The sequence below is a fragment of the Stieleria sp. JC731 genome (assembly GCF_020966635.1).
In the GTDB taxonomy this organism is placed as follows: domain Bacteria; phylum Planctomycetota; class Planctomycetia; order Pirellulales; family Pirellulaceae; genus Stieleria.
The window spans coordinates 1,672,471-1,730,141 of record NZ_JAJKFQ010000001.1 but is presented as its reverse complement, the minus strand read 5'-3'; the positions used below and the strand labels follow the sequence as shown (position 1 = coordinate 1,730,141).

Below are 57,671 nucleotides of genomic sequence, written 5' to 3'. Positions count from 1 at the left end.
GGATTGACTTACCAGTCGACGCGTCACTTGCCGAGTTGCCGGAAGCAGTGTCGCCGGAAGCAGTATTCGATTGACTTTGATCGATCGCGACTTGCACTAAGTCATCGTTGCGAATCACCCCTAGCTCATAAGCTTTTTCCAATGAGACGATCTGCTGCTGTAGCGCGGCTTGGTCAGCAACCATGCGTCCGTTGATACTGATGATTCGATCGTTGACTTTCAAACCACTTGCCGCACCGATTTGGCCGGGAAGAAGCGATGTGACGACAACACCTCGCTGACGTCCGGCTGATGCGACTTCGGCACCTAAGCTAGTTAGCACAGAGACGCTCGCCTTGGCCTGCTGGCGATCTTGCTGCTGAGGATTGACAACTGCCGAAGGGGGATTATTGATCTCCATTCCGACTTGAGGAGCGTTCAAATCTAGAGGCTGAGTTGCTGCGGGTTTGCCGGACCGACTGACCAAGACAACGTCGATGTCTTTGACCACGCCGGCTTGTCCGATACGCAGCGTGACCTGATCGCCGGGGCTGTACCGCACAAGCTCCTTCGCCAAGTCCGCGATCGTTGGCGTCGACGCTTGGTTGATCATAAAGATGAAGTCGCCTTCACGAAGCCCAGCCCGTGCTGCTTCTGAATGTGGCAATATGCTGGTGACTTGGATTCCCGAGTATCGTCCGATGCGTCCATCAGCACCCGAGATTCCGATCGAAGCTTTCTGTTGGTCGGTGTCGACTGGTTCGAGCGGCTGCAATACCGACGCTCCGAAACCCCCGTTTGCTGGTGAACGTTCAGCAGACTGCGGTGTTACCGCTGGAGCCATTGCAGGTTCGCCGGACTGCTCCAAATCACGCCCGTCGGAACGGACGCCCCCCCCAGGCTGGTTGCGGTATTGAGATGCCGGGTTGGGCTGCAATCGCGACAGTGGAGCTACCGTGGGCTGCCCCGCAGCATCCTCTTTCGCGTCTGGATTTTTGTCTTTGTCACCCGCAGCCGGTGGCTGCTGATTTTGCAATTGCACACTGATTCGCTCGCGCAATCGCTGCAACAAACGCTGTGCCTTCGCTTCAGATGTGGATCCAAACGCGAATGCTGTCAAAACAATGGAGCCGAGGATTACTCGATGAGGACGCTTCATAAAATCGAATGGGAAGGGACCGCGAAACAGATTGCCAATCCATCTTAAGCAGGCAGTCACCAATAGGGGAGTCTGTAGATCCAGTCCGAGCGAGAACTCTGCGTAAGTTTCTCTGCTGCCGGCGGATAGCGTTTTTGGGTGCTGGCGTACAGGGTCGACATCAATCCAGAGTCATAGCCCCGTCTGAACAAAATCGCCGCAAAACGAAGCCCAGTGAGCTGATCGGGGTTGCCGTCAGACGGCTTCAACCACTATGCCCCACATAGGACGCCGAGTGAACTTGAGTCAAAGTTGTGATTTTTAAGCGAATGACTCGGCAAGCACCTGATTCCACTCACCAAGTGATATCGGAGCCTAGTATGGCCAGCGGATGGATCCAGCCTAATCAGTGTCGCAATCTTCTTGTGCTCGTCGAATCGGTCACTGCGCCGTTGTTGATTGACCATTCCGCCCCAGTCTGCCTGGAAGTGGACATTGACGTCAGCGTTCCGGTCCCGTGCGACAACACGCGTGCAGCCGACCTGATCACCGCGATCAGCCGTCAAGCGTTGGAAGCGATGCCTGACGGCGGCGATTTGATGATCACCGCGTGCTGTACGGAAAATGGCGTCGAGCTGGAAATCGCTGATAGCGGGATGGACACAAACCATCGAGAACGAGCATTGCCGATCGCGGCCGCAGCTGTGGGTGCTGATCTGAAATGGCAAAACTGCCCTCAAGGCGGAGTCGCGGTGACGATCTATTTCCCAGCCAAATCTGCTCAAAGTCGACTGGCCGCCTGATCGCGTCTGCGAGTATGAACGTGGTTACTGTTACACGATCCGTTTGCTCGCCAAGAATCTCGTAATCGCATTTTGCCAGCCGTGTCCGGAATCAATCTCGCACAATTACCGATCGCAAAAATCGTCATCGCTGGTATATGCGTGGCTATGATTCTGATCGGTATGTCGCTGATCCCAATGCGACAATCGGCGAGTGAAGAGTATCCGCTTTTGGGAGGTCGCCAGTTCAGTCGAGCACAACTGGATGAACTGGATATCGCATTCAGCGCCGCAGGCCTAAATGGCTACCATCGTCGAGACGGACGAATCTGGGTCGCACCTGAAAGACGGCAGGAATTTCTTGCGGTGGCCAAGCAGGCGAATGCGTTGCCTGTTGATCTGACCGAACCAGAATCTGAATCGCCCACGGGCTTTGAACTTTTCCTGTCTGAATCGCAACGCAAATCGCAGCAGCAATCGCAGAAGACTCGTGAACTGGGCACGAAACTTTGCGCGTTTCCGGACATCGCCTGGGCAAGTGTTGACTACGATCAAAAAGTCCTCGGTGGTTTGAACCAAGAAACAATTCAGTCCGCCAGCGTTGTCATCATACCGAGCAATGAAAAGCCACTTTCGCCAAACCGTATCGACATGATCCGGCAATGCGTCGCTGGTGCTTTTGCAGGAATGACGGTTGAACAAGTGACCGTGACTGACACAACCGCATCCGAATCTTACAACGGAAGAATCGACGAAGAGAAACGGGCGCAACGTCATATCGAATACGAGATGGAACAGAGACTGGCGGATCTGCTGGTCGGTTTTGGAAATGTTCGCGTCGCAGTGATGCATTCTCCCGTCACATCGGAATCAGGCCAACAATCGATGCGGCCTCACGTATCGATCGCCGTTTCTGAATCGCAGTTCCACCGCCAGTGGGCCCGAGACTACCGAGCATTGAACCACAATGTAGACTCGATCCCTTGGCCTTCGGACGCGCAACTTGCCACCTCACGCGATCGTGTCATCGCGAACGTGACCGAAGTGCTTCGTCCACTCGTTGGCGATGCCAACGACAGCCCATTGATTCATGTCTGTGGCTACCCCGATTCGATTCCGGCCTCTCAATACGGTAGCGCTTCGGACAAAGAAATCTCGCTGGAAGACGCCAAAGAATTTGCGGCCAACAATATCCCTTTGACGGTATCGGTCGCACTGCTGCTTGCTGTCACGCTGTTCTGCTCGGCAGCCGCATTGCGAATGCGAACGCGAGAAACTGATCCGACGTCGGCTGGGTTTTCACAGTCACTGAAATCCGGGAATCCGACGAAGAAGACAGCGGATAACAGCCGCAAAGCTGAAGACGGATCGATCCGAGATGACTTGACAGAACTGATCGAAGCGAACCCGGAACTGGCTGCACAAATTGTTCATCGATGGATGGCAGAAGCCGCTTAGCTCTTAAGCGGACATTGTCTCAGCCTTAGATTCCAGCACCGCGTCAAGGCCGATCCCGACGGTCGTTCGCGAATCGCCCGCAACATAGTATCGAACAATACACAGCGAATAAAAATCAAACTTCGAAGTTACAGACTCGTGATTTCGAAATGGACAGCAGAGTTGATGGAGCAACTCCATGCACGACCTAGAAACCGACGAACGACATCTTGCCACTCGGCAAATCGCAATCTTGCTGCAAGCTCTGCCCGCGCGCACCCACCGCGTCCTCGTTGGGCAGCTTAGCCAAGACGACAAGCTGGAAATCAATCAAAGGTTGAAACAACTGGGTCAGTCTGACCCGCTTGAACAGTATCGTGTCATGAAGTTGCTACGCGAAGAGTTGCAGGCGGGCACGAATGATGCCGAACGTGTTGAGTCGGAAATCCAAGACGAAATCCAAATCGGTCGAGCACGTGTCTCGCGAAAGCGACGCACAGGAAGCAGTTACCTCTCTCCAGAAATAAAATCGAAATCGGCTGAGTCTGCTGAAACACCACCGCCAGTTACAAACCGTATCGCCAACACTGCGAAGCAGAATCCATCGACCGATTCAGATGCGACAACTGACGAACCGGTTTACCAAGTCAGCTCGATTCGTTTTTCAGATTTTTATCAATCGCAAGCCGTTGGTGTGATGCCTGCGTCCGGTTTGTTTGGTCAGACAAATCAAGAATCGCCAGAACAACGCTCCGAACGCAGTTCGTCAGACTACCAAGACTTGCGTCCACCAAGACTTCGTCGCTCGACCGCCACGACGGACTCAGATCAGTCGATCGGTGAAGACGAACTACTGCGAGAGATCGACAAGTTCTTGCAACAGCTTCCGCCACGTGAACTGTGTCGTGCCCTAGCCATGGTCACGACTCGCCAAGCCTTTCTTGTTCTCTGTGGACTCCCTAACGAAAAGGCAGAAGCGGTCTTGGCTTTGTTGCCGCGACGAAAAGCGAAAAAGGTTCGAAGCGATATGCGAAGCATCGGACCGCTACAGCTTTCGGACATCGATGACGCAAAACGAGTCTTGGCCGAAATCGCAATCGAACAACAGAAAGACGACTTATCCGTCGCTGCCTAATGTTTGGTTCGTGAATGTTTCTATCGTAGCGGTCTGTCGATCCCAATTTGCCAAAGCGATAGCGGTTGGCTGAAACATCCAAGGTATTGCCACGTCAGGCAATTGGATATCCTGGGACACCGTTGTTCAGTTTGCAAATTGACACGTACGGGAAAAGCTCGTTGCGAGAAAAACGCATGCTTGTCGCCGGCGGAATGCTTTTCGTCTGCCTGGCACTGGGACTACTGACTTATCGCGGCCCGGCCCCACTGGGTACCGATGCTTCAGGCAATGTGCCTTCAGCCGGACGCATGCGACAGGATCTAAACGTGTTGCTGGGTGATCCTCCTCTTCAACACTCTGCCGGGACCATTGAAGGCGAGGCCTTTCTGGATCGACTCGAAAGGATGCTCGCTGATCGTGGTGCGGAGACCAAACGCATCGAGATCCCGTTCGACCTTTCAAAACAAGATTGGCATCCGTCAAGCCGCATCAGTTTGTTGCCAGACGACACCACCCTAAAAAACCTACTGGCAAGTTACCCCGGAACCGATCCTTCGCTGGCGCCGATCTTGATCGCGACTCACCATGACTCATGTCCTTGGGGGCCAGGTGCTGGCGATGCAGGGTCTGCAATCGTTGCGATGACGGAGTATGCCAGGATCCTTGGTCGGAATCCGCCGCAAAGGACAACTCATTTCCTATTCACCGACGGCGAGGAATTTGGTTTGCTGGGCGCGCATGCGTTGTACGCTCATAAAGCCCTTGCGATCAGCGAACCGGCATTCGTCCTGAACTTTGATGCGCGAGGCACCCGTGGTGGAGTCCCCATGTTCGAAACCTATCAAGGGAACCGAGCGGCTGTCACAACGCTAATCAATGAACTGGCCTATCCAAAGATTACGACTTCGCTGGCAGTCCTGATCTATCGATCGCTCCCCAACGCGACCGATTTCGATGTCTTCCAAGGCAACTTCGGTTGGGCTGGATTTAACTTTGCGACCATTGGCGGTGCAGAGTATTACCACACGCCACAAGATGTTCCGGCGAACCTGAGTGATCGCACATTGCAGCATATGGGAAACCATGTCGCGTCAATGCATCTTGCCCTGGACCCACTTTCCGAAGAGCAACTCGCTACTTTTAATGGCGATGACGCCAGACGTGATGCAGTATTCTTTGACGTCTTTGGAATTTATGTCATCACAATTGAACCGATGACACAATTGCTACTAGCGGCTTTTTCTTTGTGCCTGATTGGTCTGAAAACGATTCGATCCAGTAAGGCTCGCATTCTGCGATCGATACCGCGATTGTTTGGACTGGCAGTACTCGTCATCCTTGCGAGTGCGATCATTGGTGGGATCAGTTTGCTGGTTCTCAAGATGACACCGTACCGAAACCTGCGTTACACGCCGGTCGATTTGCAAGCGGGTCTAGTGACAGTTCTTTTAGCTTTGATCGGAACGACGCTTCTGGTCGACAAACTTTTGTCTCGATTGTTCCCGACAGATACCGACTTGGACTTTGTCGCTGCGGTTTGGTTGGCAACGAGTCTACTTGCCACAATTGTTGCTTGGCTGATTCCCGCGGGCGGATACCTGCTCGTTTTCCCCTCGTTGATTTATGCGGTTGCGGTTAATCTTCCGCGACTCGAAAGGCTTGCCGCTTGGCTAGGATGGATGTCGTTCTGCATCCTATTGGGACCGACACTCGTTCTGTTGGTGCAAGCGATCGGCCCTTGGAACCAGCCTATCTATGCCGCGATCGCTGGCCTATTGACGATTCCAATGGCAGCCGCTTGGATTGGTGGTCAAGCAGATCGATCGATTGACAACGCCGTTAAATCCAAAGTTCTCGCTGAAGCGACATAGGCCCCTAAGGCACAACAATGTCAAATTCCGACGACCTGAAATCTGATCCAGATAGCCAGACCCTCCAGCCCAGCACGCTTGCTCGGTGGAAACGACGGACCGTCGTCTGCGTGCGAACTCTGATCGCAGTCTACGTGGTCATTCTATTGACGATGGTTTTGATGGAAGCGAGACTGCTGTTCCCTGCAGCCTACCATGACGTCAGTCCTAGCGCCGACTCGCTCGCCTCCGCCTGGACCTATTCGTCAACTGACGGTTCACCGATCATCGGCCAACTCTTCGAACGTCCTGATGCCGAACGAACCGTGTTGTTTCTTCACGGAAACGCGACGTTTGCAAGTCGCCAAGCTGAATTCGCGAAACAGCTCAGTGGTATCTTCAATGCCAACATTCTCGTCGCAGAATACCGAGCATTTGTTGACGACGAGGTCACTCCATCGGAATCAAACCTGATTGCCGATTCAATCGCAGCCTTCGATGCACTCCGTGACCACTACGAACTGAATGACCAAGACATCATCGTTTACGGTCGATCACTCGGCGGGGGATGTGCAGCGGCGATCGCGGAGCAACGTCAGATCGAGCACCTGGTGCTTGATCGAACATTTGACTCTGCCGCTAACGTTGCAGCCGGACGCTACCCATTCATTCCGGTCCACTTGGTCATGAGCAACCAATTTGATTCGATCCGTCGCCTGAGATCGTTCGAGGGAAACTTGATTCAGTTCCATGGAGAAACAGACGAAGTCATCCCTTTCGAAAACGGTCGGAACTTGTATGAAATGGCTTCAACTGCGAATAAGCATTTCATACAACGCGATGAATTCGGGCACCTAAAGCCGATCTCTGATGAAGTACTTCGCGAGCTATTTAGCCATTTACCGTCGACGAAGTGAGTACCGTCAATCGCCAACACTCCGCTGTTCGGCTTCTGCTTCGACCGTAGCTTCGATATCGGGCTCGTCTTTTTTGCTTTTAGAATTGCCCCGTACGCCATCTGGAAGTGGCTCAAAGTCGGTCGGTGAAACCCAACCCGCTTTTAAGTCTTCACCTGCCATGAAGCGTTCATAGAAATGGTCGCTCGCCGGGGATGTGTATTCGTAGTTATCGAACACCGATCCGTTCCCTTGCATTCGCGGATCGCCTTGGGCGGTCAACTCAGTTTCCATTTGTTGACGTAACTGTTCCAAACGTTCCGCATTGTCACTGTTACCGACCAAGTTATCCACACAGTCGGGATCACGACCGACATGATAAAGTTCTTCCTGAGGACGTTTCCCAAAGCAAAGACGCCAAAACGTCGTTGCGGTTCCGCTCCTTCTTAAATCCAAAACCTCAGTCTTTGTAGGTCCGCCGTCGCAGTTCAAATAACCAGTCTCGGGGTTTCCGGCTGGCCAACGATCGACCTCGTAATTTCGAATGTAGAGCCAGTCGCCTTTTCGAATACCGCGTATCGGATAGCCACCTTGATTCGGACGACCAATATCATGCCGCTCCTTTCCGACCAAGACGTGGTCACGGTCGGCGATAGGTCCGTCAGCAGCGAACACGTCCAACAAATCACGACCTGTCATCGGTTGCATACTTGGCCCAGGATCCTCGATTCCGGCCGCCTTCAGAAACGTTGGTGCCAACGCGGTAAAGTCAACAAAGTCACCGACAACTCGTCCCGAATGCTTGATTCCAGCGGGCCAGCGGATTGCCAGTGGAATGTGATTTGACTCGTCATACGCTTGACCTTTCGCACGTGGAAAAGGCATCCCGTGATCACTTGTGGCAACAACGATCGTGTTGTCCAGTTGCCCTGCTTGTTCGAGATGTTCAAGGATGCGACCAAGATGGTTGTCGTAGTGCTCGACTTCTACGGCGTAGTCCAACATGTCGTTTCGAATCGTCTCATTGTCGGGCCAGTAGCTAGGCACACGGTCGATATCTTCCAACTTTTTCCCCAGTCGAACACCTGCCCCATATTCATATCCACGGTGAGGTTCGGTCGTGCCAAACCAAAATGCCCACGGTTGATCTGCGGGCGATTCGGCTAGAAAGTCTGCGAAGTTCGATGCGTAGTCATTGTTGGAAATCATCGCCGCTGGCGGCTTTGCTTTGCGTTTTGCGAAATTTTTGCCGGTGATGCTCCGCCGGTTTCCGTCTGCATCGTTCGCGATCCCTGGCCCCCAGCCTTTGCCCGTGTATCCCGTGAAGTAGCCGCTTTCGGATAAACGTTCGACATAGCCACCGAATTTCGCAGGGAAGAAACACATATGGTTCCCCGCTTCCTCGAGTTGCCATGAATACCGTCCAGTCAAAATGATCGCCCGCGAGGGTGCACATTTCGCATTGGGCGTGTACGCATTATTGAAAAGTAATCCCTCCCGAGCGATCCGATCGAAACTGGGTGTGTTGACCCACGCACATCCGTACGCACTGGCATGCCCAAACGACCAATCGTCAGCAATCGCGAAGAGGATATTAGGACGTGAAGCTTGCTCCGCATGAGCCTTTGTCGCAGAGGTCGCCCAAAGAAACAAACAAAGGGCTGATGAGAAGATCGAAACCAGAGGGGACGACGGTGCAAGTCGAAGTACCAATGTCATCACTACAGCCTTCGCGTGTTTTTGGGGAATTTGCCAAGGCGTAGGATAACCGAAAGCGAGTCGTTGCGTCGGTTTTGAAGAGAAGGGCAGTGGTGGGGATTTCAAACGCGGCAAAAGGGAAAGCACACTGAGCCGAATTCGCGTTAGCGACGGTTGAGTGATTCGTAGCAGGCGGAGCCTGGGAGACATCGCATGCGAGGCGGGAGCCTCGCACGAGCGTTGAGGGAGACAAGAGAGAAGAAACCGCGGCTAGCGCCGATGCGGCTCAGTAAAAAGCAAACTGAGCCGGATTCGCGCTAGCGACGGTTGAGTGATTCGTGGCGGGCGGAGCCTGCAAGACGTCGCATGCGAGGCGGGAGCCTCGCACGAGCGTTGAGGGAGACAAGAGAGAAGTAACCGCGGCTAGCGCCTTTGCGGCTCAGGAAGAGGGTGGGCAGGGAGACGCACAATGAGCCGTGATCGCGCTAGCGACGGTTTCTTTGCGTTTCGTCCTACTCGTCGTCTTGATTTGGCTTTTTGCGATTTCGTGCCCGCCGCTTCTCTACCAAATCCTTGATCTTTGCTTCTCGCTGCCGCAACTTTTTGACGCGAACCTCGTACTTCGCTTCTCGTTGCTTCAATGCCTTGTAACGACGATTGATTCGCTCGGCGGCCTCGCGAATTTTCTGTTTCTTCTTTTTCAGCCTTTCCCGTTCATCGGCAGACAAATCCGGGTTTTCCAGCTGACGATCCAATTCACTTTCACTCGCCACCAAGGCTTCATCTTCGGACAGTTCTATATCAACCCCGTGTGTTTCGTCAGCGAGTTTGTCTTCCCGCGAGCGGAATAGATTCGGCGATAGAAAGATCCCATTGGCAACAATCATCATCGTCCCAAAAGTAATCATGCCAAGAAACAACGCGATCCCGCCGTGAACCATGACAGCGATGCCAAGGACAAATGGCCGAGTGACGCGAGGCCAAACGAGAGCACAATAGAAGACTTCCCAAAATAACGTCGCATTGGATAGCGCCGAAATGATCGCGGGATACCTGGAAAGCCAAGTCATATTCAGCGATTGATATTCGAAATTCGAAACGGCATACCAAACGGCCATGCCATTCCACCAAGTCTCGCCGCGTGCTTTGGAAAGCCCACCAAAGAGATAAATCACACAAAGATGCAACTGCAAAAGCCGAGTCGCGATATTTGCCGCGACACTGGGCGACGCATCGGGCAACAACCAAGCCACGAATCTTGAGCCAGCAGCCCCTTCGACAAATCGCTTTCGCAACAACGCATCAACCGAAAAGCATGCGCCACTGGGTGCGATCACGAGATACATGGTGATGTAGGTAACGATCTGATCGAGACCGAAAAGCGCGCCTGTCAGTCGATGCAAGTACATCAACTGCAGAAACAAAGCGATCGGAACAACGATCCGAGTTCCCAAACCGATTGTCATCGCAGCCATGATCACCAACGTGATTGCGTGGTGAGCGTATAACAGCGTGGGGCTTTCGATATGCCACAAGTAACTTCTTGCCCAATCGTTGGCGCCGAACGCTCCGTCATGAAGCTGCCTCGCCATCTCGCTGTTGATCCAGCCATTCGGGCCGACGAAGTCCAACAGACTTCCTAAAAGCACAAGATGGCAATAAAACAACATCGCACCTGCCGCGATACGCATCGCACATAAGACATGCGGCAACCGTGGCGTAAACCAGAACCGATCCCAGACGTCAAACCACTTCGAAAGTGATTCCGAATAGGACCCGGCCTGATCAGATGTCGCTTGTGTTGGCTGATTTGTCATCGCGAAACCTCTTCGGATGACTCGAAAGATTGCGTCTGGTTCGGCTGAGTTTTCGGGGCCGGGATCTCTTCGGTGGAAACGTTTTCAGGTTGACTGGAAGAGGGTGCAATCTGGTCTGAGAAGACCGGTTGATCGAGCAGTAGGTTGTAAAGCCTTGGGTCAGTCAACTCGATGGGCTCGGCGACGAAGTCTGCGAGTGCAGGAAGCCCATGTTCGATCCGACGGATCGCAACCTCGCGTCCTTCGTTGACCGATTTGAGGTGATCCACCATCGATTGACGAATGAATTCATATCGTGCCCGTCGCTGCTGCCAATATTCAGCCGCCGCGCGATCGGTTTGAAACATTTCGTCCGGTGGCCCTGGCGGCCAATAGCTTTCGTGCAAAAATTCAGAAAGCATGAAGTGACGGTGATACAGCAGACGAGGCCACTGTTGTTTCAAATCAGGAAACATCTGCTCCGTGATGCTTCCGTCGGAATCGATGATCGCCGCTTGGATTAGATGACTCGGCCCGGGATCGGGTGCAAAAAACGCATATCCCCGATTCATATGCAAGAACTCGCCGTAGCCTTCAAAAGGTTTTATTAGACGACTGATCATCGGCGATGGCCCGTCGACCGTCATCGTCTGGAACGCCAGCGGAGGCAGCGCCACGGCAAGCAAATGGAACACGATGACCGCACTGATCAATAAACGTTTGCGTTTAGAAAGCAGAATGGGTTGCGAATCGGTCGACGGCATCAAGCTTTCGCAGCGAGAGAGTGGGGGTCTTGATCAGGTCATTACAGATTAATCTGATCGACGACGAAATGCAGTGCGGACAGAAAAGTTCTCGCCCGTTGCGATTCGCTCCTAGTGGTGCGTGATTATGGCAGAGCGAAGAGTCCGTTTGCAGGTGTCGATGCCGAAGCGGGCAGGGCATCCATACTGAGCCGTAATCGCGCTAGCGACGGTTGATGGAGTCGATGCCGTGGACAGGCGGAGCCTGGAAGACATTGCATGCGAGGCAGGAGCCTCGCACGAGTAGCGGGAAAGCAACTTGCTCACGTAACCGCGGCTAGCGCCGAAGTGGCTCAGGACATCCATGCTGAGCCGAATCGCCCTAGCGACGGTTGATGAAAGTAATGCCGTGGACAGGCGGAGCCTGGAAGACATCGCATGCGAGGCGGGAGCCTCGCACGAGTAGCGGGAAAGCAACTTGCCCACGTAACCGCGGCTAACGCCGAAGCGGCTCAGGACATCCATACTGAGCCGAATCGCGCTAGCGACGGTTGATGGAGTCGATGCCGTGGACAGGCGGAGCCTGGAAGACATTGCATGCGAGGCAGGAGCCTCGCACGAGTAGCCGGAAAACAACTTGCTCACGTAACCGCGGCTAGCGCCGAAGCGGCTCAGGGCATGACGGACTGAACCGTGATCGCGCTAGCGACGGTTATCTGGTCCTATCCAAATATGAAAAGCCTTCGCGGCTACTACTCAGACTTGTTTGCCAACGTTCGCAAATGAAGCTCGTTCAGTTGTGCGGTGTCAACCGAACCGGGTGCTTCGGTCATCAAGTCCGATGCCTTTTGGGTTTTCGGGAACGCGATGACTTCGCGGATGTTTTCTAGTCCTGCAAACAGCATGACCCAACGGTCGATTCCCAATGCGATACCGCCGTGTGGTGGAGCACCAAAACGCAACGCGTTGAGCAAGAACCCGAAACGATCCTCAGCGGTTTCCTCGTCGATATCCATCAAGCCAAAGACCTTCGATTGAATGCCTTGGTCATGAATTCGGATGGTCCCGCCACCTGCTTCGCTACCGTTGATCACCAGATCGTACGCTTGGGCGCGGCACCCTTTGGGATCGCTATCGAGCTTTTCGAAGTCTGATTCGAGTGGAGCGGTGAAGGGGTGGTGCATCGCGACCCAGCGGCCGGATTCGTCATCACGTTCAAACATTGGGAACTCAGTCACCCAACTGCAGTGCAGATCACCGGGCTTGTACAGTTCAAGCTCGGCGCCCAGTCGTTTACGCAATGCGTTGAGGCCTTTGCAGGTGACTTCCCACGAATCGGCAAGGAACAACAACAAGTCGCCGGGTTCGCCGCCCATGAGCGACTTGATTTCGGCAAGATGCTCCGCTTCGAAGTTCTTCGCGATCGGGCTCCAAAGTGAGCCGTCTTCTTCGACGCGGAACCACGCGAGTCCTTTCGCTCCGAAGTCTTTAACGAACTCGGTTAGCTCGTCAATTTGGCGGCGCGAGTACTTTTCGGCAGCACCTTCGGCTCGCAAGCCGCGGATGAAGTTGCCCGAGTCAGCGACCGAGCGGAAGACGCGGAATTCGGTCTTCTTGCCAACCGAAGTCACGTCGGTGATTTCCATCCCGAAACGCAAGTCAGGCGCGTCATGCCCAAAGCGACGCATCGCTTCGTCATAAGTCATTCGGGGAAGTGGCAATTGCACATCCTTGCCCAGAATCTCTTTGGCCGTTTTAGAAACCAGACCGTCAATCAGTCCCATAATGTCGTCTGAATCGACAAACGACATTTCCAAGTCCAACTGGGTGAATTCTGGCTGGCGATCGGCACGCAAGTCTTCGTCGCGGAAACATTTGGCGACTTGGACGTAACGATCAAAACCGGCGACCATCAAGATCTGTTTGTATAGCTGCGGCGACTGCGGCAACGCATAAAAGTTGCCCGGGTGAACGCGGCTAGGGACCAAGTAGTCGCGAGCACCTTCGGGGGTGCTGCGGCCCAAGATCGGCGTCTCGACATCAATAAAGTCGTGCTCGGCGAAGTAATCGCGCATCGTCTTGACGATCTGGCTTCGCAGAACCATCGCACGTTGCATTTCGGGACGACGCAAATCCAAGAAGCGATACTTCAACCGCAAGTCTTCGCCCGGCAAGTCAGCTTGGCTTGGGGTGAATGGTGGGGTCTGGCAAGCGTTCAGGACCTTTAGCTCGGGACAGCGGACTTCGATTTCGCCAGTCGCCAGCTTTTCGTTGGTCTTGCCTTCCAAGCGGTTGGCCACCGTTCCACGCACCAAAATCACGCTTTCGATCGGCACGTGTCCGGCGGCATCAATCTGTGCAGCACCGGCTTCGGGGGGGCCGATCACAACTTGCGTCAAACCGTAACGGTCTCGCAGGTCGATGAAGACGGCTCCGCCGTGATCGCGTCGATTTTCGACCCAACCGCACAGGGTAACTTCGGTTCCGACGTGTTCTTTGCGCAGTTCGCCGCAGGTGTGTGTTCGCAGCACGAGACTTTGAGGGGGAAAATAGGGGAAATTGGCCTAGAAGAAAGCGGGATTTTAGACGCTCAGGCCTCGATTGCTCAGGGGGCCTTTGCCGGTCGGGCGGTTCTTTCTAGAAACCGCCCGAAACTCCGTCGCAACGCCGATGGCAGAAAGGATTGCGCGTTCATTGTCCGATGTCTAAAAAACAACGCCCCGCCAGAAATTGACGGGGCGTCATTAGTTCATTCGATCCGGATCAAGCGGGATTAGTACTCGCTGGGAACCGGCTGATCCAATGCGTCGTCAGCCGACTCGTGATCTTTTTCTTCGCCACCAAGGGTGATGACTTTGTAGCCCCCGATGGACTTGAAGTAGATCATCAAGCCGAGGAACCCGACCGCCATCATTGCTGGAACGTACGCGGTCAAAGTCAACGCTTGGCGTCCACCGTAAAGGTATGACGCTTGAACCGCTGGAATATCCGTGTCAGCGTTGGCGACCAATGCTTCCTTTTCCTCTTCAGGAATCAAAGTCGCGTTGGAAATCGCGGAGGCGTCGACGCCTTCGCCTTCCGCCAACTCTGTTCCGTTAGCCGCATTCAGCTTTGCAGCATTCAAAGGACGATATTCATAGCCCCATGAACTGACCGGCTCGGGATCGGCGTAACGCTCGAACGTTTCCGCCGCTTCTGCCTGAAGGTTTTGGCTCATCTCGAACCCCTGCTGGGTACCGATTCGTGGACCGGCGATTTGCCCGACACACAACATACCGGCAGCCCCCAAGGCACCCATCGCGACCGAACCACTCTGTGGATAACGCTCGCCCGCGACACCCAACATCGTCGGCCACAGGAACGCTTTACCGAGTGAGTAGAAGGTCGCAGCGACGAAGATCATGCCAACACTTTGAATTGGCGATCCCAACCACAGCAAGCCCAAGCAAGCGATGACCGAGCTACCGAAGAGCAGTCCGATTGGGTTGACTTTGTGAACGATTGGCCCGGCAAAGAAACGCAGAATGAACATCAACGCCGAGGTGTAAACCAAGATCAGAACCGAGTTTGGCAACAGGTTCTCCATCAACTTGGTCATCCAAGAGTCGACACCAAGTTCCATGTAGCCGATCAAAGCGTGCAGAACGATCAACACCAGGAACGGCACCGAAGCGAAGCACGAGAATACGGCCGCGAAACTTCCCGACGATTCACCAACGGTATCGGGCAGTTTTTCGGGCAGGATCAATACGCCGTAAGCGATCACAAAGATTGCGAAGCTAGAAAGTGCCCATTGCCATGGCAGTTCAACAAACCAGCAGTTTTCGCCAATGAAACCTGCGGCGAACAAACCGCCGATGATCATTCCCGCAGGCCAACCGGCATGCAAAATGTTCAGGTAGTGTGTCTTGTTTTCGGGATAGATCTGCGCGATCAGCGGGTTGATCACCGCTTCGTACAAACCTTGGCAAATGGAGAACAGGAACGCACTCCAAAATAGAACATTGAAGACATTCTTGGTCGCGTTTTCGGGATCCGATTCGCGCCATCCGTCAAACAATGGGTTGGCGGCAAACAGCATCGCCGCACTAACGAGGTGCAAGACAAACGCCAAGACGAGAAGCTTTTTGTAACCGAACTTCTCGACCAGGATCCCACCGAAGAAGATCATCAAACCGAAGCCAAGGAATCCGGCACCAAGGATTGCACCGAAATCGCCCCCGCCCAAATCAAATTCTCTCTCCCACGGGCCTCCGGCAGCGGTTCGTGTTGCAAAACCAATTCCAGAAGCCACCAGCGTCAAAAAGCTGGCAAGCATCAATTTTCCACGTGCTTGTTCCATTCGGGGAGCTCCACAAGGCGAGAAGGAGTACTTTAAAGGAGGGGATCCGGAATGCTGCCGATGGTACCGGGTTCGGTCAAGACGTTGCTGGCAATTCCGTGCGAGAAACAAAAGTTAATCCCCACGCTCCCTCGTTGCTACCAGCTTGCCCCTCAGAGTCACCCTGACTGACAAATTTTTTGCGTTTTTCCAAGCCACACCCAAGCGATCAATAGCGTTCTGGACGCCACAACAGCAGATCAACCGACGACAGGGTGGACCTTGGCGGCAGACAAGCCAGGCGGACGTCACACGTGCGCGGCAATTGCCAAGTCGCTATCATGCGACAAGTTCGCCAGACTGACGCTGGCCCGTGGAAAGAGTGCTTCGTTCCAACTCGATTTTAGGATTAGCCGCATGGCGTTAGCCACGGTTTCAGTGCATTAACCGGGGCTGATGCCCGTCGGCTAATGCCCCGAACCCGTATTTCCATATGGAACGAAGCATTAGGACTCCTGACAGGGAGCCTGAACAGCAACGCATCCCACACGTCTGAGCCTGCCGCGAACCATCCCCTCCACAACAACTCGCCTCAACCAAAGGAATCTTCAATGCGTTTTATCCTTTCAGCTCTCATGGCTTTCGGAGCCTTAACGACAATGGCTACCGCGGAAAAACAAGATGACCACGAATGTGCTCTCGATTTCAAAATGAAAGACATCGATGGCAAAGAGGTCGACCTGGAAGACTATGAAGGCAAGGTGGTGTTGATCGTGAACACCGCCAGCCAATGTGGCCTCACACCGCAATACACTGGCCTGGAAGCGTTGTATCAAAAGTACAAAGACAAGGGCTTTGTCATCCTCGGTTTCCCCTGCAACCAATTCGGTGGCCAGGAACCAGGAACCGATGCGGAAATCAAAACGTTCTGCAGCACCAAGCACAACGTTTCGTTCCCGATGTTCAGCAAAGTTGAAGTGAACGCCGAAGACGCTTGCGATCTGTATAAGTATCTCACCAGCAAAGACGTGAAGCCAAAAGGTGCCGGTTCGGTAAGCTGGAACTTTGAAAAGTTCTTGATCGACCGCGAAGGCAAGCTGATCGCGCGGTTCGCTCCGCCTACGAAACCGAGTGACAGTGCGTTGGTGAAGGCAATCGAATCACAACTGTAAACGCAGTGCTGTTTAACGTTCGAAAAGGCCGAGTGATGATGGTTTCATCGCTCGGCTTTTTTGTTGATGCAGCGGGTATGGAAGAGTTGTCTGAGCCGCGTTCGCGCTAGCGACGGTTGGGTGAGTGGTGCTGACGGATCTTTGAGGGTGATGAGAGTAACGCAACCGCGGCTAGCGCCTTTACGGCTCAGGAAAAACATGCTGAGCCGACTTCGCGCTAGCGACGGTTGAGTGAGTGGTGCTTGACAGATCTTTGAAGATGACGAGAGCAACGCAACCGCGGCTAGCGCCTTTGCGGCTCAGGAAAAAACATACTGAGCCGCGTTCGCGCTAGCGACGGTTGATGGGGTGGATGCACTGTGCAGGCGGAGCCTGCGAGACATCGCATACGAGGCGGGAGCCTCGTACGAGCTTGATAATGAGAAAGGCAACGCAACCGCGGCTAGCGCCTTTACGGCTCAGGTCTATTCTCACTGAGCCGACTTCGCATTACCGACGGTTGATGGTCTACGCTTGTGAAACCTCTGGGTCTTCCTGCCTTGCACCGACGCTGTTGATGTTCGGAGTCAACTTGATCGATTGCGAAACCAAACCAGCTTGCTCACTTACTTGGTCCGCTTGCTCATCAAGCAACTTTGAAAACGCCGTGCGATGCATCCTCCTTTCTTCATCCGCGAGTTGCCGAGTCAAACGTTCTTTCTCGCGCAGCGTTCGCAACAATGACCATGCCATTCTTTCGGCAGCGTCACTGTGATATTCCAACAACGATTTCAACGTGTGCGCATGCCCGACGTGACATCGAAAGCGTGGCATTGCGGATTGCTCGACCTTCCACATTTGACCGTTGCAGTCTGGGCACATGTACGGCGACAGCTCTCCGATCCGCTGTTCCGCTGGTATGTTGCTTTCGGCAGTCATCGCGAACTGCAGCTCCATGATCGTCGATTGCGATGCGGGTATGGATTCACCGGCAGATGATTCGGCTAACAATGACATGGCAGACGCAATGCCATCGAGCGGTAAAATCCCGTCGACCTCGCAATAGCGCATCGCGTTGCTAGGCATGTCGGGTGCAACAGCTGTCTCGGGGTGCTGAACGAGAGCCTTGCCACCACACTGCTTGATTGCTTCTAAACCGGCCGCACCGTCGTCCAACATTCCTGTCAGAACGATGCCCACCGATGCACCGCCGTGATGAACTGCGGCAGAACGGAACATCGGGTCGGCCGCCGGTCGTGCGTAGTTTTCTTTGGCGCCAACCGTGGTTCGAACCGTGTCGTAGTCGATCAGCAAGTGCCGGTCGGGGACGGCAACATAAATATGCCCCTTTTGAAACCGCTCGCCATCAATTGCAAGCTGACAAGGCAACTTTGACCTTCGTCCAAAAATGTCGGCCAGATACGTGCGTCGGCTAATCGATGATGTGTGCTGTGTGATGAAAATCGACCCGGGAAAATCGCCCGGAAGATACGACAACAATTCGGATATGGCTTCAATACCACCCATTGATGCCGCAATGCAGAAAACATCATGGGGTCGAGATTCATGGTTGCTTTTTTCTGGGATACGCACGTCTGAACCTCGGTCTGTATCGAAACTGCTGAACAGCCGATCCCTGCAGTTCACTTGAATGCTGCATATTTTTTGAACCAGCTGTCTGACGATCGACCATGTCAAACGCCAACTGGAACAAGATGCAATCGCTATGCCAAGCGTTCCGTCTAGATAGCGGAAGGGCAGACCATCTCGCTGACATTACCTACACTTCACGATGGCTAGGAAACCAATATCGTGATAGACGACGCGCGGGCCCCGAGTTCTATGAGCGTTAAAAATCTGCTTGACAGCATTCCCAACTGCGATAGGATCTGCCTGCCTTTGGTGACCAGCATTGCGAATCGTGTGTGTGCTGGTGAACAGGGAACTCCGGTGAAATTCCGGGACGGTCCGGCCGCTGTATGCCACCCGCGATCTTTACTCGATCGCATCCGTCACTCGATTCTTCAATAGCCATTGTTTCTTATTTGCAGAGATGCTGATGAGAAATGAGAAGGCCACGAGTGAGAGGGAAAGGTGGTGAGTCAGAAGACCTACCAAAGGCAAGACGGCTTAGTGCCCTCCTGGATTGGGGCGGTCGTTGCAACGAACGCAATCTTCAAGATTGTTGATCGTTGACGCATCTCTTTAAGTTATCGCGACGCTCAAGTTTTGTATCGGCATTTCGCTGTTGCTGTGATAGCGGCATTGCTGCATGCAACGCAGATGGTCGAACACCGCTGCCGGAAGCGTCGCCTTCAAATCAATCACCTACCGTGAACATTTCGCTGTCACCGCATCGCCAAGCCATGTTGGCATTTGCCGCGATCGTCACCTTTGCGACTTCAACATCAGCACAACAAGCAGGCCCGTACTCGGGATATTCCGGAATCACGGAGGGCGCGGTCGACAACCCAATCGCCCGATCAGCAATCTCTATCTTTGAATCGCGTGTCGTTGACTATGCACCGGCGCCGGGTGTGGGATCAAGTTTGAACGACCCTAGTTCAGGCTTTGCTTCATTAGGTGATTTGTACAGTCCTATCGCACGTCCGGAGGGCTTAGGCGGTTTTGACAAACGATACCAACCCGAGATCGGCACCGAACCGACAAACGCGCACGCAGGCTCATTCACGGATTTGTATGGCGGAGACGTCAATGACACGTCGGACACGTATGGGTTTATTGGTATCGACCAACCCGGATCCATCACACTTGGTTTTGATTCACCAATCGTCAATGGAATCGGTGCAGACTTCGCCGTCTTTGAAAACGGTTTCGGATTCGGTGGTAGCACTTCTTTGTTTGCCGAATTCGCGTTCGTCGAAGTATCTAGCAATGGGTCTGACTTTTTGCGATTCCCGTCGATCTCATTGAATACGGCAGCTAGCGCTGGAAGCGGAGCGTTCCAAGGCTTCGACGTATCCAATGTCTACAACCTTGCTGGAAAGCACGCATCAAACTGGGGAACGCCGTTCGATCTTGAAGAACTTCAAAGCGACACACTAGTGCTGAGCGGCGTGTTAGACCTCAACAACATTGGCTACGTGCGTTTGGTTGATGTCGTCGGCAGCGGTGAACTACTGGATGAAAATGGATTCCCCATCGACGGTATCTCACGGGATTCTTTGGGCAATCCGATTCTCGACAACTGGGTGACAGCCAACTCCGCTGGTTTTGACTACGTCGGACTCTCAACAGGTGCGATCGGAGTCTTAAATGTCAGTGCGATCCCCGAACCCTCGGCGTTCGCCCTGCTCGGATTTGTGACTGTTGGTGTTTCACTGCGAAGAAAACGTACATCGAAAGGCTGATGGTCGACATGATCAACGAACAAATTGATTCTGAACGGTCACTTCGAGCTGAAATTCAGCCAATCGCATCACCCTGCAATGGCGTCTGCAAATTGAACACCGAAGCGGTTTGCCTAGGCTGTGGACGCACACGCGAGGAGATTGGTCGTTGGTCGTCATCGAATAGTCAACAGAAACGCACAATCGTGCAGAACGCTCGCCAAAGACGTTCGGCCGAAACAATGCGATAGCGGTGCAATTAAGCCGCCGATGATGGCCTCCACAATCTCCGCCGCTGGATCGATTGCAGCGGATTGTTTGGATTACAAACGCGATCGTCTCTCGCAATATGACTATCTGTGTCTGACCACGTTGCAGCCAGCCTCCTAGCGGGCTTCGCGGTAACTCGTGCGAAGCTGCAGAACTTACTTGACGCCTGGACCGGAAAGCCCCTGCGATCCCTTCGTCAACCATCTTCAAATTCTCTGATCACTTCTTGCCGGACCAGGTCCGGTGCCGCGAGGAAGACTTGCAATGAATGATTCCAATCAAACAGAGCTAACCGTTTGCAAACGAGATGGCCGCATGGTCGGTTTCGACTCTGACCGTATCGCGACCGCCCTTCGCAAAGCGTTCGCAGCCGAATTGAATGTGGCTTCGGAATCGTCGATTCCGCATGACATCGAATCAGATATAGCGGCAATTGTTAGCGATGTTATCCAGATTGCAAAACAGACCGAAGCCGGTACGTCACTTGGCGTAGAACAAATCCAAGACATCGTCGAAATCGGTCTCATGCAGCGTCAGCATTACCGAGTGTCTCGTCGCTACATCTTGTATCGAACCGAACAAGCCCGTATCCGAGCGATTCGCCATCAAGATGATTCACTGGACGATGTCACAAAAGCCAGCTCACAGCCGTCGTTTGCGTTTCATATAGAAATTGAACCCGGCGTTCGCGTGGGATTTAACCCGGATCGAATGGAGCGATACTTAAAAGCTATTCCGGAAGCCAACGCAATCGAAATCAACGTCGCTGAAATTGTCAACGAAGTCGTGCGAAGTGGCTTCGACGGCATGACGCCTGATGACGTCGCACGGTCACTCGTTTTAACGACCCGCAGTCGCATCGAACGTGACCCAGCCTACGACCGATTGGCGGCAGCGTTGCAGCTTTCGATTGTGTATCGCCACGCGTTGGGCACCACGCAAATCGCCGACAACTTCACTCGCCAATATCGTGATCGCTTCGAACACATGATTGTCGAGGGGATTCGTGAAGGTCGCTTGTCTGGCCAACTCCGCGACTTTGATCTCGCCCGACTTCGTGAAGCCCTTCGCCCAGATCGCGATCAACTGTTTCGCTACTTGGGAGTCCAAACGATCTACGACCGGTACCTGCTGCATGTCGATGGACGACGCATCGAAACGCCACAGTACTTTTGGATGCGAATCGCGATGGGCCTTGCGCTCGCCGAACCGCAATCGCATCGTACCGACCGTGCGATTGAGTTTTACGACCTACTATCGTCGTTTCGATTTACCAGCGCCACACCGACATTGTTCAACAGCGGGACACAACACCCGCAGCTGAGCAGTTGCTATCTGACAACGGTGCAAGATGACCTGGAAGACATCTTCGCGTGTATCAGTGACAACGCGATGCTTTCGAAATGGGCGGGCGGGCTAGGCAACGACTGGACTAGTGTCCGGGCGACGGGATCGTTGATCAAAGGCACCAACGGTACCAGCCAAGGCGTCATCCCGTTTTTGAAAGTCGTCAATGATGCAGCGGTCGCTGTCAACCAAGGCGGAAAACGAAAGGGCGCTGTCTGTGCGTACCTTGAACCCTGGCATTTGGATTTCGAAGAGTTTCTGGACCTAAGAAAAAACACGGGTGATGATCGTCGTCGAACCCATGACATGCACACCGCCGCATGGATTCCTGACTTGTTCATGCAGCGTGTTCGCGAAGAAGGGCAGTGGACCCTTTTTAGCCCCAATGAGACGCCGGACCTGCATGACCTTTATGGCGTGGCATTCAAAGAACGATACGAACACTATGAAGAACAAGCGGCCATCGGATTGATCAAACAATTTCGTCAAGTCAGTGCGGTTGAACTATGGCGGAAACTTCTGACCAGAACGTTCGAGACTGGCCACCCCTGGGTCACATTCAAAGATCCTTCGAACATCCGCAGCCCCCAGGACCACACTGGCGTCGTTCACAGCAGCAACCTCTGCACCGAAATTCTGCTTAACACGAACGAAGACGAAACGGCCGTTTGCAACTTGGGCAGCATTAATCTGGCGGCTCACATCATCGACGGAGAATTTGATCACGCGTTGCTACGGCAAACGATCACGACGGCGATGCGGATGCTGGACAATGTCATCGATATCAACTTCTATCCGACACCGAAATCTCGCAACGCGAATCTTCGACACCGTCCTGTCGGTCTGGGCATGATGGGATTCCAAGATGCTTTGCAAAAACTGGGGCTTAGCTATGCCAGCGAAGACGCGATGCAATTCGCTGACGAAAGCTCTGAAGCGATCAGCTACTTCGCGATATTGGCATCGTCAAAACTGGCCGAAGAGCGAGGCACATACGAGACCTACCAAGGATCAAAGTGGGACCGTGGTCTATTGCCGATCGACACCATCGAACAGTTAGCCGCCGAACGTGGTGAGGAAATTGAAGTCAATCGACGTCAAACGATGGACTGGGAGATCGTCCGTAAGCAGATCGCGGCTTGTGGGATGCGGAACAGCAACTGCCTAGCGATCGCTCCCACGGCAACGATATCAACAATCATCGGTGTCACCCAATCGATCGAGCCGACTTACAAGTACCTCTACGCGAAAAGCAATCTGTCTGGAGACTTCATCCAAGTTCATAACGACTTAGTCGATGAATTGAAACAAAGAGGTCTATGGAACGCTGAACTGCTCGACGAACTGAAATATCACGACGGAACTCTTGCGGAAATGCCAAGCATTCCCGACGACGTTAAAGCGTTGTTCTGTAGCGCGTTTGAAATTGACCCGCGATGGCTGATCGATGCTGCCGCCCGACGGCAAAAGTGGATCGACCAAGGCCAGTCGCTGAACCTCTATGTATCGCATCCAAGCGGCAAAGCGATCGACGCGATGTACCAATTGGCTTGGCAACGTGGTTTGAAGACAACGTACTACCTTCGTTCGCTTGCCGCGACTCAGGTCGAAAAGTCAACGGTGGATGTCAATCGCCACGGAATCCAGCCGCGTTGGATGAAGTCGTCCAGTTCTTCATCAGAGATCCGCGTTGATCGAGCAGACCCAGCATCTGCGAATCTATGCAGCCTTGAAGACCCCGAGTGTGAGGCCTGCCAGTAACGCGCCGATCAGCTGAAGACCTATCCGGTGGGGCATCGGATGGGATCTATTCAGAAGTGACTCTCAGCAGTAATGAAGCCAGTTCTTTGTTGCTTCAGCAATCGACATGAACGATGCGATTTTATCAACAGTGGATCGAACGCGCCTTTCGAGTGGAACACGTTCCGGGTGTTGCGAGATCGTGGCAGCGTTTCGAGCCCGATGGAAGTTTGATCATTCTGACTGACGCAGGCGGATTCGACTTACCCAATCGAAACGGCCCTTTTTACGCAACTCACCTTGGGCAAGACGATCTCGTCTTAGCCGGTCCAATCCAACTACCGACACGTCTATCTCTCGCTGTATGGCTACGCGTCCGATCAACGTGCCCTATTCCAACTGATCCCCGAGTTTAAGCCCGCTCTTTGTCTCAACACACCAGAACCATGAACCAACGATTCGCCGCCACCGACAAACGCTTGATCAATTGTGCCCAAGTGGATGTCAATCAGTTGATGCCGCTGAAATACCAATGGGCGTGGGAACACTACAACAATGGTTGTGCCAACCACTGGATGCCGACTGAAGTTCCGATGACCAAAGATATCGAAACATGGCGCAGCGATCAGCTAACCGGTGCCGAACGTCGTGTCATCATGCGCAATCTTGGATTCTTTTCCACCGCAGAAAGCTTGGTCGGAAACAACCTTGTCTTGGCAATCTTTCGACATGTGACCAACGCCGAATGTCGGCAGTACTTGTTGCGCCAAGCATTTGAGGAGGCAGTTCACTCGCACACCTTCCTGTATGTTGTCGATAGCTTGGGACTGGACGAAGGCGAAATCTTCAACATGTATCACGAAGTCCCCTCGATTGCGAAGAAAGACGCCTTTGAAACCGAACTGACTACGGAGGTCATGCAACCCGATTTTTCCACAGCAACTGTCGAAGGAGCCCAAGCCTTTCTCAAAAATCTGATCGGCTACTACCTGATCATGGAAGGGATCTTCTTCTACACCGGCTTTGTGATGGTGCTTTCATTCCATCGACGGAATTTGATGACAGGGATTGGTGAACAGTTTCAATACATCCTTCGTGACGAAACGATTCATCTAAACTTTGGGATCGATCTAATCAACGGAATCAAGGCCGAAAATCCCGAGTTGTGGACGGAAACTTTTCAGCAACAGATGATTGAGCGCGTCCGCCAAGCCGTTGAATTGGAATTGGAATACGCTTCCGATTGTCTACCAACGGGCATCCTCGGACTGAACGCGGATCTGTTCCGCGACTACGTCCAACATATTGCCGATCGCCGGCTCGAACGAATTGGTCTTCCAAAACAGTACGGCTCCAGCAATCCCTTTCCTTGGATGAGCGAGACAATGGACCTTTCAAAAGAAAAGAACTTCTTTGAAACGCGTGTAACCGAATACCAGTCCGCGGGAAGTCTTCAGTGGTAGCTCTGCAGAAGCACTCACAGCTGAACATCCGATCGTTGGTTTAGTAATTTCCGACGAACGCATGATTGCATCGCCAAGTATCAAATTGAGATCAGTTCCAACTTTTAGACGCAGCGAGCAGCAGAACCATCTCAAAAGCTCTGCTAGTTGAGCTGGTATAGCAGTTGCATCATGTGGTATCAGCTGAATAACTCTTACAGGGAGATCACCATGATTATGGGTTTACTTGGAATCACCGCTGTTAGTCTCGCCTTTGTCGTGATGGAAATCCGGCATTCACCGCGAGTCAAAGATATCAACCACATAAACGCACGATCACGATAGGCTTGAATCAACGCCTTGCCGTTCGCGAAACATTTGTAGTAAACGCGCAGTTCTCGAGGGCGGCGACAAGATCAAGGGATCGTCTTAAGTCTTCGGTGACGTACACTCCGGCTTGAATCTGTTTGCTTCAGTCCAGACAGTCGAGAGTATCAGACAGCTTTGAAATCGATTCCGCGTTGCCAAGCTTTCTGCTTGACGAAGCACAGTGTCTAAAAAGCAGTCGCGGGGCTGGGTATCAACGGAAGCTGCTTCGCTTCTAAATAAATTTGAAGAAGGGAGCCGACTCAATCGGTTCACCACCATCACTGCTTGGAAACGCTACGCCTCCCGCTCGTGCTTCAAGCGACTGCATCACGAGTGATTGAAGTTCGGCGCCTTCTCGTTCGACCCGTGAACGCAATGCGAAGTGCAGGTTGATGAAATCGTCTAGTAACAGGCGTTGTTTTTCCGAGGGAACATGATGTCCCCGCCCTGGTTCTGCTTCCATCGACCCTTCCATTCAAAGAAAAGCGCCAACACACGGCGTCAGCTTCGCTGTTTTTTAACAAACAATAGCGGGGAGTCAAACACCTGACCGCCCTAGAGGCGCCACATCCTCCCTTACAACCACCTCACCCTTTCCCTACGCAATCCGGGCGACGTTCCATCGGGTTTTAGGACACTTTGGGTATGCCCCCCGAAGAGCGCCTTATCTTTCAATGTTGCAGAGGACTGGACGAGCCTACCACCGTCGAAATCGGCGTCGGAGGAAATGCCAGCAAAGAGGGAAACTTGTAGCGAAAACAGCAACAAGCTTTCCTCCCGAATCCTCTATTCTCCGCACGCCCCAGGAAGTTTCTGAACAGAAACGAGTTCGCGAGATGAAAACTATCTATCTACGATGGCTGTCGCGTCGGCTGGCTACCAACCCGATCAAAGATTGCTCAGGTGATCAAAGAAGACACCGGGATTGGCCGCGCTTAGAAAGCGTTCTTCTGGCGTCTCCGCCTGCACTTATGATCACAACTGCACTCGTGGTGCTGTGCCTCATGGTCACAGCTACGACTTCGAATGCTGCTGACCGAGGCGATCCGACGGAAAGCCCCGGTAGCGAGTCGGAACAGGTTACCCCACAGCATACGTCGCAGGAGATCAATCAAACCGCGCCGTTGCAATCGAACAATCCGATCACTGCCAATCAAATCATTGGTCGAATGTTGCAAGTACATACCGACCTCGATGCGATCGCTGATTACATGGGCCGACAGAGACATAGTCAGTCGGACTTCATTGCACGCAATGTCGGACCTCGGGAGATCTATTTCCAATCGCAAGTTCTTTTTCGGATCGCGGATCGATTCGCATTTGACCACACTCGCAAACATCTACGCAGCAATCCGCCTTCAACGGCATCGAACCAATACTCTGACGTCATGATGTTGGTCGAAGCAACGATCGATCGGATCAACAGCGTCAAACAACGTTATCAAATTTCCAGTCCAAACTTGACTGTGACTTCTATCACGGAGCATTCGCCGGAACAGTTGTTTGAGTCGGTTGTGTTGGCGAACCGAAAGCTCAATTACCTGCTGGATAAGCGCATCTCACCAAGTGAGGTGTTTGAACAAGTCACCGTGGGCATTAGCTACACGTCTCGTTTGCTGGAACAAACCGATTCCGGGCAGGTGATGCCATTGGAACCAAAGTTCGAGCCCAACAAAATGCCAGCCGATGTGTATGCGGAGTTGCTCGACTGCTTGGAAAAGATCCGCAATCTCGCGATGAAGTCAGGCTTGCAAGTTCTTGAAATCGAGCCACGGAACCAACGTTACATTGAAATCGAACCTGGCGACGTGCTGAACCTTGCGTCGCTTGTGGTTTCCGAATTGGCATACCTTCATTCACGATTGCCAAACGCGTTGCCCCCACGAGAGGTCTACTCATCTGGGCGTAAATTCCCGGCACATGTTTTTCAACGTGTAGGAATCCTGAAACAGCAACTCGAAAAGATTGATCAGTACAGCACAGCGCACCCGGAATGGCTTGGCTCTATTGATTCGCCGAGCAATCAGCAATAGCCATGATCGATCAAGATATCGCACAGAGCCCCCGCGAGAAAACTCAGGTTCGAAAACCGCTTCGACGCCAACTTCTACGATCACACCTATCGATCGCGATGTTGGGCTTGATCGGCCTCGTCGTCGTTTTTCTTCTGCAACTGACGCTGCGCAAGCACACGATTCGCCTGACGCAGTTCCGTGCGCCAGCAGCGCAAGATTCCATGGAAATTGTCACCGGTGTCCAAGAGTCACTGGCATCGCTGCGTGGCTGGATCGTTTCGGGTGACGAAAGTTTCCAAAGGGAACGTTTACACGCTTGGGATGACGTGATTGATCCCGCGTTCGGACACCTATCGGAGTTACACCGAACGGCTGGCGACACGTCAATGTACCAAGACCTCCAACAGGTAAAGCGATCGCTGCAACGGCTACGTGAAACGCAGTGGTGGATCGAAGACGTCGCGAACACCCCTGGCAACCAGCCGCTGCGTGTTTTCTATACCGATCATCTGCGACCGATCGGTGACCAGATTTTCATCTCAATTACGGCTACCATCGATCTGGAAAAACGCCACCCGGCCGAAGGCCGACATGCCCTGCTGGCCGCCATGGCTGACATCCGAGGCTTTTTCACCCGTAGCCAAAACATACCGCTTCAATTCATCGACCAAGAAGGTGAAATCGACACCAGTGAACTTAGCCAGTGGCTTTTGATTGTCGAAAGGCAATTGCAATTCCTGATCGACAACCAAGACCAACTTGATGATCAACAACGTCAACTGGTCGCCCTGATCCACCGCGAGCTGTCTGCCTATCGAGCTCTTTGCGATGAATTGATCGGCAGCGAAGACACTCAGCCTTGGAATGTCGCGCGTTATCGATTGAACACCGAAGCGGTACCGATCGCCAACGAACTGACCAGCCTTTTGGAACAGCTAAGTGATCACCATTTGACGTTGATGAAATCCGAGTCAGCCAGAGTCTCGCAGTTGACTAATTTCATCGCGACCTTATCGATCTTGATGACGATCATTTTGGGGATCGCAACTGCCATCATTTCCAACTGGATCGCCAAACGGCTTTCGGCTCCCATTGTCGAACTGACAGAGGCATCGGCACGTCTTGCCGCTGGCGATCTTGATGCGCCGGTCCATAGCAATTCCGACGACGAGTTAGGAATCCTGGCACAACAGTTCAACGAAATGCGATTTCAACTCGGTAACGAAAGCCGGGCACTTCGTGAAGCCAAGGATATCTTGCAGCGAAGCGAAGAGTTGCTACAGCAGGTGTTCAGCTCCGCACCTGTGGCGATGTTGATGATTGACGAACAAGGTAAAATCGTTCTCACGAACCATCAGGCGGAAAAACTGTTTGAGTACGGCGATGGCCGCCTTGTCGGACACTCGATCGGGAATTTGCTCCCCGAAAACGTCCGTGAAATCCATCACGATTATCAGCAATCGTACCGCGATGATCCGACCGTTCGTCGGATGGGGGCGGGTAAAGACCTGACGGCGAAAACCAGTCGTGGTAGCGCGTTCCCTGTCGAGATCGGACTGACTCCTGTCCGCACCAACGACGAACTATTCACCCTTTGCGTCGTTGTCGATTTAACCGAACGAAAGCAACAAGAATCCTTGTTGATCCAATCGCGCGAAGACGCGTTACGAGCTTCCAGAGCGAAAAGCGACTTCCTTGCGAACATGAGTCACGAGATCCGAACTCCGATGAACGCGATCATCGGTCTAACCGATTTGGTTCTCAATAGTTCGCTCGATAGCCTACAGCGCGATTACCTGGAAACCGTTTCGACATCCGCCGACTCGCTACTGCAGATCATCAACGACATCCTTGATTTTTCAAAGATCGAAGCCGGAAAGCTGGTCCTTGAAAACCATGACTTTGCATTTCGTGAGCTGATCGGCGACACCCTGAAAACCTTTGCAGTGAAAGCTCACGAAAAAGGGCTAGAGCTGTCATGCCGCATCGCGCGCAACGTTCCCGACATTCTCGTCGGGGACTCTGGCCGGACGCGACAAGTCATCCTGAACCTGGTCGGAAATGCGATAAAGTTCACTCCTGCTGGAAACATACTCGTTGAAGTACGGGTCGATTCTGGAGAAGCGATCCAGCCAGATCAAATCAAAGTTCGAATCAGTGTCACCGACACCGGTGTCGGAATCCCGAAAGATAAGCTTCATACGATCTTCGAGAACTTCGAGCAGGCAGACACCTCGACCACTCGGCAATTTGGCGGAACAGGGCTCGGTCTTTCGATTGCGTCGCGACTGGCCAAAGCAATGGGTGGCGATATCCAAGTCGAAAGCGAACTGGACCATGGAAGCACGTTTCACTTCACCGCGGTTTTCCAACGTGGTGAGACAATGACAATCACACCATGGCGACACCTAATCAAGAAACTTGAGTCGACCCATGTGCTGATCGTTGACGATAATGAAATGAATCGTGTCATCCTTCGCGATATGCTTGAAACACATGGGATCAATGTGGATTCCGCCTGTAGCGGTAGCGAAGCATTACAAACACTGCGAAATAGCGTCCATCAAGGCAATGCCTACCATATCGTCGTTTCCGACTTGAACATGCCGGAGATGGATGGCTATCAATTGGCGTCAACTCTGGCTGATTCGAATGAGTACTATTCACAGATCCCGTTTCTGATACTGACATCGTCATCGTATGACGGTGACCTGAACACATTAAACACCAGCAACGTCTCCGGGATGCTGGTCAAACCGGTCAAACAATCCGAGCTCTACGAATTGATCGTCCGCTCGCTTCATATCCGTGATGAGGTTGAGATCAAAGACCTCGGTGTCGTGGCTAAGGATCCGGACATCGATCCCAATCAAGGGACGCTGAACATCTTGCTTGCCGAAGACAGCATCCCCAATCAAAAACTGGCTCTGGCGATCCTAAACGCAGCCGGTCATCGCACCACCGTTGTCGAAAATGGACGGGAAGCCGTGAAAGCGGCGTGCAACCGGATTTTTGATGTGGTACTGATGGACATCCAGATGCCCGAAATGGACGGAATTGAGGCGACGGCATCCATCCGGGCGCATGACCGCGAGACGGGTCGACATACACCAATCGTCGCGTTGACCGCCCACGCTCTCATCGGTGACCGAGAAAAGTGTATCGAAGCCGGGATGGATAGTTACGTCTCTAAACCGGTCAATCCGCGAGGACTGTTTAAAGCGATCGAAGTCGCGACACAAAAGAATACCCCGGATACATCGCCCGAGTTGCCCCAGTCGGCCGCTGCGATTGAGTCTCCGAAGAACTCGGACATCCCTTGGAATGTCCTGCTTCAAAACGCCGGTGGCGCAACGAACGAGCTACGAGAGATCATCAAGACACATGCGGTAGAAATCCGAGCATCATCGCAGCAACTCTCTCAAAGCGTTAGCCAATGGGATGCCCAGCAAACCCTTCTGTCAGCTCAACAGCTTAAAAAGGCGATTGACTATTTCCATCAGAGCGACACTGTCCAAATTGTTGAGCAACTGGAACGGAAAGGCAAAGCAGGTGACGCGACCGATTCGCTGCAGGCATTCAACGATTTGTTACCACGAATCGAATCGTTACTAACGACGATCGATGAATACCTGGACCAAGTCGAACCTGCTTAGCGTGTCGTTGTGCCGAACGCACAACCTTGCGATTCCGGCGACCTTGCGTTGCTGACACACTACTGTGGCAAAACTTCCAAAGTCGCCGCGTAGCTCATCCGGCGTTGGGTCGCATTGGCAACAGCCGTATCGTTGTCAGACTTCGAAGTCGACAGCCAATACATACCAGGTTCAGGCCATGTGTATGAGAACTTGCCTTCATCGTCGACCTTAACTTTCACGGAATCAAAGCTATCCCGATAGCGAGTCCCGCCCTTGAGAATTTCGATTTCCATCTCGGTCGCGGGCTTTCCGTTGACCAGCAACTGGAACGTACTTTCCTCTTCGGCATACAGGTCATTCGGGTGAGTGACAGGGATCAATTCGATTCCTTCACCGGTCGACTTCAATGCGGCGTCATTGGGAGCACCGTTGGTGACAAATGTCTCGATTCGACCAAAGGACTCTGATACGCTCACGTTGGTGGCGCCTTCAGGAACGACCCCGGCGAATGACAGCGGATTACCACGCCAGCGTTGACGCTCGCCATCCTTTTCCCAGCTGGCAAACATGCCTCGATTCAAAATGGCGATTCGGTAAGTCCCCTTTTCTTTTAGCTCCACGTCAAAGACGCTTCGGTATTTCCCGACCGCCTGATTCTGAGCTTCGACCTGATTGCCGGTCGGATCCACAATGACCAAGTTCTCCAACCGAAGTGGAAAATGATTGAAGTAGAACAAGTCATTCGATACCGCGGCATCCACGGTGACCCAAGGCTCGGCACCTGACAAAGACGTTTGCGATGGTCGCAACCAAACCTTGTGTGCATGACTCGCTGAAGTCAGGAAGACCAGCGCCAAGACGCAAAAAACTGTTGAACGGATCATAGAAAGTTCCTACCGAATGGTGAAATGGAATCAGTTTGTGTTAGGACAATTGGTGAGTTGATGAAAAATCAGAATCCATGGGTCCCTCGAAAACGACTACTTCGTGACAGACACCGTGACTTCGCCCAGCTCTTCTTTTCCTTCAGATCGCAGCGGCTGCTCAGTAACCTTTCCCCATTCAAATGGGATCTCAATTAACTCGCGACCACCGACCTCGCGTGACGCTTCGACCAACAAGGTGTATTTCCCCGGCTTTAGTTGCGACATTGGTTTTTCGTTGCCGGAAAACTTCAGTTCATGTTTGCCAGCCGGCCGCGTCGCACCGGAAACACCATCGACTGGCATCTCCAAACCTCGTCCCGATCGACGCCACCATTGACGCAAGTCGGGCAGCCATTTCGTTCCGGCACCTTCTCGTCGGCCACGCAGCTGATACCACACCGCGAGATTGGAAACGACTTTCCGATCGGGTGTCTGAATCCAAACCGCAACGTACGGACGGTGGTATTCCGATACGTCTAGACGCGGAATTTCAATCGAGACGTTTAACTCCTCGGCAAATGAACGCGAAACGCCAAACCCGGCTGCGAGTAACCAAACCAACAGATGTTTCATCGGAAGAGTCCTTTAGGTTTCGAATGGATTGATGGCGAAGGAATCAACCATCTAGTTTTGAATTCAAATAGCTGTGAGCGACTAGTGCATGAACACCGCGATCAAGATGAACGGACCAAGCAACCCGAAAGCGACCAGCGGCCACGTCATCGCCCTTCGCTTGGCATGCATGATTAACAACAACAAGCCGCTTAAACAAAAAACGATCGTCGCAATCGAAAAGACGTCGAGGAAGTATTTCCAGACCAATCCGGTATGGCGCCCTTTATGAAGATCATTGAAAAAGGCGATCCAGCCACGTTGTGTTTCTTCAAACTCCACATCACCACTTTCCCGATCGATCGCAAGCCAAGCATCGGCTCCGGGGCTTTGCATTGACAAATAGATCTCGTCCTCGGAATACTCCGCTTCCCGATGATGCAAGGCGATTTCAAGCTGCCGCCCCAAGTCAAACGCGAGTTCCTTTGGCAACGCTTGGCGACCTTCCAGCGGTAACGCCTGCACCAGATCGGATTGTTCAGATGAAAGCGACAGCGATTCGAAGCGACTGACCGGTTCGGATTCGATCTCGGAACCGTGATTGAGCGTGATCCCTGTCACGGCAAACATCAGCATGCCGACAAGACTGACCGCAGAGCTGATCCAGTGCCAAGCAATAAACTGGCGCATCCAATAAGAGCGTCGATTCTTGCTCTTGCGTTTGCGATTTGGAAACTCAGTTGATTCGCCGTCCGGAACATCCGATGGCAAACGGTCAGGCACGAGATCATTCACGGCGACACCTTGCTAATGACCGGCTATTTCGTTGGTGCTGACTTCCTTGCCATGTCGAGTCCACATCGCATGCCAGATTTCAGCGTTGATGGAATCGGTCATGAATTGCACGCTTCCGTCACACAGCCCCACGATGACACCGCCGGTATGGTGACTTCGAGCGGCAGTGACTTTTGACGACCCGCGGACAACATCGGGTACCGTCGCGTTTGGTGTCAGTCGACCGTTCATGATCGGACCACTCGGCGAACAGCCACGCAGCCAAAACGACAATCGATCACCGTTCCAGCCTGGAATCGTTGGCCAAAGGCTTTCCAGATCGTTATTATCCAGCATCACTAACGTTGCCGCATCGGGTGTCATCGCCGCCCGATAAACTTGTGTCGTGTTGCTGTTCTTTGCCAATTCGGTTGGCGAACCGGTCGGACCACGCAACGATTCGGCGAACGCCAGCGTGTGTGTCGTCCCGTCTAAGATTGATGCAAAACGAATCTTGGCACCGACCCAGCAAAGCCCATCGGCCTCGTCAAAGCTGGGGTGGAAAACTTCATCCATCCCGCTTCCCTGATTCATCGCATAGTTCGTTCCCGCGATCGTTAAGTTTGCCCCCGAAGGCATCGTTGTGATGTGAGTCGGGCTTTCCGGATCACTCGGACACAGGTACGTCGGCACGGCTGTGCCGGCGGCCTTGTGTAGACCCTCGGGAATATCAGCGATCGCGGGGTGCCCGAGGTACAAATCGAAATCGATCAAATCAGTCAGCGCCTGTTGCTCAAGAAACGGCAACAGCTTGGCCATCGGCGAATAGTCATTGGGATACCCACCGGGCCATGCATATCCGGCGTTGGGGAATCGCTCTCGATACACCGAAGCATAGTTGTGCAGTGCCAACCCGATCTGCTTCATGTTGTTGCTGCAACTCATCCGACGTGCAGCTTCGCGGGCGGCCTGGACCGCAGGCAAAAGCAGTCCGACAAGGATGCCGATGATGGCAATCACAACCAGCAATTCGACAAGAGTGAAACCTCGCTCATTCCGCGTATGGGAACGGTAACGCGGGGACTTCTTAACAAACAAATTCATTCTAATGCTCCAACTTTTGCAGCCTGAGGGGTAAAGAACTCGGTCGCGAGCACGGTTCTGACCGTGTCGCCCGAAGTAGGCAAATCGATTCCGCAGTTCCGCTGCGACGTTCGCCTAAAAGGTCTGGCTGGCTAAGAGAAACACTCATTCGCTTGCTAACCTGAAAACTATCGCTATTGCGAATCAATTGCAACAGCCGAAAGCGTGAAACGACGTGGAATCACCCGAAGTGACTTCAATCCTCACTAGCACGCTTGTAACGTTGATCAGCAAGCAGATTTCGCTTGCCCAAAAAGGCGCCGCTTTCGTCCCTGCGAAATGGGGTGCGATGCGATTCACACTGACTGGCAATCGGTAATCGATTCGTCATGAGTGCTTTCGTTCAAAATGCTTTGATAATGGGCGGCCAATGAATGCGCATCGGGGTAGTCGCTAGCAGAAAACTCGTGAACGAGCTGACCATCTTTCAGGACCACAATTCGGTCCGCCCAGATCGCGACACTCGGTTCATGTGTCACCATGACAATCGTTCGTGCTTGCTGATCGCATAATTCGCGCAGCAGCTTGCAGATCGCCTGACCAGTGACCGAATCGAGGCTGCCGGTCGGCTCATCGGCGAGCAACATCGAAGGGGCGGTAATCAAGGCACGAGCAATCGCCACCCGTTGTTGTTCACCGCCGCTGAGCGAGTCTGGTCGATGGTCCAACCGATGCGCAATCCCCAATCGGGTCGCAAGATCGGTCACTAAGTCAGCACAGTCCTCGCGCAACCCACCAGCCATCAATGGCAGCAAGATGTTGTCGGTGGCGTTCAACGCGGGCACCAGATTAAACGCCTGAAACACCAAACCGATCCGCTCACGCCGAAAGGACGTTAACGCACGATCTGACAGCGAAGACAAGTCCGTCCCATCGATGACAACCGATCCTGAACTCGGTTGGGTCAACCCTGCCATCAGATGCAGCAGGGTGCTTTTGCCTGAACCAGAGGCTCCCATGATGGCGACGAATTCACCCGTTTGGACCGCAAGATCGATGTCTTGTAGTGCTGAAACTTGTTGCTCGCCCTGTCGAAAGGTCTTACCAACATCCTGAATACGAACGGGAGAACAGGGCGGTGCATCAGCTGGAGCAGATGTTGGGGCAGTCAGCATATTGTTCATTGAATTTTGGTACTGAAGGTCAAAAGCGACTTCATGCGTTTTACATGGATAGCCATTCACATAAACAAGCGATGAAAAAACAGCCACCGATGCCGGATTGCGCGTCATCGAAATCGCTTGATCGCGGCCCGTTGATCACGACCGATCTTCATTCGGGGCGTTAGATCCGCGGTTCAGCTGAGTTCGGTGAAAGTTTTTGAAAGACAACTTGATCGGCGCGACTTTTGCCATGCACGTGCCGTTCCACCGAGACGCGATCACTAGAACCACCCAAAGGCAACAACTCGATGAGTAGCTGGCAGCTGATCACCAAGCTGGTGATTTCACAATTGAGGCTACACCCAACTCGAGCGGTGATCACAACGCTCGGGGTGATCGCTTCAACATGTGCGGTCGTCTGGGTGGTCAGCGGCTACGACGCCCTCGTTTCCAAATTCGACGAAAATGCAGGTAAATACCTAGGCCGATACGACGTGTTGGTAGTCCCCAATGGACCTCCAGGAACTGTGGCAACAGTCGATCAAGATACGATCGTTGCGTTCAGAAACGATGCGGGTGTTCTTGAACTGAACCCAATCAGCCAAACACGAGCCTCGGTTGCACGAATCGCCAAACCCGATGATGGACCGACAGAGGAATCATCGTTGGGGCTTGTTGTCGGCAATCGACCTCCGGTCTTTGGTGCTCCCCCAATCGATCCGACGTTGGTTAGCACTCCGGCGATCGAAGAACCTTATGAACTAACAGCAGGTCAGTGGCTGCCAGAAGACGAGAATGCGAATGTGGCGGTGCTCAGTTCCAAGGCTGCTGAGCGATTGAATATCGGCATTGGTGACGACGTGTTAGTGACCACGCTAGCCAATCAAGTAGCACTACGCATCGTTGGGATCGTTGAACAAGTGGCGGACACTCCTTCGATCGGAGGCCGAGGTGGCCGCAGGGGAACCGGCGGACCTCCCGGTAATCGAAGTCCACACACGAAAGCGACAGAGCAAAACCGAACCGGTCTTCGAAAGAAGGTAACGGGCTCTGATTCGAGAAAAGCAAACGAACAAACACAATCCGATAAATTCACGCTGCCAACAGCGTTTGCCCAGGGAGTCGCAACCAACGCGATCTATGTTCGTCCGCAGCTCGCAGACTTGATCAATGGCTTTGCTTCACAACCCAACGTATTGCAAATCGCTTTGCGGGACACCGTCACGGTCGATCAGTTTCGCCACGCCTGGGAAACGCGGTTTGGTGGCGACCGGCCGTCTCTTAGCCTTGTCGACTTTTCGGCAGTCCGCGAAGGCCTAAAGTCAACTCGATCTGTAAGCAGTCAGCGTTCTCAGGCTTGGGCTGCCACCGGAATGGCCTCGATGGCTGCGATCTTCATTATCTTTTCGACACTCAGCATGGGAGTTTCAGAACGTGTTCGCGAATTTGCGATGCTTCGTGCCATCGCGCTAGAACGATCACACATCGCTGCGATCATTGCGATGGAGAGTGTCGTCCTAGCATTAATCGGTTGGGTGGGAGGATTGGTTGCAGGAGGATTGCTGGTGATGATCGGAAGCCAAATCCTGCCAGGACTTTTCAATAGCGGAAGCGTATTGGGCTGGACAAGCGTTGGCCTTAGCGGACTGACAGTCCTGGTTGGAGCGTTGGGAGCTGCGATTTTCCCTGCATGGCGTGCAACTCATATCGCACCACTAGAAGCGATGAGCCAACGAAACAATCTCCCCACCGTGCGGACCTGGTTCCTAATTGGCATCATCGGTCTTGCCCTGTCTGCAATCACACCAACGGTCGTTTTCTTCTTGCCGATGGCAAACCGAACAAGAGTGTTGGGCTATTCCCTGTTCGCTTACCCCGCATTATTTGTAGGAATGCTGCTGCTCACGCCTTTGATTGTCGTCATCAGTGAACGGCTCTTCGGTCCCATCGTTACCTGGATCTTGCGATTGAATTCACGCATGGTCAAGACTCAATTGACCGGCAACATGTGGCGAACAGTTGGGGCAACACTGGCGTTATCAATCGGCCTTGGACTTTATACATCAACACAAACCTGGGGCTACTCCATGCTCCAGCCATTCTTGCCCGGCGATTGGCTGCCGGACATGCTGGTTGCGTTCCATCCGATCGGTGTCGATGAAGAAGACATCCCGCGCATCGGTGAAGTTGATGGGGTCGATCCAGATCAAGTGCTGCCTTTATCAATCGAACAGTCTCGTTTCGATTGGCAGGGAGACCAAGCACCTGAAGGCCTGAAGCATGACAACGCAGTCATCGTTGGCCTGGATCCTAGCGGCGCGTTCGGTTGCAGTGACCCTTTTTTAAAGCTCGACTTTGTTGACGGCGATCAAGAAACCGCCTTAAAAGAGCTTTCCAAAGGCGATGCGTGCGTCATCGCACAGGACTTTCAAATGCTGACCGGGATGCAGGTTGGTCAGGTCCTTCGTTTCACCCCACCTAATGCACCTAACGAAACAGTTCAGTACAAAATCGTCGGCGTTGTGGCACTTCCCGGTTGGCAGTGGGTCACAAAGTTCTCTGGCGTACGTCGACACTTCGTTCGTACATCGTCAATCGTGTTTGCAAGCTTTGCCGATGTCCGAAATGACTTCCACCTGACAAAGCCCGAGTTCTTTTGGCTCAATCTCGAACCCGACGCTTCGCTGACCCTCGTTGAAGAACAGCTGCAAAAGATCGCGGAACGTAAGTCGGGCACCAGCTTTCGATCGGATAACTTTGGGGAGGTCGTCGCCTATCGCCCGTTTGCCCGCGCGACAGCCACTTCAAACGTGATGAAAGCCATTCGGATACGCGCCAATGATATGATCTGGGGGATGAGCTATCTGCCGCTTGTCACCTTGATGATCATGTCACTTGCCGTTGTCAACACGGTCGTCGCTTCGGTCCGGTCGAGGACTTGGGAGTTTGGTGTGATGAGAGCTGTCGGCCTCACCAGTGGTCAACTGGTCCGGCTGATTATGGCCGAATCACTGCTGATCGGATTTGCTGCGTGCACACTTAGTCTGACTTTTGGCCTTATCGCAGGCTGGTGCGGGGTCGGCATGGCACAATTCGGCGGGCACTTCTTCGGTGGTGCGGCGCAATTCGTCATCCCGTGGAAAAACCTCGCCATTGGTTTTGGAATTACGTTCGCATTGTGCATACTTGCTGCCGTTTGGCCTTCGATTCGAATTGGCAAAGCTGAAACGCTGGCGTTACTTCAAGCCGGACGTGGATCGACCTAGCTGGCTTAGCTGACCTAGCCCACTACCTGCGAAAGAGCGGCAGCACTGTATGCTGGCAGCACTGCATGGCGAAAATACCTTGGCATACTGTTTCCAACATTCAAACCGTCTCCAATACGACTTGGGACTGAACCTTGAAATCAATCTTCGAACATAACCGACGTGTCCATTGTCTGATCTTTGGATTGACCGTGGCCCTGTTGCCAACTTTTGTCACGGCACAGACAAAGTTCAATGCGGTGCTCAATGCCGGAAAGTCGACGAGCGGAACGTTGAACGCGGGTCAATCGATCAAAGTCGATCTGAATGTTCTTGAAGGTGACTATGTTCGCGGCTCATTCAATTCCGCTAGTGCAACACTTTCGCTCGACAGCGAAAAAGACCAACACTTTCGGCTTTTAGGAAAAGGCACTGGCGAACGCGAAAACTTTTACTTCATTGTCGAAGACGATCAGCATTGGCACTTAACGGTAAACGCAGTTACCGATGGCGAGTATTCAATTGAGATCGCGTCGATCATTACCGCATCCGATCAACACACGCCCGTTGAACAGCCCGAAAGTCCTTGGCTAAGAGAACTGATCGCGAAACTGGAACGCGGTGGCGGGACGAAAGCCTTCTGGAAACAGATACAGCGTCGTGGCACACCACTGGTGGAATACGATTCCGTGGAACCTCCATTGAACGAAGACGAAGCCCTTGTCACGTTCCTTTATCGCGGCGCCAATGAACGCGTTCAAGTATTTGCTGCACCGTCAGGAGACCATGATGAAATGCGACAACTACTCAAGTCCGACGTTTGGTACGCCAGCTACCGAGTCCCACGTACGGCCAGAATTTGCTACAAGATTGCTCCCGATGTCCCCGACTTGAATGCAACCTTCTGGGATCGGCGCCGCGCCATTCTTGCGACCGCGCAACTGGATCCGCTGAACCCAAATTCGTTTCCCGCTGATCCGATCGACCGATTCAATGGCGAATCGATCTTGGAACTTCCCGACGCACCAAAGCAACCATGGCTGCAGCCATCGCCCAACACACCTGCAGGCGAGATCTGTTCGCATCGCTTCAAGAGCGACATTCTTGGAAACACTCGAAACGTTCATCTCTATCGACCGGCTGGGTACAAGCCATTTCAAGAAGCGAATGCGTTGTTGGTCATCTTTGATGGGGAACGGTATCTCAATGATATCGAAGCACCTCAGGTTCTTGATCGTCTGATCGAAGCAAAGAAGATACCGTCAACGGCGGCGATTTTCATTGGCAACCCCAGCCAAGCAAGTCGCTCCAAAGAGCTTCCATGCAACCCTGACTTTGCAAAGTTTCTTGCCGAAGAACTCATCCCCTGGGCAGAAGAACAGAAGGTCAGTGCGTCTAAGTCAAATACGATCGCTGTTGGGGCAAGCTACGGAGGTCTGGCTGCGGCCTACGCTGCGTTTAAATACCCAGAAATCTTTGGCAACGCGTTTTGTCAGTCAGGTTCGTTCTGGTGGTCCCCCGGAGCGGCTCCAGGAAGCAAGCAATCCGATCCACAATGGCTGACGCAACAATTCGTCGATGCCGAGCCATCAGGTACCAACTTTTACTTGGAAGCCGGTCTTTTTGAAGACCATGGCCGCACCAGTATTTTGAGATCAACACGCCATCTTCGCGACGTCCTACGTGCGAGAGGCTTCGACGTCCAGCTTCACGAACATGCAAGTGGGCATGGCTACTATTACTGGCGTTATACGTTTCCCGATGGACTTTCAGCCCTGCTGGGCAGCGATCGTCGCTTCTCTCCCTGAATACCACAACAAAGCGATCGCGACGACCAACCGCGAGCCATTCCACATGGCACGCATGCGGGTCGATGACACAAATGGAGGCGGCTACTGCCCGAAGAAGACACCGTGCAAGTACCGCCCAGGCATCAACGTGAACAATCCCGCCACGACGATCGCACCACAGTACGTTGAGATCATTGTGATCTTGTGGCCGCGCAGGTTCCCTGTCCTTACCGAATAGATCGCATAAGGTATCGAGACAATTGTGACAAAGGAAAACGTGTGGAGCATCCCAAAATGGAGGATGACTTGGCTGCCAGCACGCGCTGGCATTAGAAGGGTGATCACGGAAGTCACCATCATCAAGATTGAATACACCCAGCCGATAGTTCGATGCCTGACGGTCCCATTACGCAAGCAGAACACCGCAAGCCCGAGAAAGATACACGGCACAACGGTTGCCAAATGCAACTTCATCAACGTTTCGTAGCTGAACTCCATCTCAACCTGCTCGCGTTCATCGTCGCACTAGCTCTCATTCACCATCACTGGCCACGTCTGGCTTTCCCTTTCTTCGGCAAGCATCGGAACAATACCGGACTTGATCCCAGCAACGTTCCCACTTTTTCCGCCATGTGAAAGGGCGTTGGCAGACCGGGCAAATTTTGGTTGGCAGATGTGGCTTCTTATGCGTCATCGATCGACCATGATTTACTTGTTTCGAAAGTAGATCACCGAATTCTGGCTTCCAGCGGCTTTCACTCGACGGCACTCGAATAAACCGACCGCTTTGATCAGCTTTGATAACGTCGCGTGACTATAGGTTTTTGGACTGAAACCTTTGCCCAAATGATTGCCGATCGCGCTGCAAGTTGCCCAGCCATCGGATGTTGCTTTGGCCTTGATCGCATCACGCAGCAAGTTGACTAACTTTCCATCGGTCCGCAAATGATTCGATGCTTTCTTCACGCCGCTTGGATCTTTTTTGGGGGCAGTTGCTTTTGAAGCTTTTTTAACCGCAGCTGCCTTCGTAGCCGGTGTGTTTGCCTCGGACTGTTTTGTATCCTGTGCTTGTTTGCCGACAATAAAAAACTTGTCACAAGCCGCCATCAGCGAACTCGGTGATTTTTGCTCTCCGATCCCGAACACAACAAGCTCTGACTCACGAATGCGGATCGCCAGTCGCGTGAAATCGGAATCACTGGTCACCAAACAAAAGCCGTCCAGCTTTTGCGTATAAAGCAGATCCATCGCATCGATGATCATGCACGCATCGGTCGAGTTCTTTCCGGTGGTGTAGCGAAACTGCTGTACCGGACTGATCGCATACTTGTTCAGTCGAGATTTCCAAGAAGACAAACCAGTGCTTGTCCAATCCCCGTACGCTCGCTTTACCCGAGCTTCACCGCACTGTGCCACACGACGCATCAAAGGCTCACACAGATTGGGACAAAAGTTGTCCGCATCGATCAAGACGGCAAGTTTCTTAGCTGATCCCATGAAATAAATCGATTTGCGACACGATGCGTTCGTTCAGTTCCAGTGGCAAATTGGCGTAAACCTGAAGGGTTTCAGTTGCACCGTAGCTCAGGCACCACATGTCGCTGTGTTTGGCGGTACCGAATTTGGCAAATCGATGTTCTTGTTGGAGATCTATAAGGGTTGGGGCAAACGGAAAGAAACGATTTGAGGATTTATGTAAATCGTCAGGACGGGGCGTGAGGGGAATAAAGTGGCTTGTACATCACGACGGAGCTTGATGGGTACTGTTGATGGGCGCATCACGGCGGAGCGTGATGGGTACCGTTGATGGACTCATCACGTTGGGGCATCATGGGGACTGTGCGGTGGAGACGTTTATTTTTTGGCGGAATAGTCGTGGCAATGTGGGCAACTCTTTTCATTCCCAAACGCCACACTTTGCTTGACGTCTTCCCAGATCGACATGCTTGGAACATAGATCCGGTCGCCAGGCATCAGCTGGTAGTTCGTTGTCACATCACCCAACTGCAATATTTGCTGATAGCAGACCGGATAAATCGACCGCTCCTGACCATCGGCCTGCGGACGCGTCAAAATGATTTTGTGGTCGTTGCATCGGTCCGTCAAACCGCCAGCAGCAATGATCGCATCGAGAACCGTCTCGTGTCCAACCAATGGATAAGATCCCGGAGCGTTGACTTCGCCCATGACGTAAAACAACGCGCTTTCCTTGTTCACCAACCGGACCGTCACACCGAAATCGTCCGGTTCACTGGAATCGGTTGGCATCCCCAATGAGTTGCCACGGTGAGACGCCAATTCGACTTTGCGTTGACGCTTGGCAAGTTCGGTCCGCGTCACAACACTCTGCACTTGCGACTGGATCTCCTCGGCAGACAACCCAGCAACCTTCAGTCGCCCATACCCGCCAAGCTCAATCGTGCCGTCCTGCTGAACCGTTTGGTCCGATGACAGACGAATGGGTGAGTTAAAGTCGTTGGGTTCGATCACTAAGACATCACCCGCTTCGACGCGGTGAGCTGGCAAGCTTTGCTTGGCAAGTTCGGTTGGGATCGTCTTAGGATGTCCCGACTTTTGACGACGTTTGCTTGCCGCTGATAAAAGCGGATGCCCACCGGCAGACACCGGCAAACCCAAGGAGGCTGCGGTACGACAACCAACCTGACTGACACCAATCGCGATGATCAACAACGCCACGAACCATAGGTGAAGGCGTGATGACACACTCTTTGTGTTTTTGAATATTTGATCCATCATTTATCCAATCGTTATCGTCTGCTTTGACTGTTTTTCAATTGTGAAAGGTTGGTTACCGTCGACCCGAAGCTGCTGGTCAAAAAAAACTTCACCGCGTTTTGGCCTAACTGTTTTCCAGTTTGCAATCGCAACACCGGACGACTCGCCGTCCCACCAACATGAACGTTGACGACGCGGTCTTTGAGCAGCTCATTCGCTTTGACAATCAACGCGACCGGTGCCGGTGCTGCCAACATTAGCGGTGAATCCAACAACGAAACCAGCTGATCCGTAGGACTATCCGAGCTGGTGCTGGCGACCACATCGAGATCAAGGGCTTGGTTGAAGTTGGCTTTGCCAGTAACCAACACCTGCACGTTACTTTGATAAACCGCAATCTCTTCGATGTGTACGATCCCGCCACCGATACGCCCATAAGCGACCGCGCCATCTTGACCTCGACCCGGCGTTGGTGCTGACAGAGTCACCATCTTGGGAAGCTGATCGAGAATCGGAAACTCAAGTGCCTCAATATTGGACATTTCGATGTTGTAGGTCCCAACTACATCATTGATTGAACGCGCATGCTTTGCCCGCAACGCGATGTTGCCATCGACAATCCCGGTGCCAACGGATCCATGCTTCATCAGCTTGGCCAAGTCAACTCGCTGAACTTGAACCGACGTGACAGTATCAATGCTCCGCGTAAAACGCCCTTCCGAAGCGACTCGCACCGTGCCTCCGCCGACCGACAATCGCCCCGCGCGGCACTGCCAACGTGCTGTCATGCCTGCCGGACGAAAACTCCAGTCGACCGGAAACGTTGCTTGTCGCACACCGACGCCGGCCGCCACCAAGTGATCCAACTGAATATCCGCTCGCCCGGTAATAACGGGCCCGATTCTGCTTCGAAGTCGTAGCGTCGCCGATCCAGAGATATCCTTGACGCCGACTGCCGATGTCGCCCGACGCAGATTGACCCGGCTGACAGCACAATCGAAGTATCCTGACGGGATCCCCACAAAAGTGATCGCACCGGTGCCGTTGATCCGCCCATCAGCAATTCGCCCCTGCAAACTGTTCAGTTCCACGCGGTCTTGATGAATCACCGCTTCGAGTGAACAGAGCTGCGAAAGGCCGACGCCTTGGTATCGAAGATCCTCCAGCGAACCGGAGACCTTACAGAGGTGCCTTCCGTCCAACGAACTCGCATCACGGATACATTCGCCGGACAAAATCCCACCGGCCTTACGAGCCTCCGGTGGCATCCGAAAAGTCGTCGCGATTTGGTCCAGCGGCAAACCGACTAATTTCATGCGACCCACGACAGGTGCTTTTGCAATTCGCATTTGGGGCGATGATGCAAACTCGATCAATTGATTCAAATGCGCCGAAACATTTCCAGTGAAACGGCCTCGCATGACGCTGCCATCGACTTGCGCCGACAACTGCTGCTGTGAAAGCGTTACGCTCGCGCGATCAAGCTGCAGCGGCACTTGCTGGATGGAAACTTGGCGAGTCTCCATCCACGCCTGTCCTTCTAGCGATTCCAAACTGGCCAACGAAGTCACATTGAATCCGCCTTCGAGCAAGCCTGTCGAAGGGATTGATTGCCCACTAACAGCCACAAGCGTTGGCACATCAAGTCCAGAAAACGTGCCGTGAACTTTGGTCGTGGTCCAATCGAGTTCATTCATGTCGGCCGTGACTTGGAAACTTCCGCCCAGAAAGTCTTGCGACTCTGTTCGCGCTGTCAGGCCTTCCGGAGTCAATTCCCACCGCAGCGTCGCATCTCCGATTTCCGTCCCCGCGTAATTGGCTTGATGAAGATTAGCGGCTCCACCGGCATTCGCTTTGGATACGCCAGTGCTTAGATCGGTGGTCACATTGAAATATCCATCAACATCAGCAATCCCATACAGCGGCAATACGCTTTGCGAAAATCTCGACGCTACCTCGCTGACTTCTGCCAGCAACAAGTCCGTCAGATTCAAGGTACCATCGATCTCGATTTCTTTTCCCAGTGTCCCATTAAGCGTTGCCGTTGCGGTTGCACTTCGCCATTGAAGATTCAGTGGCGTGGAAGTCAATTGATCGTTGGCGAAATGCACGTCCCAATCAATGTCGGAGACTGTTTCACCTAAGCAGGAAACGTTCTTCGTCTGCAGGTTGGTATCAACCTTCCAAGCTGCCGTTTCGGCGACTTGTAACAATGGACAGGCGGCTTGCACCGAAACGTCCAATCGACCTTTTGGATTGACATCGTTCAGTCCCAACTTTGCAACCAAATCGCGTGTTGGCTGAACAAAGCACCGCAGCTCCGCTTGAAGACTCGCCGGTTCGGTTAGCTTCGCGTTCAATCCCGGACTTACTTGTGCCAACAACTCATTCGCCGAATCGCGAACGTTAAAAGCGTCGGATCGAAGTTCCGCGACGCTGTCTTCAATTCCGAAACCGATCGCCATATCGTCGAGACTGAATCCCAAAGCCCCAAAGCTCAACAATCGAATTGTTGCATCAGCATGATAAGTTTCTGGTTTTGTCACCGTGGCGAGCGGAACTCCAAAGGATGCCTCAACTGATGTCACGCCGGTGACATCAGCAAGCCCCAGAGACTTCGCTACCGACTGAATGTCGTAGCGAGCAACTTGCAGATTCCCTTCCGCCTCGCCAGTCATATCGAGTGGATCCTCGGTCGAGGTTTCGCCATGAATCCTAGACTCAAAAGTCGCCGAAGGTAGGTCGAGTCCGTTGAATGACAGCTGATTGGCAATGACTCGTGTTTGCCCAGCGAACTTCACATGATTGTCCGTTAGCTTCGCCGTCGCCTGAACGATTGCAGATGCCGTGGCGGTCGCTTCTGGTAGTTCCGGCAGTTCGCCGGCCAGCTTCTCCGAGAGATCTTCGGCCAATGACCCAATATCAAACGGTGCGAGTCGCATATCGAACTTTGCGGACGGTTCAGGCGACTTCAGATCCACACTCGAAACGATTGCGAATTCACCACCGAAGGGATTTGCAAGAACTCGAAGCTCGGCTTGGCGATCCTCGAAACTGCTCTTCAACTTCAGCTGGCTGCAAACTTCTCCAATGTGTTCAGTTGCGATGTTATTAAACACCAAGTCACATTCAATTTGATGATCTAGCAAATTCGAATCGATCGGCGGATGCTGACCGCGAAGATAAAAACCTAAGCCTGCTGTCACAGGCTCGAAATTGATTTCCCTGGGAATGAGTGGCAGTTCAGCGAAAGCTTTTGTACTTAGCGAAACGCCAGCTAAGTCGACGTAGCTGGTCCCCGAGAAATCCTTAGCGTTCAAGTCACATCCGGCAATAAACTTCCCACCAAACAAGTCAGGAATGTTGACAGAAACGGATACGCTGTCAGCACACCGAGCATGCACATCGACCTGTCTAACCTGTAGTGGCTTTCTCCCCACTTGGTGCACCGTGAATTCCGCATCGTTGACAACAACTTGGCGGACCGGAATCGTTCCGATTTCGGTACTTTCAGAACTGGATTCAGATTGCGGGAAAACACTGATCAGCTTTCCCGCTTCGTCGAATCGCACATGTCCCTGTGGGTGATCCACAACAACAAGCTCAAGCCAAACGCCTTGCCGCAATCCGCGTCTCAGTGATGGAATAATGGTGACTTGGTCGACACCAAATTGGAGATCGTTCTTGCGTTCAAGCTTCGTATCTCCGCCGTCCACAGAGTCGGGCTCGTAGATCCTAACTCCCGTGACCGTCCAACGATCCAAGCCGATCTGTAGCGAGTCTATTTCGACATGAGTTCCTAGGACAAACGTTGCACCATGGACCGCTGCCAATCGTACCAATGAGTTGCGCAACACGCATACAACGGCAAGCAATAGACAAGCCGCAACGAAGCAACGTCGCATTGCTCGCCGAAAAGAAAACCGCAAGATCGAACGCATCAAACGCAGCATGCTCAGGCCACCGCGCCGATGGCACAGAGATGGCTGATCAATACCGCATCGAGCTTTTGGGTTGCAGAGAATTGCAACATCGAATTGTCCAAGTGGCTGTCAAAAGAATTACTCTCGTCCAGCGTTTAACAATTCCAGAAGTGGCATCGAAAGAGCAGAGTCATGCAAACAGCAGACAGAGAACACTGATGAAATCGTGTTTCACGAAACGCAATGACTCACAATCAAAACGTGTTTAACGCTTTAGAGGGCCACACGGTGTCTGCCTCGAACAAACGCAATGATTGTTTCCCGCGAAGCAGCCAATAAAAAAACCCGAAAGGCAATCGCTATTTCGAGTTTCACGGCGAGCCGACCTTTAAACATCACCTTTCTAAAACTCAGTGCTCTCGGTGACTCCGTGTTTCATACCTCGCCCGACCGCCAAGCAGCATACCATCGAGGCACAGACAACACGAAGCTACCAAGACAACTAAACGCAGAGACCCCCATGCCCAAACTCTGCGTCCTCAGCGGCTCTGCGTTTCCAACCCGCCAATTCTAGCGCAGTCAATTCACTGAAATTCCCTGTCTTGCGAAATATCACAGGCAGCCATCCTGAACTCAGTGCCCTCGGTGGCTCAGTGTTTCAATCCTTACCCAGCCACCAAGCAGCCAACCACCGAGGCACAGACAACACGGAGTTACCAAGACAACTAAACGCAGAGATGGGAAGTACGCAGAGACACCGATGCCAAAAACTCTGCGTTCTCAGCGGCTCCGCGCTTCAACTGCCAAATCCAGCCACCGTAGAATTGGTGCTGGACACGAGTCACCAGAATGTGACTCGATCAAGAAGTGGGCGATGAGGGACTCGAACCCCCGACCCCCTCGGTGTAAACGAGGTGCTCTAAACCAACTGAGCTAATCGCCCTTTTCACATCACTGCGGTGATCGCAGGTGTGTGGTGTGGGAGGAGGAAGATAATCGCCGTTCCCTTTCATCGCAACGGCACTTCACAATCCTATCCACACCATTTTTTTCCGCTAACGAACTGCTCCGTCCGCGTTTAACGCCTCAGACCGCTAGTCGATTCCCCAACGTGAATCGCTGCTGCTGTGACTGTTGCTGATCTTCAACTTCGGCAATGAGACATGGCTTACCGTAGTTTATTTGCTAGCCACATGATTCTTTGCCTATCGCTCGATGACAGGTCATTCTGTTCTGATGTTCGCACCCAGGCGGAAAGCCATGGCCGCATAACAATCAACTAGCTATTTGTTGCTAGCGTCGTTTGCTGCCTTTGATTTCCAGGCCATCGAAGAATGCGATGACCGAGCCGCAAAATTGAGGTGCGGTACCAACCAGACGAGCTTTTAATTTCGCAATAGCTGGAGCTTATCGGCCCAACATGCGTGCGCGTTTGTTGCGTCGCTCCGCTTGGATCTTTTGGCGGCGACGAATTTCGCTTGGCTTTTGATAGTGCTCGCGTCGACGCATTTCTTTTTTAATTCCGCTGCGCTCGACCAATTTGCGGAACCTACGTACTGCCTCTTGGATTGTTTCGCTGTCGCGGACCATCAACTTAACCATTGTTTCTCCATTTTCATCGTTGGGACCTCTGCGTGAAAGGGAATTCGCCGACGCGATCAATCTCCGTTAAAGGAGGCGCGCGGCGCAACCACAGAACGCGGGAGTGTAGCGGGCGACCTGCTATCCTCGCAACGGGCATCTTTTCGCGATTACCCGGTTTTATCCGTGTTTCGGCCAGAATTTAGCTCGCCGCTAGCCAATCTGGCCATTCGGACCGACATGGGCAGCCTAAATCGCCACCAATTTCTTCGCCCCCTACATCCGGCCTCCCCTCTTCAGAACCAAGGGAGAGCCGCCGCCGCATCAACGATCAACCCGACGTGGGGGGCGACTCGACCTGGCCAGCCGGTCTAGGCCGCAAAGTTTATCCAACCGGTACGACGCGAATGGCTTTGAAACATCGTTCCTTGCCTTGGCCAAGACCGCGATGGATTGGCTGGGATTCCGACCGATGGGTTCGGTACTGACGAAAGCTCCGGTTATCCGGATTGCCTGTGCCCGTTTGATGGAAACTCGCCCCCATGGCTGTCTCTCCCAACCAAATTGATGAACTCGCCGGTGAGCCTTCGCCGGGCGGTTTGCTGGGTGAATTGGAAAGACGCCAGGATGATGTACTGCAGCAGCTGGACGACCTCGACGCCAAACTAGCGGAAGTCCTCAAAGGCCTTGAAGCGAGCAAAGCAGAGGAAGAAGCCTTGTCCGAAGGCGAATTGTCAGAAATCGACGACGAGACAACCGCCAAGTCAACTCCGGTGGCGGAAACGAAGCCAACGACGCAGCCCACTCCCGAAACGAACGCGTCGGATTCCCCCGAAGACTGGGCTTAGCGACCTGTTGGTTTTCAGGTCCGGCCTCTGACGATCTGTCCAGTCGCGCTAGTGCTTCGTTCCGTAAGAAAATACGGGTTCGGATCATCAGCCAACGGGCGTTAGACCCGGTTTTTGCACTGAAACCGTGACTAACGCCATGCGGGTATTCCTAAAATCGAGTTGGAACGAAGCGCTAGGCAGTCAGTTGATCGATGATCAATGCAATCGCGGCACTTTCCATGGGAGTGCTCATACTGGCGTGGGCGGATCCGTCCATGGCGACTTGCGCGGGCGTCAACGGTAGATGGACAAACAAGCTTTCTGTTCGTCGGCCCATTTCGTGACTGTAATGCAAGCTCAGGTATAAGGCCGCATTACACAGGTAAGTCCCCGCGTGATGCGAAACAATCGCTGGGATGCCCGCTTCGACGAGCCTTTCGCCGCAGCGTGCAACATCCACGTTGGTGCGGTAGGCGGCTGGGGAATCGACCAATAGTGGTTCGCCATTGGTTCGTGAATTGAGACCGACCGCTTCGAGTCGTATGACGCTGGAACCAGGCGACTGCCCGAGATGAATGGCAAAGTCATAGTTGGCCGCCAGATCTTCACGAAGCTGACTTCGCATCTTTGGCAGATCTACGGGGTAACGCCGCGTCGTGATGTCGTGTTCGCCTTCGTACCAGCTCGTAAAATCAACCAAGGCAAGCCAACTGGAGTTGTCTTTCCATCGATCGTAGGGTTCGAAAGCGGTTAATAAGATTCGTGTCACTTCAACACTTCGTCTGGGGCGTGGAAAATCGCACGCTGGCGATGGAGATATGATAGCCGAAGCGGCAGACCAACTGGGGGGCGGGGCCTGCCTAAGATCGGAAACGTGCGATGCAGCAAGTTGTTCAACAGTGATGCCATCCGCAGTGATGTCACAGGATGTGAATTCGCAAATCGCGATTTATCACTCGGCGTGCCTACACCGCTGGGTTCTGCGAATCATTGGTTACCGGAATCGAGTGAGCAGGTTTCATCAGGTAAACGACTGGTGCGTTTTCGAGATGTTTGAGCGATCGCGGTGATTGCGGCGATCGAAGCGATTTGAAGGACCCCGATCATCAAAGGCGAGGTGGATCGGATGCGATCCATCGACAGTCGAAACCAGCCCGGTTCGCGTTCGTTTTGGATCTCGATCCAGCCGTCGATCGAATCCGGCGTATCGTCAGTTTTCCAGTGCCAAGTCGACGCGTCTTCCCAACCGTTTTTGGTTCGACGCATTCCCATCGGAATGGTGGCGTGCGATTCGACCGATGCGTAGATGCTGCTGCTCTGACGAAACGTCGCCGGGGTCGTGCAGCCGGTGCTAAAGAGCATCAATGCGAAGAGCGGAATCAAGCAGAGAGTTTTGACGAGCGTATTCATGATGGCTCGACAAAAGCACCAGATGTGCCAGCCGTCAAAACACGGCAAATTCACGTGTTTCAAAAGCGTGTCGATGCGTCAAAACAACGGTGATGTTGCGTTTGGGCAACGAGGTTGAATAACCGAAACACCCGGCGAATTCCCCAAAAGGGTTCGTGTCCCCGACGCAATCGAGGTCCCTACCAACCTTCGCGAGGTCAGCGATCAAATGGCCCAAGATCGCATCACGGTCTCAATCCGGCAACCAACCACCACCGCGTCGTCACAAACCGCCGCGGACCTAATAGCCCACGCCCAGTCGAACCATCCAGGTATCATCGAGGTCGGTGTGGATTCGTTCGTTGACGAAGATTTCGCGATTGAAAACGTAGCCGACTTCGGCAAACCAAGTGCGACGACCGGCGCGAATCAAATCGCTGCGGCCAAGCTCCAAACCGAAGATTAATCGCATGTCATTGATGTCGGCTTGACGCTCGCTACCGGCGATATCACTACGCCCCATTTGGCGATTCAATCCGGAAACTCGACGGGTCCAAGAGCCTTCACCATACTCACCGGTCAGATACCACCAGACGTCTTGCGTCCCCAGCGTTGCCAAGAATTTCGAGATGCGAGGCTGTGGGAAATAGAGGTCAATTTTGGTAAACGGATTGGGCTGCCAGAACAGACCACCGGCGGGCAAGATTTTGACATCTTGTCGATCGTAGTAATGCACGCCAAGCTTGAAGGTCGTCGCTGGCGTCAATCGAAAGACGCCTAGACCTCGCCCACGAAAGCGAAGGCTCGAAGTGTCGTAGACTCCAAACTCTGAAAAGACACCGACACCAAATTGCAACTCCGCACCGGCGATTTGATTTGGGTCGGATTGCCAAGCCAAGTCAACAAACGCGTCATACAGATCGTACTCGTGTGGCTGATGCCAAGAGAACGACGGTGCGACAAACAGCGGCTGGCTGGACCACAAAAATTGTGGAAAGGCAAACGCAAAGGCGATATCGGTGGTGTTGATGTCAGAGCTATCACCAGGATCCGCCAAGAACGTGTGCCGCATTCGGACGCGCTGGATCAGTCGAAACGGATCGATGGGAGGCAAAAGCGAACCGGGCCTTCGCATGATCCCACCGGGAAACAAAGTCGAAGGCGATGATGAGGGATAAGCCGTTGGACCATAACCAGGTGCGCTCAGCGCGGGATCCATGTAAGTCCCGCCATAGGCTCCACCACTGTATCCTCCACCAAACATTGGCCCCGCATAGCCACTTGATGGGATTGCGACCGGAGATCCGCCGAAGGGATTGGACAGAACCGGCGGTGGCTGCGATGCCAGTCCGCCATACGCGGGACCGCTGCCGAGCGATGGTGTAGCCGGCGCGAACATTCCCGTCGGCGGCGCGGCTGTATAAGGTGATGGTTGGACATAGCCTGCCGACGGTGGGCCGGAATAAGGATCAAATGATCCCATCGGCACGGACGAGTAACCTTGCGGGGCACCCAACGTCGAATTGGTTGAAAAGTTTGAACCGGGTACTGATTGTGGAACCGCACCCTGCGGAAGCATCGTCCCTTGTGAAGGCATTGGCGCCCCTAAAGGAGCCAAACGCGTTTGAGGCACGTCCAGCGAGCTTCCGCCTTGCCCCCACGAAAATGAATCTCCGGCCATTCCGTTGACCAAGATCAATAGCACAACGCACCGCGTGATACGGAGCGCAAGCTTTAAAACGGGGCGGAGATTGGTGGAGGCGTTCAAGCGACGATTGCCAACAGCAAAGTGTTAGTGGAAACAGTCTGTGTTCTGCAGACTGAGTTTTTTGCAAACCGGGTTCTTCAAAGAGCAGGGATCTGGATTGTCGTTTTCGAGTGACAATCGGCTCTTTTCCCGTCGGAAATAGCTTGCCATCGGATTGGCGGTCAATAGCGAGAGAGCTATTGGGCAGTGAAACTTTAGAAAATCCGGATAGAATCTGAAAACAATCACATTGCCACATTCATACCCTTTGACATGATGACTGGTGGCGGATTCACCGTGAAACACCCAGCGGGCCGTTCACATGAATCATTGCAACGATCAATCACCGCGAGATAGCGACCACGACACGTCAGATGGAAGACCTCGATTTAGCCCAGCTTGCCCAATACCTGCATATCACTCCATCACAAGTTGAGAAGATGGTGATGCGGGGTCGCATTCCCGGTCGCAAAGTCAGCGGGCAATGGAAGTTCAATGAGGCGGAGATCCATCATTGGCTGGAAGAACGCATCGGAGCGAGTGACGATACCGCTGAACTGGCAAAGGTTCAGAAAGTTGTCGACCGAATGACCGATCATTCGCCGGACCGTCCGATTCACGAGCTTTGCACCGAAGCAACGATCGAAATTCCGTTTGCCGCGCGAACGCGTTCCTCTGTGATTCGCAACATGTCGGAACTGGTTGCAAAATCAGGCCTGATGTGGGATGCACCGGAAATGTCCGAGGCCGTCAAAAGCCGCGAACAAATGCACCCAACGGCACTCGACTGTGGTGTGGCACTGATGCACCCTCGGCGTCCACAAACGTCAATCTTGGCAGATTCGGTGATTGGTCTAGCGGTCAGCCCTGCTCGGATTCCGTTTTCGGATACCGGACACATGACGGACATCTTTTTTCTGATCTGCTCTTACGATGATGCGGCCCACCTTCGTAACCTTGCCAAGATAAGCCGGTTAATCTCGGTCGATTCATTCTTGGATCGCTTGCGGCAGTGCACGTCTTCGAAAGAAGCGTGGGAATGTTTGCATGAAGCCGAGACATTGATGTCGGTTTAGAACAGTTCGGTGCAAACCTAAACTCTTGTCTCTCTACGAGAGTGCCGGTGGAACATCCAACATGTTCGTCGCTCGGCGAGCAGGTGCTACACCAACGTCTCTACCTCGCTGAATTCGATTTCACCGCAGTGATGACGTCCGATGCCGCACCAAACTTCGACGATAAGCTTCGCCGCTCAGCCCGAATGGGATCGTTCTATTGGAACGTTGCTATGGATCGGTGATCGACGCTCGATCGCCTTTCAAGATTGCTATGCATATTGCGATGCCAACGTCTCACAACTGGCATATCGACGGGGTGTCGAAGATGCGCTCGCTCGACCGGCAAGCGACGTCAACGCCATCCTCGTTTGCCGCGAGAATGATTCCGCCCAAGTCAAAGTGAGTTTTGACGCTTTATTGGAACGATACCCAGCGATCGAACCGACGTTGCTGCTCGGCCCATTGTGTGCTGGATGCCGACCGAATCCCATCGAGACGTTAGGCGGGAAGGCGATCTGGTGGCACGACTGGCAAAGTAGGCTGCCCAAACACCTCCAAGATTGTGGCGTTGTCGAAGCCACCCCATCGCAACCCGATAGTATCGCAATCGTGACTCGTGACCACGCCATGGGTGAAGCCCTTGCGGCAATGGTCGAGCATGAACCGGTCACCACGCTGGTCTGTGATCCAGAACAGCTTGTATCGACCCAAAATTTCGCTGAATACTGGTGGGACGATTCAGCGATCAAGCCATCGAGTTTTGGACAGCTAGAAGTTCACAAAACTCGAAACGCATTCAACGTTTGGATTGCCAATCAGGTCAGCCCGTTGTTGCGAGATCGGGCCATCGAATCGGGATTTGATCAAGTGATCGCAAAGCCCGGTGATTTTGGTGGGTTGTTGCGCCGCGTCCGAACATCAACAGCAACGTTTGGCCGAAACGCGGCGTAGTGCGATATTCCAACTGAAAAATCGCTCCGCATTAGCGGCGGTTGCCGTATCGGAAACCGTGGCTCATCAGAAGAACAAGCTGCAGCCTTATTAGCCGCACCGCGTTAGCGGCGGTTGTAGCACACTCAACCGGGGCTAACGCCCATCGGCTCATCAGAAAAACATGCTGCAGACTTGTGAGCCGCACCGCGTTAGCGGCGGTTCTCGGTCACGCAATCGTGGCTAACGCTAATCGGCTGATCGGAAATTCGAACTCGTCCCAACCACACTGGGCTCTTTCGAACGCGACGGTAAATCACGAGCTCGTCGGCGGTGCAACAGAATCGTTGATGCAATCGACCGACACACCGGGGACACCGATGACGGGCTTTCCATCAACAGGTGTTGGCCGCGCGACAGGCGTACGCGGTCGATGATCCATGCGTATTTGGTCGATCTCATCAATGTTGGACTTGAAGATTTCGATCAGATGTGGATCCCAGAACTCTCCGGCCCCACCAACCAAAATTTGCAGCGCCCGATCAATTGACATTCCGGTCCGGTAGGGACGATCGCTTGTCATTGCATCGAATGCGTCACAGACCGCGAGGATCCGTCCATCGATCGGAATGTTTTCGCCAACCAGTTTGTCTGGGTAGCCTTCACCATTGAACCTTTCGTGGTGGTAAAGAACACCTGGCAAAATGTCTTGCAGCGCATCGAGTTCTTGAAGGATTCGCCATCCCGAATCGGTGTGCGTTTCGATAATCGCACGTTCTTCGTCGTTTAGCGCAGCTGGCTTTTGAAGAACGCCATCAGGAATTGCGATCTTCCCAACGTCGTGAAGCAACCCCGTTAAATAGATCCTTTCGCATTCGGCAACGCTGAAACCAACTTTGGATGCCAAGCATTTTGCGAAACAAGCGACGCGTTCACTATGCCCGCAAGTATACGGGTCACGAGCTTCAACGGCGTTGACCAAAGCCCGAATGACGTCGGTAAACAGTTCTTCCTTTTGACGCAGCAACCGAATGTTATTCAACTGTGATGCCAACTGATTAGTTACCGTCTCCATCAAGGATGCTTGTACCGTTGTGAATCCGAGCTGTGCCCAAGGAAGATCCTCGGTTTCGTCAGTGATTCGATTGCAAGCGATCACCCATCCATGCAATCGGCCTTCGCTAGAACATTCCACCATGGTTAATTCTTTAACGACACCGTTGCCATCTTTCGATCGGATGAGATCGTGATTGCGGACAACCGGTTGAATGGCAGCGTCGCTACGGAGGTCTTCAACCAAATCCCACAGCGACTGATCGTCTAGCAATACCGCGTCGGTCCAAAGTGGGCGACGTTTTTGTTCGCCATCAACAAGCACCGCTGCCATCGTCTGTGCACCAACACCGCTAGCCAAAGGCTGTAGCGATGAGATCACAAACTCATCAACTTCATCGGCAGTCTGTGGCAATTCTAATCCGGATGCCAAGGTGCGGATCAATGACAGTTCTTCGAAGTCTTGCATCACCTGATTGGTAAGCGAATCGACTTCCGAGAGCAGTTGCCGGTTCTCGTTTTTTGCGATCGCGAGTTGCAAAACCGCTTGTGCATGCTTGCCCACTCGTTCAGCTTGATCGCGATCGCAAGTCCACGACGCGACGCTTCCCTGTGGCAACGCGATGGCAAGTTGTGTGGTGGTAATCTGGTTGTCAGACATCTGCTTGTTGGAATCACGCAGATGCACTTTCGAAGGCTGTGACCGCAGTTGCTGAAAGAACGCATCGTCGCCAAAGTCATTGTCTTTGATCACTTCGATGTGGCAACCAATTTGATCGCTAAGCATCGCCGCGATCGATTGGTCAAGCGACAACGCTGCTTTCCCAGAACCGGAGGCTATCGACGCTGGTGGGCAGGTGTAGGCGTCGGGCTGACTCATGTGTGAACTCCTGGCATCGATGCACTTGCTGTTCCTGGCGAAATCCCAATCGCGACGAATGGCGGAACAGGGGCAGTTGGGGCAGTGGGGTTTTCGATTATTTGTGCGACGGTCTCGACAACGACCACAGGGCTAAATGGCTTGCCAAAGACTTCATGGATTCCTAGTTCGATCACACGGCGATCACGAACGAGTTCTAGTTTGCGACCGGTCACCAAAAAGCACGGAACGTTTGGCTTGGATTGACGGACGAGCGAAATCAGTTCCAAGCCTGATAGGCCGGGCATCTCGTGATCACTCACCACCGCAGCGATTTCCGTTTGCTCAAACGCTTCCCACGCACTTGTTCCGTCGTCGCAAACGATGGGATTGAATCCATAGCTTTCGAATTTGAATGACAGAACCCGAGCCAATCCTGGATTGTCTTCCGCGATGAGAATGTTTTTGATTTCGGATGTCATGGTCGGGTGGTTACGCTCACGATGCGATGGTGACGGCTTTCAAGTCCGCATGCGATTCTTGCAGCGGAGATCCGGCGGGCGACTCCGATGCGTCCAAAATCATTTTGCAGAATCGTCCGACTAAGTCTGGACTATGCATTCCGCGGGAGACGCGATGTTTTAGGATTTCGAGGGCTTCGTTTTGTGAAACGGCCGGACGATTCGGACGATCATTCGTCAGCTCGCTAAAAACGTCCACGATTCCAACGATCTGAGCCAACAAAGGGATTTCATCACCGGCCAGGGCATCGGGAAATCCCGATCCATCGAACCGTTCCTTGAAATGCCGAATAATCGGCAAAGCTGGTGCAAGCGGTTTTAACGGTGCACAGATTTGGCATCCCATCTGTGGATGCTGCAGATAGACAGCTCGCTCACGCGGTGTCAGTGGGTCCGTTTTTGCGAGGATCGAATCAGGAATCGCGACCTTGC

At 53.1% G+C, this 57,671-nt stretch carries 43 protein-coding genes, 1 tRNA gene and 1 riboswitch (2 of these 45 only partly in view); of the genes, 18 read left to right on the top strand and 26 right to left on the bottom strand.

Annotated elements, in window-relative coordinates:
• Positions 1-1,138, bottom strand: the 5' portion of a protein-coding gene (locus LOC67_RS05870; RefSeq protein ID WP_230261567.1) for a PDZ domain-containing protein. Its footprint begins 266 nt before the window's first position; 1,138 of the gene's 1,404 nt are visible here — the first part of the coding sequence; its start codon is at positions 1,136-1,138; its stop codon lies off the left edge, out of view.
• Between the two features lie 308 nt (positions 1,139-1,446).
• Here LOC67_RS05870 and LOC67_RS05865 point away from each other — a divergent pair, with 308 nt between their 5' ends.
• The 5 genes from LOC67_RS05865 (at position 1,447) to LOC67_RS05845 (ending at position 7,220) form a co-directional block, all read left to right on the top strand.
• Positions 1,447-1,920, top strand: a complete 474-nt coding sequence (locus tag LOC67_RS05865) for an ATPase (protein WP_230261566.1) — start codon at positions 1,447-1,449, stop codon at positions 1,918-1,920.
• Between the two features lie 162 nt (positions 1,921-2,082).
• Complete coding sequence (locus LOC67_RS05860) at positions 2,083-3,357, top strand: hypothetical protein (protein ID WP_230261565.1); 1,275 nt, start codon at positions 2,083-2,085, stop codon at positions 3,355-3,357.
• Positions 3,358-3,535: 178 nt separating this feature from the next.
• Complete coding sequence (locus LOC67_RS05855; RefSeq protein WP_230261564.1) at positions 3,536-4,471, top strand: FliG C-terminal domain-containing protein; 936 nt, start codon at positions 3,536-3,538, stop codon at positions 4,469-4,471.
• Between the two features lie 65 nt (positions 4,472-4,536).
• Positions 4,537-6,324: a M28 family peptidase gene (locus LOC67_RS05850; RefSeq protein WP_230261563.1), complete on the top strand. Its 1,788-nt coding sequence runs from the start codon at positions 4,537-4,539 to the stop codon at positions 6,322-6,324.
• Positions 6,325-6,341: 17 nt separating this feature from the next.
• Positions 6,342-7,220, top strand: a complete 879-nt coding sequence (locus tag LOC67_RS05845; protein WP_230261562.1) for an alpha/beta hydrolase — start codon at positions 6,342-6,344, stop codon at positions 7,218-7,220.
• A 6-nt stretch (positions 7,221-7,226) separates the two neighbouring features.
• On the opposite strand, the gene LOC67_RS05840 is transcribed toward LOC67_RS05845, so the two are convergent.
• From LOC67_RS05840 to LOC67_RS05820, 5 genes are all read right to left on the bottom strand, one after another.
• Positions 7,227-8,918 (bottom strand): sulfatase, encoded by a 1,692-nt coding sequence (locus LOC67_RS05840; protein ID WP_230261561.1) that lies wholly within the window; start codon positions 8,916-8,918, stop codon positions 7,227-7,229.
• 491 nt (positions 8,919-9,409) lie between these two features.
• The gene (locus LOC67_RS05835; protein ID WP_230261560.1) at positions 9,410-10,714 is read right to left on the bottom strand and encodes an HTTM domain-containing protein; all 1,305 of its coding nucleotides are present in this window, start codon (positions 10,712-10,714) and stop codon (positions 9,410-9,412) included.
• The gene (locus LOC67_RS05830) at positions 10,711-11,457 is read right to left on the bottom strand and encodes a hypothetical protein (protein WP_230261559.1); all 747 of its coding nucleotides are present in this window, start codon (positions 11,455-11,457) and stop codon (positions 10,711-10,713) included. Before LOC67_RS05830 ends, LOC67_RS05835 begins: the two co-directional genes overlap by 4 nt.
• A gap of 731 nt (positions 11,458-12,188) precedes the next feature.
• Entirely contained in the window at positions 12,189-13,967 is a 1,779-nt protein-coding gene (gene aspS, locus LOC67_RS05825; RefSeq protein WP_230261558.1) for an aspartate--tRNA ligase, read from the bottom strand.
• Positions 13,968-14,209: 242 nt separating this feature from the next.
• Positions 14,210-15,778 (bottom strand): MFS transporter, encoded by a 1,569-nt coding sequence (locus tag LOC67_RS05820; RefSeq protein WP_230261557.1) that lies wholly within the window; start codon positions 15,776-15,778, stop codon positions 14,210-14,212.
• Positions 15,779-16,416: 638 nt separating this feature from the next.
• On the opposite strand from LOC67_RS05820, the gene LOC67_RS05815 reads away from it, so the two are divergent.
• Positions 16,417-16,929 carry a glutathione peroxidase gene (locus LOC67_RS05815; RefSeq protein WP_261366721.1) on the top strand — a complete coding sequence of 171 codons (513 nt, stop codon included), beginning with the start codon at positions 16,417-16,419 and terminating at the stop codon, positions 16,927-16,929.
• Between the two features lie 507 nt (positions 16,930-17,436).
• Here the strand turns inward: LOC67_RS05815 and LOC67_RS05810 are convergent.
• Entirely contained in the window at positions 17,437-18,501 is a 1,065-nt protein-coding gene (locus tag LOC67_RS05810) for a chemotaxis protein CheB (RefSeq protein WP_315861032.1), read from the bottom strand.
• Positions 18,502-18,599: 98 nt separating this feature from the next.
• On the opposite strand from LOC67_RS05810, the gene LOC67_RS05805 reads away from it, so the two are divergent.
• The 5 genes from LOC67_RS05805 to LOC67_RS05790 all read left to right on the top strand — a co-directional run bounded on the left by LOC67_RS05805 (position 18,600) and on the right by LOC67_RS05790 (position 25,078).
• Complete coding sequence (locus LOC67_RS05805) at positions 18,600-18,761, top strand: hypothetical protein (protein ID WP_230261556.1); 162 nt, start codon at positions 18,600-18,602, stop codon at positions 18,759-18,761.
• Between the two features lie 30 nt (positions 18,762-18,791).
• Positions 18,792-19,042, top strand: a riboswitch (cobalamin riboswitch).
• Between the two features lie 199 nt (positions 19,043-19,241).
• The gene (locus tag LOC67_RS05800; RefSeq protein ID WP_230261555.1) at positions 19,242-20,279 is read left to right on the top strand and encodes a PEP-CTERM sorting domain-containing protein; all 1,038 of its coding nucleotides are present in this window, start codon (positions 19,242-19,244) and stop codon (positions 20,277-20,279) included.
• Positions 20,279-20,509, top strand: coding sequence for a DUF1289 domain-containing protein (locus LOC67_RS27695; protein ID WP_410001113.1), 231 nt, complete (start codon positions 20,279-20,281; stop codon positions 20,507-20,509). The genes LOC67_RS05800 and LOC67_RS27695 overlap by 1 nt, the downstream gene beginning before the upstream one ends.
• Before the next feature lie 283 nt (positions 20,510-20,792).
• A complete protein-coding gene (locus tag LOC67_RS05795) occupies positions 20,793-23,636 on the top strand; it encodes a ribonucleoside-diphosphate reductase subunit alpha (protein WP_230261554.1) in 2,844 nt (947 codons plus the stop codon).
• A 404-nt stretch (positions 23,637-24,040) separates the two neighbouring features.
• Positions 24,041-25,078 carry a ribonucleotide-diphosphate reductase subunit beta gene (locus tag LOC67_RS05790; protein ID WP_261366497.1) on the top strand — a complete coding sequence of 346 codons (1,038 nt, stop codon included), beginning with the start codon at positions 24,041-24,043 and terminating at the stop codon, positions 25,076-25,078.
• 580 nt (positions 25,079-25,658) lie between these two features.
• On the opposite strand, the gene LOC67_RS05785 is transcribed toward LOC67_RS05790, so the two are convergent.
• The gene (locus tag LOC67_RS05785; RefSeq protein ID WP_230261552.1) at positions 25,659-25,889 is read right to left on the bottom strand and encodes a hypothetical protein; all 231 of its coding nucleotides are present in this window, start codon (positions 25,887-25,889) and stop codon (positions 25,659-25,661) included.
• Positions 25,890-26,430: 541 nt separating this feature from the next.
• On the opposite strand from LOC67_RS05785, the gene LOC67_RS05780 reads away from it, so the two are divergent.
• Together LOC67_RS05780 and LOC67_RS05775 are read left to right on the top strand one after the other, a co-directional pair.
• On the top strand, positions 26,431-27,459 hold the full coding sequence (locus tag LOC67_RS05780; protein ID WP_230261551.1) for a hypothetical protein: 1,029 nt from the start codon (positions 26,431-26,433) through the stop codon (positions 27,457-27,459).
• 2 nt (positions 27,460-27,461) lie between these two features.
• Positions 27,462-31,097, top strand: a complete 3,636-nt coding sequence (locus LOC67_RS05775) for a response regulator (protein ID WP_230261550.1) — start codon at positions 27,462-27,464, stop codon at positions 31,095-31,097.
• Between the two features lie 59 nt (positions 31,098-31,156).
• On the opposite strand, the gene LOC67_RS05770 is transcribed toward LOC67_RS05775, so the two are convergent.
• The 5 genes from LOC67_RS05770 to LOC67_RS05750 form a co-directional block, all read right to left on the bottom strand.
• Positions 31,157-31,963, bottom strand: coding sequence for a DUF4198 domain-containing protein (locus LOC67_RS05770; protein WP_230261549.1), 807 nt, complete (start codon positions 31,961-31,963; stop codon positions 31,157-31,159).
• A 96-nt stretch (positions 31,964-32,059) separates the two neighbouring features.
• A complete protein-coding gene (locus LOC67_RS05765; protein WP_230261548.1) occupies positions 32,060-32,578 on the bottom strand; it encodes a DUF2271 domain-containing protein in 519 nt (172 codons plus the stop codon).
• A gap of 81 nt (positions 32,579-32,659) precedes the next feature.
• Positions 32,660-33,352: a PepSY-associated TM helix domain-containing protein gene (locus LOC67_RS05760; RefSeq protein ID WP_230261547.1), complete on the bottom strand. Its 693-nt coding sequence runs from the start codon at positions 33,350-33,352 to the stop codon at positions 32,660-32,662.
• Positions 33,353-33,364: 12 nt separating this feature from the next.
• A complete protein-coding gene (locus tag LOC67_RS05755; RefSeq protein ID WP_230261546.1) occupies positions 33,365-34,435 on the bottom strand; it encodes a DUF1559 domain-containing protein in 1,071 nt (356 codons plus the stop codon).
• Positions 34,436-34,770: 335 nt separating this feature from the next.
• On the bottom strand, positions 34,771-35,589 hold the full coding sequence (locus LOC67_RS05750) for an ABC transporter ATP-binding protein (protein ID WP_230261603.1): 819 nt from the start codon (positions 35,587-35,589) through the stop codon (positions 34,771-34,773).
• A 296-nt stretch (positions 35,590-35,885) separates the two neighbouring features.
• Here LOC67_RS05750 and LOC67_RS05745 point away from each other — a divergent pair, with 296 nt between their 5' ends.
• Entirely contained in the window at positions 35,886-38,843 is a 2,958-nt protein-coding gene (locus LOC67_RS05745) for an ABC transporter permease (RefSeq protein WP_230261545.1), read from the top strand.
• A 134-nt stretch (positions 38,844-38,977) separates the two neighbouring features.
• Positions 38,978-40,630: an alpha/beta hydrolase-fold protein gene (locus tag LOC67_RS05740; protein ID WP_230261544.1), complete on the top strand. Its 1,653-nt coding sequence runs from the start codon at positions 38,978-38,980 to the stop codon at positions 40,628-40,630.
• Between the two features lie 84 nt (positions 40,631-40,714).
• Here the strand turns inward: LOC67_RS05740 and LOC67_RS05735 are convergent, their stop codons facing one another.
• From LOC67_RS05735 to rpsU, 7 genes are all read right to left on the bottom strand, one after another.
• On the bottom strand, positions 40,715-41,086 hold the full coding sequence (locus tag LOC67_RS05735; RefSeq protein WP_230261543.1) for a DUF2306 domain-containing protein: 372 nt from the start codon (positions 41,084-41,086) through the stop codon (positions 40,715-40,717).
• 58 nt (positions 41,087-41,144) lie between these two features.
• Entirely contained in the window at positions 41,145-41,306 is a 162-nt protein-coding gene (locus LOC67_RS27690) for a DUF2256 domain-containing protein (RefSeq protein ID WP_410001112.1), read from the bottom strand.
• A gap of 14 nt (positions 41,307-41,320) precedes the next feature.
• Positions 41,321-42,109, bottom strand: a complete 789-nt coding sequence (locus LOC67_RS05730) for an NYN domain-containing protein (protein WP_230261542.1) — start codon at positions 42,107-42,109, stop codon at positions 41,321-41,323.
• A 357-nt stretch (positions 42,110-42,466) separates the two neighbouring features.
• Positions 42,467-43,369: a polysaccharide biosynthesis/export family protein gene (locus tag LOC67_RS05725; RefSeq protein WP_230261541.1), complete on the bottom strand. Its 903-nt coding sequence runs from the start codon at positions 43,367-43,369 to the stop codon at positions 42,467-42,469.
• 11 nt (positions 43,370-43,380) lie between these two features.
• The gene (locus tag LOC67_RS05720) at positions 43,381-47,253 is read right to left on the bottom strand and encodes an AsmA-like C-terminal region-containing protein (RefSeq protein WP_230261540.1); all 3,873 of its coding nucleotides are present in this window, start codon (positions 47,251-47,253) and stop codon (positions 43,381-43,383) included.
• Between the two features lie 886 nt (positions 47,254-48,139).
• Positions 48,140-48,214 (bottom strand) — tRNA-Val (locus tag LOC67_RS05715).
• 464 nt (positions 48,215-48,678) lie between these two features.
• Complete coding sequence (rpsU, locus tag LOC67_RS05710; protein WP_094417928.1) at positions 48,679-48,873, bottom strand: 30S ribosomal protein S21; 195 nt, start codon at positions 48,871-48,873, stop codon at positions 48,679-48,681.
• Between the two features lie 521 nt (positions 48,874-49,394).
• Here rpsU and LOC67_RS05705 point away from each other — a divergent pair.
• A complete protein-coding gene (locus LOC67_RS05705; RefSeq protein WP_230261539.1) occupies positions 49,395-49,700 on the top strand; it encodes a hypothetical protein in 306 nt (101 codons plus the stop codon).
• A gap of 175 nt (positions 49,701-49,875) precedes the next feature.
• On the opposite strand, the gene LOC67_RS05700 is transcribed toward LOC67_RS05705, so the two are convergent.
• The 3 genes from LOC67_RS05700 to LOC67_RS05690 form a co-directional block, all read right to left on the bottom strand.
• Entirely contained in the window at positions 49,876-50,451 is a 576-nt protein-coding gene (locus LOC67_RS05700; protein WP_230261538.1) for a pyroglutamyl-peptidase I, read from the bottom strand.
• A gap of 218 nt (positions 50,452-50,669) precedes the next feature.
• Entirely contained in the window at positions 50,670-51,092 is a 423-nt protein-coding gene (locus LOC67_RS05695; RefSeq protein WP_230261537.1) for a hypothetical protein, read from the bottom strand.
• 280 nt (positions 51,093-51,372) lie between these two features.
• Positions 51,373-52,839 (bottom strand): hypothetical protein, encoded by a 1,467-nt coding sequence (locus tag LOC67_RS05690; protein WP_230261536.1) that lies wholly within the window; start codon positions 52,837-52,839, stop codon positions 51,373-51,375.
• A 353-nt stretch (positions 52,840-53,192) separates the two neighbouring features.
• Between LOC67_RS05690 and LOC67_RS05685 the strand changes: the two genes are divergently transcribed.
• Positions 53,193-53,894, top strand: a complete 702-nt coding sequence (locus LOC67_RS05685) for a PTS sugar transporter subunit IIA (RefSeq protein WP_230261535.1) — start codon at positions 53,193-53,195, stop codon at positions 53,892-53,894.
• A gap of 141 nt (positions 53,895-54,035) precedes the next feature.
• Positions 54,036-54,827, top strand: a complete 792-nt coding sequence (locus tag LOC67_RS05680) for a hypothetical protein (protein WP_230261534.1) — start codon at positions 54,036-54,038, stop codon at positions 54,825-54,827.
• A 295-nt stretch (positions 54,828-55,122) separates the two neighbouring features.
• Here the strand turns inward: LOC67_RS05680 and LOC67_RS05675 are convergent, their stop codons facing one another.
• The 3 genes in view from LOC67_RS05675 to LOC67_RS05665 are tightly spaced (at most 16 nt apart) and all read right to left on the bottom strand, a layout consistent with a single transcriptional unit that may run on beyond the window.
• The gene (locus LOC67_RS05675; RefSeq protein WP_230261533.1) at positions 55,123-56,739 is read right to left on the bottom strand and encodes an HD-GYP domain-containing protein; all 1,617 of its coding nucleotides are present in this window, start codon (positions 56,737-56,739) and stop codon (positions 55,123-55,125) included.
• A complete protein-coding gene (locus LOC67_RS05670) occupies positions 56,736-57,200 on the bottom strand; it encodes a response regulator (protein WP_230261532.1) in 465 nt (154 codons plus the stop codon). Before LOC67_RS05670 ends, LOC67_RS05675 begins: the two co-directional genes overlap by 4 nt.
• Before the next feature lie 16 nt (positions 57,201-57,216).
• On the bottom strand, positions 57,217-57,671 hold the 3' portion of the coding sequence (locus LOC67_RS05665; RefSeq protein WP_230261531.1) for an HD-GYP domain-containing protein. Its footprint extends 730 nt past the window's final position; 455 of the gene's 1,185 nt are visible here — the last part of the coding sequence; its start codon lies off the right edge, out of view — the gene reads right to left on this strand; its stop codon occupies positions 57,217-57,219.

What these genes read in the sequence shown, in the direction of transcription:
- LOC67_RS05765 (WP_230261548.1), bottom strand. Translation starts at nt 32,578, where the DNA reads ATGAAACATCTGTTGGTTTGGTTACTCGCAGCCGGGTTTGGCGTTTCG.
- LOC67_RS05670 (WP_230261532.1), bottom strand. Translation starts at nt 57,200, where the DNA reads ATGACATCCGAAATCAAAAACATTCTCATCGCGGAAGACAATCCAGGA.
- LOC67_RS05845 (WP_230261562.1), top strand. Translation starts at nt 6,342, where the DNA reads ATGTCAAATTCCGACGACCTGAAATCTGATCCAGATAGCCAGACCCTC.
- rpsU (WP_094417928.1), bottom strand. Translation starts at nt 48,873, where the DNA reads ATGGTTAAGTTGATGGTCCGCGACAGCGAAACAATCCAAGAGGCAGTA.
- LOC67_RS05705 (WP_230261539.1), top strand. Translation starts at nt 49,395, where the DNA reads ATGGCTGTCTCTCCCAACCAAATTGATGAACTCGCCGGTGAGCCTTCG.
- LOC67_RS05865 (WP_230261566.1), top strand. Translation starts at nt 1,447, where the DNA reads ATGACTCGGCAAGCACCTGATTCCACTCACCAAGTGATATCGGAGCCT.
- LOC67_RS05770 (WP_230261549.1), bottom strand. Translation starts at nt 31,963, where the DNA reads ATGATCCGTTCAACAGTTTTTTGCGTCTTGGCGCTGGTCTTCCTGACT.
- LOC67_RS05720 (WP_230261540.1), bottom strand. Translation starts at nt 47,253, where the DNA reads ATGCGACGTTGCTTCGTTGCGGCTTGTCTATTGCTTGCCGTTGTATGC.
- LOC67_RS05780 (WP_230261551.1), top strand. Translation starts at nt 26,431, where the DNA reads ATGGTCACAGCTACGACTTCGAATGCTGCTGACCGAGGCGATCCGACG.
- LOC67_RS05775 (WP_230261550.1), top strand. Translation starts at nt 27,462, where the DNA reads ATGATCGATCAAGATATCGCACAGAGCCCCCGCGAGAAAACTCAGGTT.
- LOC67_RS27690 (WP_410001112.1), bottom strand. Translation starts at nt 41,306, where the DNA reads ATGACGCATAAGAAGCCACATCTGCCAACCAAAATTTGCCCGGTCTGC.
- LOC67_RS05725 (WP_230261541.1), bottom strand. Translation starts at nt 43,369, where the DNA reads ATGATGGATCAAATATTCAAAAACACAAAGAGTGTGTCATCACGCCTT.
- LOC67_RS05795 (WP_230261554.1), top strand. Translation starts at nt 20,793, where the DNA reads ATGAATGATTCCAATCAAACAGAGCTAACCGTTTGCAAACGAGATGGC.
- LOC67_RS05730 (WP_230261542.1), bottom strand. Translation starts at nt 42,109, where the DNA reads ATGGGATCAGCTAAGAAACTTGCCGTCTTGATCGATGCGGACAACTTT.
- LOC67_RS05695 (WP_230261537.1), bottom strand. Translation starts at nt 51,092, where the DNA reads ATGAATACGCTCGTCAAAACTCTCTGCTTGATTCCGCTCTTCGCATTG.
- LOC67_RS05820 (WP_230261557.1), bottom strand. Translation starts at nt 15,778, where the DNA reads ATGGAACAAGCACGTGGAAAATTGATGCTTGCCAGCTTTTTGACGCTG.
- LOC67_RS05855 (WP_230261564.1), top strand. Translation starts at nt 3,536, where the DNA reads ATGCACGACCTAGAAACCGACGAACGACATCTTGCCACTCGGCAAATC.
- LOC67_RS05815 (WP_261366721.1), top strand. Translation starts at nt 16,417, where the DNA reads ATGGCTACCGCGGAAAAACAAGATGACCACGAATGTGCTCTCGATTTC.
- LOC67_RS05755 (WP_230261546.1), bottom strand. Translation starts at nt 34,435, where the DNA reads ATGAATTTGTTTGTTAAGAAGTCCCCGCGTTACCGTTCCCATACGCGG.
- LOC67_RS05835 (WP_230261560.1), bottom strand. Translation starts at nt 10,714, where the DNA reads ATGACAAATCAGCCAACACAAGCGACATCTGATCAGGCCGGGTCCTAT.
- LOC67_RS05745 (WP_230261545.1), top strand. Translation starts at nt 35,886, where the DNA reads ATGAGTAGCTGGCAGCTGATCACCAAGCTGGTGATTTCACAATTGAGG.
- LOC67_RS05680 (WP_230261534.1), top strand. Translation starts at nt 54,036, where the DNA reads ATGCCGCACCAAACTTCGACGATAAGCTTCGCCGCTCAGCCCGAATGG.
- LOC67_RS05685 (WP_230261535.1), top strand. Translation starts at nt 53,193, where the DNA reads ATGGAAGACCTCGATTTAGCCCAGCTTGCCCAATACCTGCATATCACT.
- LOC67_RS27695 (WP_410001113.1), top strand. Translation starts at nt 20,279, where the DNA reads ATGGTCGACATGATCAACGAACAAATTGATTCTGAACGGTCACTTCGA.
- LOC67_RS05735 (WP_230261543.1), bottom strand. Translation starts at nt 41,086, where the DNA reads ATGAAGTTGCATTTGGCAACCGTTGTGCCGTGTATCTTTCTCGGGCTT.
- LOC67_RS05785 (WP_230261552.1), bottom strand. Translation starts at nt 25,889, where the DNA reads ATGGAAGCAGAACCAGGGCGGGGACATCATGTTCCCTCGGAAAAACAA.
- LOC67_RS05840 (WP_230261561.1), bottom strand. Translation starts at nt 8,918, where the DNA reads ATGACATTGGTACTTCGACTTGCACCGTCGTCCCCTCTGGTTTCGATC.
- LOC67_RS05830 (WP_230261559.1), bottom strand. Translation starts at nt 11,457, where the DNA reads ATGCCGTCGACCGATTCGCAACCCATTCTGCTTTCTAAACGCAAACGT.
- LOC67_RS05675 (WP_230261533.1), bottom strand. Translation starts at nt 56,739, where the DNA reads ATGAGTCAGCCCGACGCCTACACCTGCCCACCAGCGTCGATAGCCTCC.
- LOC67_RS05750 (WP_230261603.1), bottom strand. Translation starts at nt 35,589, where the DNA reads ATGCTGACTGCCCCAACATCTGCTCCAGCTGATGCACCGCCCTGTTCT.
- LOC67_RS05805 (WP_230261556.1), top strand. Translation starts at nt 18,600, where the DNA reads ATGTCAAACGCCAACTGGAACAAGATGCAATCGCTATGCCAAGCGTTC.
- LOC67_RS05860 (WP_230261565.1), top strand. Translation starts at nt 2,083, where the DNA reads ATGTCGCTGATCCCAATGCGACAATCGGCGAGTGAAGAGTATCCGCTT.